Source organism: Ohtaekwangia koreensis, assembly GCF_900167975.1.
GTDB lineage: Bacteria > Bacteroidota > Bacteroidia > Cytophagales > Cyclobacteriaceae > Ohtaekwangia > Ohtaekwangia koreensis.
In genome coordinates this window covers 583,923-641,593 of the sequence record NZ_FUZU01000001.1, presented here as the reverse complement: position 1 = coordinate 641,593, position 57,671 = coordinate 583,923, and the positions used below count along the sequence as shown (strand labels likewise).

The following is a 57,671-nucleotide window of genomic DNA, read 5'->3' as shown; positions in this document are numbered from 1 at the left end:
ATCTTTTACTTTTCCCATAGTATAAGTATTAGCAATCGATTGAAGGTAATCTTTTCGGATAGAAAAAACAATAGCCTGTCTTCCGGACAGGCTATTTAATATCATGAAATGCTAAAATTATTATGCCAGGAATAGTGACATAATCATATCGGGAAATAATCCCAGAGCAAAAGTCAGAGCAATCAATACAAACAGCAATGTTTTGTGGGACGCGCGAAGTTCAATAACCGGTGGCGTTGTTGATTCATTGAAGTACATGGCAATGATTACCTTAAAATAATAGTATACTCCTATCAGCGATGTGATCACGGCTACGATCACCATGCCGGTATATCCATTGCGGATAGCCTGTGCAAACACCATATACTTTCCGAAGAAACCTGCCAGTGGTGGTATACCCGCCAGCGAAAGCATTGCGATCGTAATGGTTACTGCCAGCCATGCATTTCTTTTAAAGAGTCCGTTGAAATAACTTATCGTTACCTCCTCTGAATTTCCCTCAACCAAATGAAGTACACTGAATGCTGCCAATGATGAAACTGAGTATGTAGTGAGGTAATAGAAGATTGTTCCGGTTTCACTTGGGCTTGCTATAAAGGCAAGAAGTATATACCCTACGTGACCAACACTTGAGTATGCAAGCATACGCTTTACATTGTTCTGGTATACTGCTGTTACGTTCGGAATCACCAATGTTAACACCGTTATAACTTGTAGTACTTTACTCCATGTTGGTTCAACCACCAGGAAGCATGTAGAGAACAAGCGGACAAAGGCTGCTATCGCTGCTACTTTAACAACAGTCGACATGAACGCTGTGATGGTAGTGGGCGAACCGCTATATACATCGGGTGCCCAAAAATGAAATGGTACTGCAGAAATCTTAAAGGCCAGACCTATCAACATCATTAATACCCCTGCATAAAAGAACGAAGGTAAACCGGATGGATTTGCTGCCAGGGTCTCTGCTATAGTATGTAGATGAAATGATCCGGTAGCTCCATATACCAGTGCTATACCGAATAATAAAAACCCGGTTGCAAAGGAGCCCATCAGGAAATATTTGAACGCAGCTTCTGTTGATGACAAGCTATCTTTTCTGCTACCTGCCAATACATATAGCGACATAGACAGGATTTCAATACCCAGGAATAACATGGCCATGTTGTTGAACGATGCCATAATCACTGCGCCTACTACAGCAAATACGATAAGAGAAGTGCGGTCTGTACGATGCGTGCCGGTTGTAAAATAATCGGCTGAAAGCCAGAACCAGATGATGGTTAAAATTGAGATCAGTGCAGTAAACGCAAGTGCCAGGTTATCGAACACCAGCATGTGACTGAAATATGGCACCGCTGTATTCCAATCCAGGGCAGCGAGCACAACGGCTGCTGCAAGGCCTGCAACTACAAAGCCCGTAAGCCACTTTTTCAGATTGCCGAATTCAGCAAGAAGTGAAAATATACCTAAGCCAGTGATAACAAATAATGCGTTCATATATTAGTTAGCGGAAGCAGTAACTTCTGTAATTGAATGTAAAAGAGTATTGACAGCCGATTCGGAAATCTCCAACAACGGCGTTGGATATACACCGATAAGGATGATCAGTATAACGATCGGATAAAGCACCAACTTTTCCTGACCTGTAAGATCAACGAATGACGATGTTCTGTTATTCGTTTCACCTGACATTGACTTCTGGAACGTTCTCAGCATATATACTGCGCCCAGAATTATAGTTACACCCGCGATAGCCCCTAAAGCAGCCTGATATTGAAAAACTGCGTTGATCAACAGGAACTCGCCAACAAAGCCGCTTGTGAAAGGCAAGGCAACACTGCCCAGCATGGTGATCACAAATACTGTAGTCAGGAATGGCGCTACATTGCGTATACCTCCAAGTTCTGATAACGTTCTGGTTTTGGTGCGATCGAAAATAATTTCGATGATATAGAACAATGCAAATACAATTATACCGTGACTCAGCATCTGAATCATAGCCCCTTGAATACCAATAGCACTAAGCGTAAATATACCGGCTGATATAAGGCCTACGTGTGCAATGGAGGAATATGCAATCAATCGTTTAAAATCCTTTTGAACAATGGCTATACAGGAAGCATAGATAATTCCGATTACAGAAATGATAACAGCAGTCATGCCCCACTGAGCAACACCACTGGGTACCACTGGAATCAACCAGCGGATCACACCATATATACCCATCTTCAACATGATTCCCGAAAGTAACATAGTGCCCTGTACCGGAGAAACGGTATAGGTATCCGGTTGCCAGGTGTGGAAAGGAAATACAGGCATCTTGATCGCGAAGGCTACAAACAATGCCCAGAAAAGAAGTGATTGTTCGGTTGCTGATAATGAACGGCCGGCTTCATACAGCGCTTGTATAGCAAAGGTATGTGAACCTGGCGTTTGGAAATATAGATATACCAATCCAACCAGCATGAATAAACTTCCTGCCAGCGTATATACAAAGAACTTGAATGTAATGCGTCCACGATCTTCTCCACCCCAAATGAGACAGATAAAGTATATCGGAATCAAAGCTACTTCCCAGAAAAGGTAGAATAACAAGCCATCGCGTGCTACAAATACTCCGACCAATGCCATCTGCATGGTGAGGATGAGTCCATAGAAAGTAGAAGGCTTCTCGTATGTGTGGCTAAATGAAGACAGTATAATAAACGGTACTAATACCGTTGTCAATAATACAAGTAATAAGCTGATGCCATCAATCGCTACCGATAAGCTTAATCCTAATGAAGTGATCCACGGAATGTCTATACTAAACTGAGGTGCACCAGTTTTATCGAACTGAGTCACTATCACCAATGAAATAATTAATTCAATCAGTGCAGCGATCAGTGCAACCACCTTTGCATTCTGTGGTCTGAATACGAAAAGCAATAGCGCTGCGGCCAGTGGAAAAAATATAAGAAGTAGCGTTAGCATCGTTAGTCGTTATCTATTATTAGTTATCCGTTGTCCTGTTAATGGTTATTCATTGTATACTATATTCGTTATGTCAAGCGATTGATATTGCTCAACACTCACGAAAGTCACTAACGAATAACTGCGTAAGCCAGAATGATCACAATACCAATTACCATTACGAAGATATAGTATCCGATTCCTCCGTTCTGCAAGAGTCGTGTGATCTTGCTTCCCTCCACTACACTTCCTCCAAAAGCATTGACCAGTTTATCGATTCCTAAACGTTCGATCACTGCATCCAAAACTCCGGAGATCCAATACAATGGCTTTACGATAATGGCATTATATATTTCATCCACATAATACTTATTGGCAAGCGTACGCTGAAGCCCACCTATTGGTTGACCTTCTGCGGCTGGCACCTGCTCTTTACCTATATACATGGTATAGGCAATGACGATCATTACAATCGTGAAAGCAACCACGGTGCCCATCAATATATATTCGGTTGTATGACTGAGGTGATGTGTTTGAATAAGATCATGTGAAGAAGCAAATACAGGATGCAGGTAGTGCGATAACCAATGCGATCCTCCTAATGCTTCGGGCACTCCCATAAATCCACCGACTACACTCAGTGCCGCTAATGCTATCAATGGTATCGTTATACTTTTAGGAGATTCATGAATATGTTCCATAGCATGTTTGCTGGCTCTTTCTTTTCCAAAGAATGTAAGGAAGAAAAGACGGAACATGTAGAAGGCTGTAAGTAACGATGCGATCACAGCAACGGCCCACACAATTTTGTTATGTGCAAATGCGCTTGCCAAAATTTCATCCTTTGAAAAGAAACCTGCAAACGGAGGTATACCCGATATTGCGAGTACACCTGTAAAGAAAGTAATATAGGTTACAGGAAGATACTTCTTTAATCCTCCCATGTTACGAATATCCTGTTCGCCACTTAACGCGTGAATCACGCTACCTGCACCCAAAAACAACAATGCTTTAAAGAATGCGTGTGTTGCCATATGAAATATACCACTCGTAAACGCTCCGAGCCCCAAGGCGAGGAACATCAAACCTAATTGACTTACGGTAGAGTATGCGAGTACTTTCTTTATATCATTCTGCGCGATCGCGATGGTGGCTGCAAACAGTGCTGTTGCCAAACCAACGATCACAATCAACTCAAGTGTTGCCGGTGATAATGCATAGAGCAAGTTGTTACGACAAACCATATATACACCTGCCGTTACCATGGTTGCTGCGTGAATCAATGCTGATACAGGTGTAGGACCCGCCATCGCATCCGGCAACCAGGTATATAGTGGAAGCTGCGCACTCTTACCCATCGCGCCAACAAACAGCAGGATTGTGATAAGCGTCAATGTCGTTGTATCAATTGACGTTGCTTTTGAAAATACTTCGGTATACTGAATGCTTCCGAAGTGAACGAAGATCAAAATCACACCGAGTAACATTCCCAAATCACCGATACGGTTCATGATGAATGCCTTGTTTGCAGCATTGTTATAGTCCTGGTTTTTAAACCAGAATCCGATGAGTAAATATGAGCAGAGACCAACGCCTTCCCATCCTACAAACATCAACAGATAGTTTGCACCCATCACGAGTAAAAGCATGAAGAACACAAACAAATTCAAATACGAAAAGAAGCGGTTGAAGCCTTCATCGTGATGCATATACCCGATCGAGTAAACGTGGATCAAAAATCCAACTCCGGTAATGATCAATAGAAATAAAGATGATAGCGGATCTACGAGGAAGCTTATGGATGCTGAGAAATCTCCGGCTGCGATCCAGTTGAAAAGCGTTACAGAGATTGAACGATCGCCTTCCGGCATTCCCAACAGGGTAACGAAGAGTGCAATTGAAATGATGAATGAAAACAAAACTGAACCGCAGGCTATAAATGCAGTGACACCTTGAGTGAGTCTACGCGTATTCAGTGCTACGAACAAAAAGCCCAGTAACGGGAACAGTGGTACAAGGCTTACCAATAAATCTATACTTACCATTTTAAGCGATTCAAAATGTTAATATCAACCGATTTTGTATTCCGGTACATCATCACCAGTATAGCCAAACCTACGGCTACTTCAGCCGCAGCTACTGCCATAATAAAAAATACAAATACTTGTCCGGAAGCATCGTTCAGATACGTGGAGAATGCCACCAATAAAAGATTTACAGCATTCAACATAAGTTCAATGCACATAAAAATGATAATAGCATTTCTGCGGTATAGCACGCCCAACACTCCAATTGTAAAGAGTGTTGCTGCCAGCCACAGGTAATAATCAAGTGGTATTGTTTTGATCATTTTATCCGTTATCGGTTATTCGTTATCAGTTCGTTCAGTATTGTTTATTGTTATCTGTTACTTGGCAACGGATAACGATTAACGTTTCTCTGGTTTACCCAGCATAACGGCTCCCACCATTGCTGCCAAGAGTAATACAGAAGTTATCTCGAAGGGAAGTAAAAATTTTGTAAACATTACTTGCCCTAATGCTTTTACAAGACCTATATCTGCTGCTGCAGGTTGTTGTTGAATCATACCTTCTGTTCCTTTCAGAGAACCTACCAGTACAATCATTACCAGACCTGCACAGATCGTAGCTGCGATCTTTTGTAAGGTACTTTTATGAGGTTCCGATTCCTTATTCAGGTTGAGGAGCATGATCACATACAGAAACAAAACCATGATGGCGCCTGCATATACTATAATGTGAACGATTGCCAGAAACTGTGCATTCATTAACATATAGTGGCCCGCTATACAGAAAAAAGTAATAATGAGATATAGTACACTATATACAGGGTTCTTTGACAAAACAACCATGATGGCTGACATGATTGCCAGGAACGAAAGGAAGTAGAATAGATTGAGCGTCACTGCTGAAATACTATTTATTATGACTTAATTTTTTCTGCTCTTTGAAAGCTAACACGGCTGGTGTTTGTCTTACCGTTACATCAATGCGCTCATTCACATCTTCTACCAGCTTGTCTTTTCCGTAGATAAATCCGTTGCGCTCATAGTCGGTTGAAACTATACGATCTGTCAGGAAGATCGCTTCCTTGGGACAAGCTTCTTCGCATAATCCGCAGAAAATGCAGCGCAGCATATTGATCTCATACGTTGCAGCATATTTCTCTTCGCGGTATAAATTCTCTTCGCCTTTCTTGCGCTCTGCCGCTACCATGGTAATTGCTTCGGCAGGACAAGCCACTGCACACAACCCGCAGGCTGTGCAACGCTCGGCTCCTTTATCATCACGCTTCAACACGTGTTGACCACGCCAGATCTCGCTGATCTCGCGTTTTTTTTCAGGATATTTTACCGTTGCCTTTTTTCTGAATAAGTGCTTGATCGTAATTACAACACCACTTAATATGGCCGGGAGATAAATCTTCTCTGCGAAGGTCATCTCTTTCTTTACAACAAGCTTTGATCGATTCGTTAATTGCATGTGGTTTTATTCACATTTATACTATGTTGAAAATTCGTTCCTGAAATTCAGGAATCGACTCCATTAAAGTTTATCTATTAATAACATCACCAATCCGGTAATGAAAATATTCGCTACAGAGAGTGGTATCAATACTTTCCATCCCAGATTCATCAACTGATCGTAGCGGAAGCGTGGGATTGTCCAACGGATCCACATAAAGAAGAAGATGAAGAATGAAATCTTGGCGAACAACATCAGTGTTCCTATGATAGATATCGTGTTATGATCCAATCCAAGATCATTCATGAATGGAAAGTTATATCCTCCGAAATAAAGCGTTGAGATCATCGCCGATGAAACAAACATATTGATGTATTCAGCGAAGAGGTAGAAGCCTAATTTCATACTGCTATATTCCGTATGGTAGCCACCGACTAACTCTGTCTCACATTCTGGCAAATCGAACGGCGTACGGTTACATTCCGCGAAAGCACAGACTATGAAAATTAAAAATCCAAGTGGTTGATATACTACATTCCACATGTTCCAGTCACCACCAACACCACCGGCCTGTTGTGCACTTATCTCACCAAGACTTAATGTCCCCGTCATGATTACAAATGCAATGATGGATAAGCCCATCGCGATCTCATAACTGATCATCTGTGCAGATGCACGAATCGCACCCAACAAAGAGAACTTATTATTCGATGCCCAACCACCGATCATGATACCGTATACTCCGATGGATACAACTCCAAATACATATAGTACACCTACATTGAGATCAGCGATCTGCAGTGAATATGTTTTTCCACCAATGATCAGTGTATCTCCCCAGGGAATTAATACACCTGCCATCATTGCTGTGAGCATCGCGAGACATGGCCCGAGTATAAACAGAAATTTATTTGATACTACTGGAATGATTTCTTCTTTGTAGATGAATTTCATTCCATCGGCAAGGGGTTGAAAGATCCCGAATGGACCTGCACGATCAGGACCTACACGATCTTGTAAGAATGCTGCCACTTTACGTTCGGCATACGTTGAGTATGCAGCAACAAAAAGTGTTATACCAAACACGGAGCCTACCAGAATCAGTTTATATATCAAAAATTCGGTCATGCTGGTGATTGGTTAGTTTCCGGTAATTGCTTTCCTTTTTGAAACTGGATTTGACGTTCGATGTCGAGTTTCAATTTCTGCATATCGATTTTTTCATAGTGATTTTGTGAGATCACTGAATTTTTATCGATGTGACGCGGACCTTCAATTGTCCAATCGCTCATATTCTTATGATCGTAGCGGCACTCGTTACAGATATACTCTTTCACTTCACCAAATTCATCTTTGCGTGCTGATACGCGAAGTACATCATCACCTTTCGACCAGAGAACTACTTTGCCACTGCACTTGGTACAGTTACGATGTGCATCCAGAGGTTTTGTAAACCATACTCTGCTTTTAAAGCGGAAGGTTTTATCAGTCAATGCTCCTACCGGGCAAACATCAATCATGTTTCCGGAGAAATCATTCTCTACTGCTTTTTCTATATAGGTGCTGATCTCGGAAGCATCGCCACGATTCAACACTCCGTGAACGCGTTCATTTGTAAGTTGATCGGCTACAAATGTACAGCGGTAGCAAAGGATGCAACGCGTCATGTGTAACTTGATTTTATCTCCTATATCTACTTTCTCGAATGTTCTGCGTTCTTCTTCATAGCGTGTTTTACCAGCGCCATGTTCGTATGCTAAATTTTGCAGATCACATTCCCCGGCCTGATCACATATAGGGCAATCGAGCGGGTGATTGATCAACAGAAATTCAACAACGCCTTTACGTGCTTCCAAAACTTCTGGCGAAGTTATATTCTGTACCACCATGCCATCCATAACAGGTGTGCGGCATGATGCTACAAGCTTCGGCATAGGGCGCGGATCTTTAGCAGACCCCTGTGTTACTTTTACTAAACATACACGGCACTTTCCACCGGTATCTTTCAAAGAAGAATAGTAACACATTGCCGGAGGTACAACTTCACCACCAATCTGACGGGCTGCGTTCAGAATGGTTGTTCCATCAGCAACTTCTACTTCAATACCATCTATCGTTACTTTAGCCATTTCGCTAAGTTTATTTATAGTTTAACTCTATACCGTTGCCAGCACTTTCTCCGAACGGAATGGTTCCAACTCAAAATGCTTTGGATTCTTTACCTTTTCGGGATAGCGTACGTGATACTCAAACTCTTCGCGGAAGTGACGTATCGCACTGGCTACTGGCCAGGCTGCTGCATCTCCCAACGGACAAATTGTATTCCCTTCTATCTTCTTGGCAACATCTACTAACAAGTCTATATCTTCCATGTGGCCATGACCATGCTCGATACGATGAAGAACTTTCTCCATCCAGCCTGTGCCTTCGCGGCAAGGGCTACATTGACCACAAGATTCATGGTGATAGAAGCGTGTGAATGTCCACAGATTACGGACTATACATGCTGTTTCATCCATGACAATGAAACCACCGGAGCCCAACATTGTACCCGTTGCAAAACCACCATCCGATAATGATTCGTATGACATTAAGCGGGGTTCGCCTTTGGCTGTTTTCAGAATAAGATCGGCAGGAAGAATCGGCACAGAAGAACCTCCGGCTACAACAGCTTTAAGTTTTCTTCCCTTCCAGATACCTCCACAATATTTATCAGAGTATATAAACTCTTCTACGGGCAATCCTAAATCTATCTCGTATACCCCTGGCTTATTGATGTGCCCGCTGGCAGAGATAAGTTTTGTGCCTGTACTTTTACCAATACCGATCTTTGCATACTCGTCACCACTCTCGTTAACAATGGAGCACACTGCAGAAATCGTCTCCACGTTATTTACAACGGTAGGGCTAGCATACAAACCTGCTACTGCAGGGAATGGAGGCTTCAGGCGTGGGTTACCGCGCTTGCCTTCGAGCGACTCAAGCAATGCAGTCTCTTCACCACAGATATAGGCACCACCACCTGGCTGTACATATAGCTCTAATGAATAATCTGTTCCTAATATATTTTTACCGAGAAACCCATTGGCATGTGCTTCCTGAATTGCCTTTTCTAAAATGCGGATGATATACATATACTCACCGCGCACATATATATAGGAAGTTTTTGCACCCAGCGCATAGCTTGATGTAATCATTCCTTCAATAAGCACGTGAGGGATCTTCTCCATCAGGTAACGATCCTTGAATGTACCTGGCTCACTTTCATCAGCATTACAAACGAGATAGCGAGGTTTATCAGATTTACGATCGAGGAAACTCCACTTCATACCAGCAGGGAAACCAGCACCACCTCTACCACGTAAACCAGACTTCTTTACTTCTTCTGTTACTTCATCGGGAGTCATCGTCTTCAACGCTTTCTCCACAGATTTATACCCGCCATGCTTCCTATATACATCGAACGTTTCGATGCCGGGTACATTTATATGTTCTAAAAGTCTTGCCATGATTAAATCTCCTGCATGTTAGATTTCATATATGTACTCCGCTGATCAGAGCCTCTTAATTTTTCAATCAAGGTATCTACTTTTTCAGTCGTCAGGTTTTCATAGTAATCAGAACCACATTGCAGCATAGGAGCTGTTCCGCAAGAGCCCAAACACTCTACTGTTTTCAGTGTGAACATTCCATCGGCTGTGGTCTCTCCAACTTTTATATTCAACTTCTTCTCCAGGTGATCCACTATATCATCGGAGCCGCGTAACCAGCATGGTCCTGTCTGGCAAACTTCAATCAGACATTTTCCAACAGGCTCCAGGTTATACATAGAATAGAATGAAGCAACTTCATATACTTCAATCGGTTTGATTGAAAGGATAGACGCTACATAATCCATCACCGGTGCACTGAGCCAGCCATCAAACTCGGCTTGTGCCAGGTGCAATACCGGTAGTAAAGCAGACTTTTGTTTTCCTTCGGGATACCGTTTTATGATGCGTTGAACGAGTTCCATCGTCTCCGCTGAAAATTGTACCTGGTTTATTTTCTGTTCACTCATCTTTTATCCGTTAATCGTTATCTGTTATCCGTTTAACTTTTAACGGATACTGACAACGGTTTCTATGCATCAAGTTCTCCTGCAATTACATTCATACTACTCATCGTGATCACGGCATCCGATAACATAGAGCCTTTGATCATTTCAGGGTATGCCTGATAGTATATAAAACAAGGTCTTCTGAATTGAAGTCTATAAGGTGTTCTTCCACCGTCACTGATCAGGTAAAAACCTAATTCTCCATTACCGCCTTCAACACAATGATATACTTCTCCTTTCGGAATTTCTGTTTCGCCCATCACAATCTTAAAGTGATAGATCAATGCTTCCATGTCATTATATACTTCCTCTTTTGGAGGAAGACAGAACTCAGGAGTTCGTGCACTGAAAATTCCGGCAGGCTCTTTCTTTACTTTTTCAATAGCTTGTTTGATGATGCTCAGGCTCTGCCACATTTCTTCCTGACGAACCATGAAGCGATCGTAGGTATCGCCATTGCTCCCTACCGGGATAATAAAATCAAATTCTTCGTATGATGAATACGGAGTCATTACGCGTACATCGTAATCTACTCCTGCTGCTCTCAGGTTAGGACCTGAGAAGCTATAACTAAGTGCACGTTCCGCAGATATAGGGCCACAGCCAATGGTGCGGTCCATAAAAATCCGGTTGCGCTCTAACAGGCTTGTAAACTCCTTGAATGCAACTGGAAATTCAACCAGGAACTTGTCAATTTTATCCCATGCTTTCTGAGGTATATCTCGCTCAAGCCCACCGATGCGGCCGATGTTTGTAGTAAGGCGCGCACCACAGATTTCTTCAAAGATCTCATAGATCTTCTCACGCATCTGGAAAAGATATAGGAAGCCGGTTGTTGCACCTGTATCTTGTCCTATAATAGTGTTGCAAATAATATGGTCGGAGATACGCGCCAACTCCATGATGATAACACGGAGGTATTGTACACGTTTTGGAATTTCAAGTCCAATCAGTTTTTCAACCGTCATGTGCCATCCCATGTTATTAATCGGTGATGAACAATAGTTCATCCGATCGGTCAATGGAGTGATCTGATAGAATGGTCTGCGCTCTGCTAACTTTTCGAATGCCCGGTGAATATAGCCGATCGTAGGTTCAGCCTCCACGATGATCTCACCATCCATCTTCAGTACATTTTGAAATATACCATGCGTGGCGGGGTGCGTAGGACCGAGATTCAAGTATGAGTATTGCTTCTCTTCTGCCTTTTCTTCCTGCTCGATAACCGGTTGATTCACATTCATAAAATTATCGTCCAAACATAGTATCGTTCTTGTCTTCTCGTCTCTGATCTTCCAGCGGGAATTCTTTACGTAGCGGGAAGATGATCATATCCTCTACATTGAGTATACGCTTCAAGTTCGGATGTCCTTCGAAGATTACTCCGAAGAAATCATACGTCTCGCGCTCCAGCCAATTTGCTCCTGCAAAAATGGGAGTGATGGTTGGCGTTACCGGGTTCTCTGCCGGAAGATAAATCTTCAGACGGATACGCTGATTCGCTACCAGGTTATGAAGCTGATACATTACTGCAATCTGATTCAACTCCGGATAATGTATACCACACAAGGTTGTGAGGTATTGAAACTTCGTGTCCGGGTGGTTGTAAAGGAATTGAATGATTTCTACGATCTTCTCTTTCTTCAGTGAAACTGTAAGAAAATCGTATGGAGTGTCTATATGAAGGATTTGATCTTCATATCTGTCTTTAAGCGCAGTAATGATTTTGTCCTGAGTAGAACCTTCCATTGGGTTCGGTTTCGGTTTATTTGAGTTATCCGTTTATCACTGTCCTATTTGCAATCTCACTATGCTAGATCGTGAAGTTGTAAAGCGAACTATGCTTATTCTATTCCGTACTTGTTCAACATAGCCTTGTACTCCTCAGAGTCTCTTCTGCGAAGTGATTCCGTCTCTACAAGGTGTTGTATTTTCAATATACCATCAATGATCTGTTCAGGGCGTGGTGGGCAACCGGGTACATATACATCTACCGGTATAATTCTATCGATGCCTTGTAGTACGCTATAGGTATCAAAGATACCACCGCTGCACGCACAGGCACCTACGGAAATTACCCAACGCGGCTCAGCCATTTGTTCATACACCTGACGAAGGATCGGTCCCATTTTCTTAGCGATGGTTCCCATCACCATTAGTAAATCAGCCTGGCGTGGTGAGAAGCTTAGTCGTTCTGAACCGAAGCGTGCCAGGTCGTAGTGTGAAGCCATCGTTGCCATGAACTCAATGCCACAACATGAAGTAGCAAATGGTAAAGGCCAGATCGAATTCTTTCGGGCAAGTCCTACTACCTTATCGAGACTGGTAGCAAAGAAGCCTGCACCTTCATAGCCTTCGGGCTTAGCTCCTACCGTTATACCTTGTTGTATGCTTGTTGATTCCATAGCTTCAAGTTTTTAATTTCCAACCTCTCTTAATCTTCCCACTTCAATGCGCCTTTTTTAATCAGGTAGAAAAATCCTACCAGGAGCAAAGCGATAAAGGTGACCATCTCAATGAACCCTGTTACTCCGAGCTCTTTGAAGTTAACAGCCCAAGGGTACATAAAGATCACTTCGACATCAAATAAAACAAACAGGATCGCTACCAGAAAGTACTTTATGTTGAATGGAACTCTGGCGTTACCCTTAGCTTCAATACCACATTCAAATGTATCGAGCTTCACTGCGCTTTTGCGTTTTGGACCAAGTGCATGTGTAGCAATCATGGTGACTACTATGAAACCCATCGCGAAAAGAAACATTAATCCGATCGGAAGGTATTGTGCTAAATCTGAATTCTCCATAGCGTTAGAATGCGGTAAATTTCGTTTTTTATCCTTCAAACTCCACAAAAGAAGAATAATAATTTCGACACTATCTTTCTTGAAATATTACACTCTATAGCGTGGGAAAGTTCACACATGCTGCACACCAAGAATAATGCTTCTATGCTATTTGTATAGGGCAAAGCTTATGAAAGCTATACCATTGTTAGATGAAATAAAATTCTGATTGATGTGTTTATTGGACACAATCATTGTTATATAGATTGATTATAAATAGCAAGCTATATTTCTCTTGAGAATTAGAAGAAGATTAGAAAATGTACTCTGTAGCGTAGGAGTCTCGTTGCGCGGATACGAGACCGAGAGTAAATTACTTTGGCTTCTCTGTTGCCAGCACCATCCGGATTTTATTCTTGGCGCCAATTTCTACAACACTCACCAAATCCTGGACAGAAGCTCCATAGGGAATATGCACCACAACAGTGGGATCTGCCATGCCAGCACATTGTTTGATGAGGGTAGATTCAAGTTGGCTGAAGCCGACCTGTTGCTTATTGATAAAGTAGCGTTTGTCTTCGGTTACAACGAGGGCGATGGGCGACCGATTAACACTTTGGTTGGCGCCAGATTTTGGCAACGGCACTTTAATAACGGCCGGATTGGTTACGGTTGATATAATCAGAAAGAACAGCAGCAAAAAGAACATGATATCATTGAGCGAGGATGTCGCCACTTCATGAGCAAACTGTTTCCGGTGTCTGATCTTCATGACTCTGGAGTAAGGATGGAACGCATAAACTCAAAAACATCTTTCTGCATTTTGAGAGTAAAGATGTTTACACGCTGTTGCAGAATGTGATATGCGCAATAGGATATTACACCTACAAAGAGACCTGCACCACTGGTGATCATCTTTTCATACAGACCACCCGCGATAATACCAATCGTGATGTTATCTGTTTGTGAGATATTATAGAAGATGTGAATGATACCGGAGATTGTACCAATGAATCCAAGCATCGGCGCTACACCAGCAATGATACCGAGATAGCCCATGTTCTTCTCCATCTCTGCTACTTCAATATTAGCGGCCGATTCCATCATGCTTTCGAGTTCCTTCATAGGCTTCCCGATGTGTTCGAGACCAACCTGTAGAATTTTACCTGTAGCAGATCCATCCTGAGCAGCATACATCCGCGCGCTCTTTATGTCTGCATTCTTCAGATATTGCTTAATAGAGGCTACGAACTCCTTCTTTTCTTTTGTAACAGTATTGAGGTATAAAAATCGTTCGAAGAAAAAGTATGTGGCAATGAAACCGAGGATAGCGATCGGGATCATGATCACACCGCCTTTCATAACCATATCCAATAGAGATAACGAATCAGCAGAAGTGGTTACAGAAGTAGTATCCACGGATGTGGATATCTGCAAAAGAATAGTCAGGATGCTGAGCATTGTAAGACTTGGGATTATTTTAATGGCAATAGTAGCAAATTACTTGCTACTATCACCATTTGTAAGATTTTATGTCGGGAAGCACTGTAAAAAATTCTCTTAGAGAACGAGTGCTTTCAAAGGATTATTGTATCGGAATTAGTTGGTTGGCTTCGGCTTCTTCTGTTGAGCTTTCGCTTGCTTCAGCGCTTCAAGATAAGCCTTCGACTTTTCGTTCGTCGGATCGATTGCCTTCAGCTTCTCAAATGTAGCTTTAGCTGCGGCAAAATCTCCTTTCGTATCATAGTAATAACCAAGATATGAATATGCTTCTATCAAATCGGGTTTGCCTTTGTCAGGATTCGCTTCACCAATCTCAACTACTTTATCAAAGTATGGCTTGGCAAGACCTTGCTTTAATTCCGGGTCAAGGTTAGCAACTGATTTTGCTCTCCATGCATATCCTGTTGTAATAGCAGGTTGCGCTTCGATCAATTGTCCAAATGTAGTATCCGCCTCATTGAACTGCTTATTGAAATAGTATGCTTTTCCTAAAGCAAACAATTCTGTTGCTGTTAACTTGGTCTTAATACCTCTAAGTTGTTTATAGGCATCAATAGCTTCCGGATATTTTTTCTGCTTATAGAATGCATCCGCTACAGTCGCTGCAATTTCAGGATTTTTCTCAAGCTCTAAACTCTTTTTGAAGTTGATGATCGCTAAAGAATCTTTAGTTTGCTTCTGATACATTTTCGCTACATATACATAGTCACTCGCCTGGATTTCCGTCTGCGGTGCTTTCGCAAAATACTGTTCAAATAATTTCTCGCTCTTCTCTAAGTCACCTGATTCAACTGCGGCATACGCAGCATATTTATATACCGTAGGCGATACATCAGGACGCTTCAGCAATTCATCAAATATAGCGTTCGCTCTCTTGTAGTCTTTTGCCATAAAGAGGAAGAACGCAAAGCGAAGTTTTGCAGGCTCAGGTCTTTCAGTAAGCGCCAAGTATTTCTCATACGCCTTTACCGCATCCGGTGCTTTCTTCTGAGCATAGTACAATTCACCCAATTCTTTATATGCCAAAGCATAGTTTGGATCCGCTGCTATAGCTTTGTTGAAATGTTCTTCTGCAGAGGTCAGGTTTTTGGAGCGTTGATATACCACGCCAATTTTATACTGTGGTGTTCCGCCTTTAGGATCTAACGATGCAGCAGTTTCAAATGCGCTTACAGCATCACCACCTTTTACAAGTTTAGTATATGCATCACCCAACAGGATGAAAGTTTCATAGTCTGAGCTATTGATAGATTTAGCTTTCTGTAACAACGTTAATGCATCATTGGTAAATTTATCATTTGCCAGATACGCATTTGCTACAGCCTTCAATACAGCAGGATTTTTAGATTTTGTTTGAGCCAATGCCTGATCCAACAAAGTCTTTGCTTCTGCTACATTGTTTTCAAGCATGCGCAGATGTCCTTTACCTGCCAGGTTCAAAGCTTCTTTAGCATTTACTTCAAGTCCCTTCTGAAAAGAAATCTCAGCTTTCTCTTTTTCGCCATTCGCGATTTGAGCTTCTCCGAGGTAGTATAATAAAGATGCATCAGCAGGGTTTGCTTTTACAGCTTCTGTAAGCGTAGCAACTGCCTTATTGGTTTGTTCAATTTCAATCTGTTGACGGGCTTGTTTAACAACCGGGAGCTCCTGAGCTACAGCAAGCGTGGCAGCAGCGATGAAGAATAAGAGCATTAACCCTCCGCTCCATGCTCGTTTCATTAATTCTTTCATGAGTTTATTTTAAGTTTAGATGTTACGTAAACAAACACGATGCCATATCACATTCTCTGGTGTTGGCACGCTTAGAGAATGAAAATTACGGACAATCTGGATGCTAAAATAATGGTTGGCGATTAATTTCTACAATACGTACGGGCATTGTGACCGGAACCAGACCTGCTTTCAAAATAATCCGTTGTCCTTTTTCACCTGCGACAAAGGCCATAAAACCACTTCCAAGGCCTGCGCGGGCTTCACGACTAACAATCGTGATTTCTCGTACCAAAGGATATTGTTTTTGAGCAATATATGCCTGATACGGTTGGAAATATTCGACACCATCGTTTGAAAGCTCGGCAATGTGTACAGCATTCGAAAAAACATTAGTGGTCGAATCATCTTTATCGCTGATCCAACTTACGCCAATCAATCCGATTGCATTTTCTTTTTTGGATACATAGTCCACTACCGCAGGATTGTTATTAACTGCGAAGCAGTTTGCAGGGAGTGAATCAATGGAAAGAGAATCTTTTAAATATCGTAGTATACCTGATGTAGGCTGATCGAATACAATTTCAATAGGAGTAGCTTTTCCTTTCGGATCAAGCTGATTCCACTTGGTAATTTTACCAGTTAGAATGTCCTTAAGTTGTGGGATAGTAATGGTACTATCAGGATTAGCATTGTTGAGGATCAAGGCGATCCCTTCTTTTGCTACCGTTACCAGCCGAGGCTTAATCGTCTGGGCTTTGAAAGTTTCAATTTCCTCACTTTCCAACTTCCTCGTGATGACTGCAAGTCGCACACTATCCAGCAAGAGCTGTCGCATGGCTTCTGCTTCCGAAGTATATATTACTTTAACATGAGCGCGTTTGTAAAGGCCCATGAAAGTATCAACCTCTGTATCGAGCAAAGGTTTCAAGGACTCGTCTACAGCAATAGTGATGGAGCCTGACGTAGGCGTATCCAAAGGTCTTCCCTTTTTATCACGCTGCGAGCAGGCTCCAACTATTAAGAATACTATAATGAAACTATGAAAAACAATCTTCATATCTACTTCTGAAAATATCGCTGGTAAACTTTAAATGCTCTGAATAAACCATACGCAATAAGAAGAATTCCTAAAGGCAGAGCATAAGCCCCATTAATATTAATGATGTCGGGGCGAGTAATCAGGGCAGCGCCTATACCTATATAGGCGGCTGCCATGATTAGTCCAAAGTATTTGATGACCATATCCATACCTGTCATCTTATACTCGTCTGTTTCCGTTTTCATTAGGTTGCCAACTTAAACTTGATAGGCAACACGAAGCGAGATTTTACAGCTCTGCCGTTTTGCTTACCAGGTTTCCATGGTGGCATCAGGTTTACAACGCGGATCGCTTCTTTATCGCATTCTGCGCTGATACCTTTTACTACCTGAGGATCGCTGATCTTACCTTCTTTATCCACTACGAAGCTTACGAATACTGAGCCTTCAATGCCCATTCTTCGTGCAGCTGCAGGATACTTCACGTTCTTCTGAAGAAATTTAGCCATAGATTCCAAACCACCTGGATATTCAGCTTGCTGCTCAACAACCATGAAGATCTTGTCTTCATCTTCTGTTTCTGCAACAACTTCCTGAACAGGTTCATCGAATACTACTTCACCAGTACCTTCAATGTTTTCGGAACCAACATCGTTTTGTTTTACTTCTTCGATGGTTGGCATCTCTTCCTCTTCAACAATCTCTTTATCTGTTACCTGTGGAGGTAAATATTTGATGATTGTCTTCACTGGAGGTGGAATGTTCACCTGTGGTGGAGGAGGAGTATTTTGAATTGGTGGAGGTGGTGCCAGATCTGTATACTTTACAGTCTTCAACACAGGTTCCTCCTGCTCTTGCTGGCCTTTGATCCATTCTACGATTTTAGGATAAGCCAGTACAAGTGCTGCGGTCAACACCGTAATGAGAGCCGCCAGAAGCACATGCTTCGAATAAGACTTACGGTTTTCGTATGCACCGTATTCCTTATTACGATATTCGAAGATGATGTCTTCCCACTGCTGCGGTTTTAATTGTTCTGCTTTCATAAATTAGATTCTTTTATGAGTTCCTTATCCGTAGGTGTAATGGGCACCAGGGCATAACGCTGCATGTTAGTGATATTCATCTCATCGAGTATATCCACCATGTTTTTGTAGCGCGACTCTTCAGATGGTTTAATCAGAAGAATCATACCTGGTATCTGCGAACTCTGTGTCATCAACACTTTACGAATACCATTTGCTGAAAAATCAGTTACTTCGATTTTAGGATCTGTGATACCGTGGTACCAGTAGATTTTATCATTGTCTCCTAAAACAAGCGTAACTACTTTCTTTTCGTTCACTTCCGGAAGCTTGTCTTCCGGCTTGGGTTTCTCAGGCATGGTGATTTCCATGGTCTGAGGCTTATTGAAAGTCGTGGTAAGCATGAAGAAGGTCAACAACAAGAATGCTAAATCCACCATCGGCGTCATATCAATTTTGGTTGACGCTTTTTTGGCTCTGACTTTACCACCTTTTTTATGACCACCACCGCCACCACCTTGACTTACTTCTGCCATTTCTGTAGGGTTTAAATATTATGAAGGATTTCTTTCCATGTTCGTGATCAGGTTGAAGCGATTGACTTTATTATCAATCAGCGTATTGATCACTTTTTCTACTACCGGATAGTTGGTATCAGAGTCACCTTTAATAGCAATCCGAAGCTTCGGATTTGCCATACGAGAGAAGATGATCCAGTCTTTCAATTGATTGTTCAATGAATCTACCGGAACGCCTGGCTGATTAATCTGCTTACGCTCATCTGGTTTAAGATTAATGAACTCTTTCAATTGTCCAATTGGCAATCCGAAAGTTGACATTACTGCAAAGCGCGCTATCTCATCATCTGAAAATTGAATATTGTAGCGCTCTCCCATACTCCTTAACAATTCCTGACGATTGTATTTACCGTCCATGTTAAAGAATACTTTACCATCATCTGCAACAGTGATCAGGAGAATATCCGTTTCCGGCATTTTGATTTCCGAAACAGACGAAGGCATATCCACCGCTACCGGTTCATCGGGCGCTGCTGTTGCCGTGAGCATAAAGAATGTCACCAACAGGAAGCCCAAATCTACCATAGGCGTCATATCCAGTGAAGGAGGCGTCCTATGTACTTTTGCTTTTCCCATACGTCACTTATTCGTTTAGTTATATATTAATGCTTTCCTTGTTGCGTAGCAGTAAAGTTCTGCACGATGCTATAACCAGCTTCATCAATACCGTATGTCAATGCATCGATCTTGCTTGTGAACAGGTTATAGAAAATGATTGCTACTGCAGATGTACCGATACCAAGCGCTGTATTGATAAGAGCTTCAGAGATACCGTTCGCCAAACCTACTGAGTCAGGAGCACCAGCTTGTGCCATAGAAGCGAAGGCCGTGATCATACCCAATACAGTTCCCAAAAGACCGATCAGCGTAGCGATAGAAGCGATCGTTGCAAGAATTACCAGGTTCTTTTCAAGCATTGGCATTTCAAGCTGTGTCGTTTCTTCAATGTCCTTCTGGATCATCGCGATTTTCTTTTCTGCTTCAATCGTATTATTATTTACCAGTTCGTTGTATTTAACAAGACCAGCTTTTACTACGTTCGCTACAGAACCTTTTTGCTTATCGCACTCAGCAATTGCCTGAGAGATGTTACCACCTGCTACTAATAAGCGAATGCGTTGAACGAAAGCCTTTACATTACCTTTACCTTTCGCGCGGCCAATGGTAAATGCACGTTCAATAGCGAATGTGAAAGCCATCAATAACATACCGATCGCCAACGGTACTAAATATCCTCCTTTATAGAAAATACCTAAGAAGTTTCCTTCAAGCGGGTGAGAGGCAGGATCGCCACCTTCAAAGTTTGCGGGATTACCCAGCACAAATTTCCAGATAAGAAAGCCTATAACGAGTTCTATCAGGATTACAGATGCCGCAAATCCAGACTTCAAGCTCTCAGATAAAGAAGAAGAAGAAGAAGTTTGTGTAGTTTTCATAGTGAATGTTAATTGTTAATGGTTTTTAGTTTAGGAAATTTTGCGTATTATAATAATTTAAAGAGTGTGCAATAGTCACAGAATACAATTAAATATTTCAAATTTATTTCGGTTCGTTTTCCTCATCTCATTTTTCAACACTTCGGTTTCGTTGCCATGAAATAATGAGCGGTATGGCCGTAAGTAAAACCATTCCAGCTACAATGATTTCTAAGTGGTCAGTAATGGTCGGGAAAATATTTCCCAATAAATGTCCTGCCATTACCATGACAATAATCCAGACCGCTGCCCCTACCGCGTTGAAAAAAAAGAATTTTCCAAATTCAATTCGAACCATTCCGGCAAGGATAGGAACGAATGTACGGACTATGGGCAAAAATCTACCCATTACAAAGGCCATCATTCCATAGCGATTGTAAAAGTCTTGAGCCAGATCCATGTATTTTTTCTTATAAAAGAAATTCTCCTTTCTATTCTTTAAATATCCGTCTGCCCAGCGGCCAAATCCGTATCCTACAGATGTACCGGCAACGGCACACACGGTGAGCAAAAGAACCAACACCCATACGTTAATGGACAGATATTCAGAGTCGCTCAGGATACCTGCTATAAATAACAGAGAGTCGCCTGGAAGAAAAAAACCAAAGAACAAACCAGTCTCGGCAAAAATAATAAAGAGAAGAAGCGTCAAACCACCCCACTTAATAATCTCCTCCGGATTGAGCAAGTCCACAAATAAAAAAGCCGTTGAAATCATAGCCACTTAGCTAATACTATTAGCCAAAGAATTTTAAATATATAAGTTTTCGATTTGGATGTTGATTTTTTTTACAAAAGCGCAACAATAGCAGGTCAACCGGACTTACGGGACGTTATCTGACGCAGTGATGTAAAAAGTATTACGTTCAAATGAATTGACTGAAAGAGCATCACTCATCGCCAGAGTAATGTTAGTCTCATCAGTTGTAACGGGTGGGAATATATTAGTAAGAATAGTAGGCTGTTGAGGAAGTTGTTTGTTTATAGATTCAGATGACCAACCTGAACGCAATACAACTTCATGAAAAGACAATATACCTCGTAAAGGTGAGTCGTCTGTGTGATGTGCTGAAGGTGCTATGTTATTCTGAGAGTAAACAAAAATAAAAACAAGCATCAACCCCTCCAGAAAGAGGCTCACGATCGGTTTCATTTTCTCTATTTCACTCTTCATACTGCCGGCAAATCTAAACGAAAATTTTCCAGAAATCGGTCGTTGACACTATTAAATATCACAAAGTGACTCTGAAACGATAATTTTCTCAGATCAATATAGACTTATCAGACTTTATTTAACAATAGAGTAACTTACGCCTAACGACAGTAAGGTCATTTTTGCCTTATCTGATTCATCGTCTATATTATAGATAGAAGAGAGAAATTTGTTCGCGGTAAGATCAATCCCTAACGAAGGAACTATATAATAACTCACATTCAAGGTTAAGCCCGCGAGCATACTGTTAAACCCGTCCTTATTATTGTCTTTATAATCATGAAATGATCCATCGGATGCCTCATAGCGCTGCTTATATTCAGAGGCATGGATCAATCCGGAAAACGTAGCACCCCCACGCACTAAAAGCTTGTCTCTTAGTAAACTAACACCGGCCATCACCGGCACCTGAATATATACCACGGAAGTTTTGCCAAGATTTTCCGACGGATGAAAAACAGAAATGTTCCGTATCGGTGTCACTCCATAAAATGAACCAACGGGTACACCATTATATACTGTCACACCGGTAACACCGCTTTGCGTTGCAAAATCTTCGAGGCTGAGTATAGATCCAGTTCTCTTAAAACGATTATACGAAACACCCAGACCCGAGCTTACAAAAAATCTGCGTGACAAAGTATAATCCGCGCGGCCTGAGAAATCAAAGCCTGGCTTTTCATCGTATTGTTGTTCAAAGCTTCCGGATGAAAGCATGATACCATACCCGGTGCTCGTGGGAATAGTAGTTTGCATGCTATACGTATTGGTTACATTGGGGATAGACGGATAGTTTGCTGCAGCAGTAATAGCCACTCGTTTTATTTGGGCATCGGTTATAAAAGCCCCGAAAATAAAAATCAACAGAAGGGTATTTCTCATAATCGGATATATTTGCAACCTAATTTAAACAAAAATCTGGATGACAACTGAACAGTTGAAAGATTTGAAGGCTCGTGTTAGTGCCTTGAGGAGGTATCTTTGACTACGATCGTAAGAGCCTCGAAGTAAACGATGAAGAACTTATCACTCGGCAAGCCGATTTCTGGAACAACCCTAAACAAGCTGAGGTCATTTTAAAAAACATCCGCGCCAAAAAAATCTGGACTGATGCATTTGAACACGTCTCCAAATTAATGGACGACCTGGATGTACTCAATGAATTTCATGAAGCTGGCGATGTCGGTGAAGACGAGCTTGAGCTTGAATATCAAAAGACATCAAAGGCCATTGAAGAGCTCGAGTTCAAAAAGATGCTGAGCAAAGAAGAAGATCAGCTCAGTGCCGTTGTTGAAATTAACCCCGGAGCGGGTGGAACTGAAAGTCAGGATTGGGCCGAGATGCTAAACCGCATGTATATAATGTGGGGCGAGAAGAGCGGCTATAAAGTATCGCAGATCGATTATCAAAGTGGTGATGTTGCCGGTATAAAATCTGCTACACTCGAAATTGACGGACCTTTCGCGTACGGTAAACTCAAAGCTGAGATTGGTGTACATCGACTGGTACGCATCTCTCCGTTCGATTCGAACCAGCGAAGACATACTTCCTTTGCTTCGATATTTGTATACCCGAAAGTTGACGACTCTATTCAGATCGACATCAATCCTGCTGACATTGAAATTCAAACGTCACGCTCAGGAGGTGCCGGTGGTCAGAACGTTAACAAGGTTGAAACGAAAGTTCAACTCACACACAAGCCAACCGGTATAGTAATCGTCTGCCAGGTGGAACGCTCTCAACATGCCAACCGTGAACGTGCCATGCAAATGCTGAAGTCAAAACTATATCAGCTCGAAATGGAAAAACGACATGCCGAGCGTGATAAGATTGAAGCGGGCAAAATGAAAATTGATTTCGGTTCGCAGATCCGGAACTATGTACTACATCCTTATAAACTTGTGAAGGATGCACGCACAGGTGTAGAACGTCATGATGCACAAACCGTTCTCGATGGCGACCTCGATGATTTTATAAAAGCGTTTTTGTTAGGCGCACAAGAACAGCCTCAACAAGCGTAAGATAGTTTTATAATTAACAGTGTCTGCAGCGATAGTTGCAGACACTTCCCTACTTCGTTGATTAACACTAAAATCTACACTCCTCAATTCTGGCTCGTATGCGTTAGTTCGCTCTTGTTCTTCGCGAGCTTCAACATGATCGTTCCGGAATTGCCCGCGTATCTTTCAAAGCTTGGTGGTGCTAACTATAAAGGACTCATCATCGCGCTCTTCACGGTAACAGCAATGCTCTCGCGTCCTTTCAGTGGCAAGTTAGCAGACAAGATTGGGCGTGTACCCGTTATGATGTTTGGCTCTGCCGTATGTTTTATCTGCAGCCTGGTATATCCTGTACTCACTTCTATATCTGGATTTTTATTACTGCGATTGGTGCACGGCTTTTCAACTGGCTTTACGCCTACGGGGCAGTCAGCATACTTATCCGATATTATACCGGCTCAACGAAGAGGAGAAGCGATGGGCTTATTAGGCACTGCCGGAACATTGGGTTCTGCGTGTGGCCCTGCCGTTGGAGGTACCATTGCAAACAACTTCGGATTGAATGCCATGTTCTATTGCTCTTCTGCCTTTGCCATTCTCTCTATACTTATACTGGCTGGCATCCGCGAGACACTAAGCGACAAACATAAATTCCATGTATCGGTATTGAAAGTAAAAGGACACGACTTGTTCGAACCACGCGTGTGGGTGCCTTGTATTGTAATGGGCTTGAGTGCGTATGCCTACGGCGCCATGTATACCATGATGCCAGATATAGGGGAGTTTATGGGAATTAAAAATAAGGGTGGACTCTTCGCGTATCTCACCATAGCATCTTTACTGGTAAGATTGCTTGGAGGAAAAGCATCGGACCGGTGGGGACGCAAGCCTGTTCTTCGTGTGTCTACAAGCCTGATCGCTATAGCCATGCTGGTGATCGCATTCGCAGATTCTTTAGGTATGCTTATCTGCGGTGTGGTGATGTATGGCTTTGCACAAGGTGCCACCTCTCCCACCCTGCTCGCCTGGGCAACAGACCTCAGTCATGAGCATCACAAAGGACGCGGTGTCGCATCACTCTATATATTTATGGAACTGGGTATCGGTGTTGGTGCGTTGACTTCGGGAATTATATATGGAAACAACCCGACAAACTTCTTTGCGATCTTCACGGTTTGCTGCGCTTTTGCAGCCATGGCGTTTATCTTTCTCATGCTCCATCGCCCGTCTATCAAAGCGACTTCCTGAAATCCGATTTATACATTGCCTGTAGTTGAAATTACTTCTATTTTAGAAGATGCATTTCAAAAAATATATACCCCTCGTCTGTCTTACAATTTTACTCTGCATACAAAGTATAGCGCAATCAAAACAAGTGACCATCACACTGGATGATGTGCCGTTTACAGCCTGGAGTGAGAAGACATCACTGAAGACCATCGAACAAGCCAACCATAAAATACTCCAGGCTATCGAGCACCATAAAGCACCCGTTACTATATTTATAAACGAAAGCCCCCTGATCCGCGAAGGCGAAACTGATGCACGCATCGCTATATTGAAACAATGGCTCATCAATCCATTGATTACCGCGGGGAACCATTCCTACAGTCATTTGAATTATACCAGCATCAAGCCTGCTGAGTTTAAAGACGAAATCATAAAGGGCGAAGTGATTACTAAAAAACTACTGGAAGGCACCAACAAAACGTTGCTTTACTTTCGTTTCCCTTTCAATGCGTTGGGCAAAGACAGTATAACAAAAGCAGAGATGCAATCTTTCTTAACCGCGAGAGGGTATATTAATACTCCGTTTACCATAGAGAGCTCAGACTATCTTTTCAATACGCTTTATCAACAGGCATTGGATGGTAATGACAAAGCCAAGGCGCAACGTATAGCACAAGCCTATATCGACTATACGCTTTCTTCATTCGACTATTTTGAAAATCTGTCTATACAGCTATACGGCAGAAAGGTTCCGCAGATATTTTTAGGACACGTGAATGCATTACATGCTGATTACCTTGATACCTTACTGGAGCAACTGAAAAAGAAAGGGTATACATTTTCAGATCTCACCACTGCACTGGCCGATAAAGTATATAAACAAACGGATTACTATGCAGGGCCCTATGGATTCTCGTGGTTCTTCCGGTGGGAGAAAGATGCTGAGAAAAGAAAAGGACTTCTCCGGCAACAGCTGGATGCACCCAACGAGTATTACCAGGAGTATCTGAAAGCAATTCGAAAAGCACCTGCGAATTAATCTATAGTATTAAAATATAGCTTACGTTTATTGTCAACCTATACTTCATCCTATACTTTATAAACCCTTTGTATGAGAGCCACACTCCTGTTCTTAATTCTACCTTTTCTGATAAGCTGTACCACAGACAAATCAAAAAGCAGTGAAGATGCTTCAGCGAATTCTTCCTCCGAAGAAAAGCCGGAAGGTATGGTATGGATTCCGGGAGGCGAATTTATAATGGGCTCTGATGAATTGGACACCTATGAACACGAGCGACCCGCGCATCGTGTAAAAGTAAAAGGCTTCTGGATGGATGAGACCGAAGTTACCAACGAGCTGTTCAAGATTTTTACCGAAGCAACACACTATATAACTACAGCCGAACGCAAACCGGTATGGGAAGAATTACGCAAACAACTTCCGCCCGATACACCAAAGCCGCCCGACAGTGTGTTGATGCCTGGCTCACTGGTATTCCATGCGCCTACCCAACCCGTTATGTCCAATGACTATACATTGTGGTGGGAATGGAAGACAGGCGTAGACTGGAAACACCCTGAAGGACCACAAAGTAATTTGGATGGAAAATGGAATCACCCTGTAGTACATGTTTCGTACGAAGATGCATTGGCCTATGCAACCTGGGCCGGCAAACGTTTACCTACTGAAGCAGAGTGGGAGTTTGCTTCACGCGGAGGAAAAGAGCAGCAACGCTATAGCTGGGGTAACGATGTAAATCCGCAAGGAAAGTTTATGGCGAATACGTTTCAAGGAAGCTTCCCGGCTAACAACTTAAAAGAAGATGGCTTCGAAGGATCTGCTCCTGTAAAAACATTTCCCGCCAACGAATATGGACTATATGATATGATCGGCAATGTTTGGGAGTGGACCAGCGATTGGTACGATGCAAATTATTTTGAGACACTTGCCAGGAATGCTCTAACCGAAAATCCAAAAGGTCCGGAAAAGTCTTTCGATCCGAATGAACCCTATGCTCATAAGCGAGTTACAAAAGGGGGATCGTTTCTATGCGCGAATAACTATTGTCTAAACTACAGACCCAGCGCGCGTCAGGGAACAGCATTTGACAGCGGTTTATCGCACATCGGATTTCGATGCGTTAAAGACTGATGCGTATATCACGTTTCGCATCATATTGTATATACTTTTATATAGTATATATAACCAATTAAATATATACCACTAATAAGGTTATTATAAAAACAACAGATTTATACACCTACTATATATCTGCTTCGTTGGTTGCCATTAAAAGTGATTGGTAGTCTTAGTACGTACGTAGTCCACTCTTTGTAGACTATTCGTTTAACCTTGTTTCAATCGATTACGATAATCCTCAACTGCCCCCTAAGAAGTATCGAATCGTCCCCGCTCGCGCAGCCTTGGTAGGCCTACTTTGCATCATCATAAACTTAAAACCAGAACGTATGAAAAAACTAATTCTACCCGTTGTAGCATTCACGCTCTTCACTCTATTACATGCCTGTGTAAGTGAAGAGCTCGTAACTCCTGACAACACCAGCACAACTACTACCACTACGGTCGATCAAAGTAATGCGAAAGTAGGAGCTGCCGGAATTTCAGGTGTAAACTGGGCCGATGGCCGCGATAATTTTGTAGATGGCTGGGTTATTCCATCCGGTCTTACCAGCAATGATAGCTATAATAGTGCCTCCGCGAAGGCTGACGCTGTTGTTTCAGGTATTATAAAAAATCTATCCGGTGTCAATACGATACGTCTGCCTATTAATCCGCCTTCTGTTGCAGAGAGATGGTGGGGAAGTTATACCGGAGCCATCGATAAGACACTTAACAAAGGAATGAAAGTTATACTGGCTTGCTGGGAATCATCCTCATCGAAGGATGGAAGGATTGATAACAATACCGCATTCTGGAAAATGTGGACAACCGTAATTAAAAAATATGGGGGCAATAACAATGTATACTTCGAAGTATTCAACGAGCCACACGGCTATTCACTGTCGCAACTAACCGGTATATATGCGGAGTTTCTTTCCAAATTCCCGAATGTACCAAGAGGCAGAATTCTATTATCAGGTACGGGCTATTCTGAAAATGTTACCGGTGTAGGTGCAGATAAACGTTTTAGCAGCTGCCTGTTATCACTTCACAACTATGCATGGTGGGGAAAACGCTCTACTGCAGGGTGGGAAAAAGATTGGAGAAGCCGCATGGGGAATTATAAAAACAGAATTGTAGTTACTGAATTTGGTGCGCCTATGAGTACACGCAAAGATTATCGCAACGGTCCACAATCTGAAAATGAGATTGCATATATAGTAGGCGGCAGCAATGTATTCCGCAACGACCAGGTAGCAAGCGTTTATTGGCCAGGTTTACGTGACGATGACTCCTATAGCTTACTAAGACGTGGCGGCAGCGGTAACAACATCACCATATCAACTGTAAATGCTTCCGGTGTATTCCGCGTAAGATTTGGCTGGGGATTATTATAGAGAACGATCGCAGATGATCTGCATATATACTTTACTTTAATATCGTTGGGTACTAAACCAAGGCGTCTCCCTTAACCGGAGGCGCCTTTATACTATATCCCGGACATCAACAATTACTTGCACTGAACACGGGACTTCGCTATTTTTCAATACACATCGGTTAATATCACATGATTGTTATTAATTTGGTGAATGCAATCACATCAAATCTTAAAAGAGCACATTGCTAAAACTATAGCGCTGACGGATGATCAGTTCGACTATTTCTTTTCACATTTCAAATCCCAATCCTTTAAAAAAGGACAGGTAATTCTAGCAGCCGGTGATACAGTGGAGCGTGAATACTTTGTACTGGATGGCTGTCTCAAATCTTTTTATATCAACGATGATCAGAAAATGTTCATCCTTCAATTTGCTATGCCCACCTGGTGGACATCCGATTACAACGCCCTCTATAGCGGTGTTAAGGCCACTATAAATATAGATTGTGTTACCAATGCCGAAGTGCTCTATATATCAAACAGCGACCGCGAAAAGCTCTGCAAAGAGATACACGAGGTTGAGCACTTTTTTCGCTGGCGCACCAATAGAGGGTACGTTGCGAGTCAGAAGAGATTATTGTCCTTTATGAACAATGACGCCAAACATCGCTATGAAGAATTGCTGGCGCAATACCCTGCGCTATATAACATGGTGCCGAAACATTTAATAGCCGCTTACCTGGGCGTTTCAAGAGAAACACTTAGTCGCCTGTATAATCCCTGAAAATGTGATGTACATCACATACGTTCATTATGCTTTTAGATTGTGATGTAGGTCACGTAAGTTCCTGATCACAACGCGCCAAGTTTGTGTTGTAATAAAAACAAAACAAACATGGAAATTAAAACATTTGAAATTGTAAACGCCCACAGTAACATCGACTGGATCGGGCGCAAAGTAACAGGCGCACACAACGGAACTATAGCGCTTAAAGAAGGTTCACTAACCTTTGTAAACGGTCAGCTTAAAAGTGGTAAGGTAATCATCGATACTACTTCTATTAAGATACTCGATGTAACAGACCCTGCTACCAACGCACAGTTTGCGGGCCACCTGGCATCCGATGATTTTTTCAACTCCGCTATATATACTGAAGCTGAGCTGGCAATCACTTCTTCAAAACGGGTCTCCGACAAAGTTCATCACATCATCGGTGATCTTACCATCAAAGGCATTACACATCCCATCTCCTTTGATGCGCAAATTGACAACACGAACGATCGGATCACAGCCCATGGCAACATCGTGATCGATCGCACCAAGTACGGCATGCGTTTTCGCTCCGGTAACTTCTTTAAAGACCTCGGCGATACACTTATATACAATGAGTTTGAGCTGAATGTAAGCATCACTGCAAAAGCTGCTGTCGCAGTAATTTAAACGAAACTTGTAAAGTCATGCCATACGTAAAAATTGAGTTAACGCGTGAAGGCGTTACGCGTGAACAAAAACAAATTCTGATCAAAGGTATAACAGACCTGATCACAGAAACGCTGAACAAAGATCCGCACCTGACACATATAGCGATACAGGAAATCGATCTGGACAATTGGGGATATGCCGGTGAACAAGTATCGGTGCTACGCGAGAAAGGTATCACAGCCGATAAAAAATAAGCGTATGAAAAAGCAAACGATCATTGTTACCGGAGCATCGTCCGGTATAGGAAAAGAAATAGCCCGTTACTTTTTAGAGCGGGGTGATAATGTGGTGATCAATTCAGCAACAGCAGATAAACTTGAAAAGGCTTTCGCAGAACTTGGTGCAGGCGATAACCTGGCGATGGTTGCCGGCAATGTAAGCAACAAACATACGGGCGAGCAACTGGTGGCAACAGCAGTAGAAAAATTTGGCTCTGCCGATGTACTGGTAAACAACGCAGGTATATTTGAGACCCGCCCTTTTCTGGAAGTAGACGAAGCACACCTGGATAAATTTCTGAATACAAACCTGAAGGGTACATACTTCACTACACAAGCCGTGATACCACAAATGCTGAAGCAACACGATGGCGTTGTCATCAATATAGGTACGCCCATTGTGAATCATGCTTTTGGTGGCGTGCCCACCACCGCACCGCTCTCGAGCAAAGGCGCTATACATTCACTTACCATTCAGCTGGCTGCCGAATTTGGAAAGCACAACATCCGCGTCAATACCGTTGCACCCGGCTTTATCCGTACGCCCATGCACAGCGGTGATGCTGATGAAAGCGCAGGTCTGCATTTGGTGAACCGTGTTGGTGAGGTGGAAGATATAGCACAGATGGTATACACGGTGGCCAAGAGCAATTTTATAACTGGAGCGATCATCAACGTAGACGGAGGTATAGCAGCCGGGCATAATTTAAACTGACATGAAAACATTTCTTATAACCGCTTTTATACTCTGCGCAGGGCAGGGTATAAAAGCACAACCAACATTCACAATGAAAAACGAGGACGACAAAGCAACCATTACCAAGCTGCTTGAAAACAATTACTTTAAAGGTATATATGAAGGTGACCTGGATCTTTTGAAGGAGCTATACCACCCCGGCACGTTACTGTTTGGCGATGTAAAAGGACAGCCTTACGCGAAAACGCTTAGTCAATATATCGAGGGTGTTAAAAACCGTCAGAGTCCGAAAGACTCCGGAAAAATATTTATCCATGAAATTATATCAATCAAAGTAGTAAATTCTATCGCCATGGCGGAGCTGAAGGTGAGAATGTATGATTTCCATTATCATGAATTTCTTTCCTTCCATCAGATCGATGGCAAATGGTTTCTCGTAAACAAGATGATGAGCGATATTAACAAGTAAATTGTAAAGCGATGTGGTATGAAACAAAAGCAACAGAAATGCTGGGGATCGATTACCCGATTATGCAAGGGCCCTTCGGTGGTGGTCTTTCATCTCCGGCACTGGTAGCGGCTGTATCAAATGCTGGCGGGCTCGGTGGTTATGGCGCATATACTTTAAATCCGCAGGATATATATGCGATCGACAAGCAGATAAAAGCAGCCACAAACAAGCCCTATAATATTAACCTCTGGGTATCTGATACCGATGCACCTGGCGGTACAATTTCAGATGAACATTTTGATGCTGCGAAGCAACTGTTCAAACCATACTTCGATGAAGCCGGAATTCCGTTACCCGAAAAGCCTGCACCCTTTACATCGCGTTTCGAAAACCAGGTGGATGTTATACTGCATACGCGACCAAAAGTATTCAGCTTTGTATTTGGTATACCTTCAGCAGATATACTTGAGCAATGTCGGAAGCTCGGTATAAAAACCGTGGGCGCTGCTACTACACTTGACGAAGCCATTGCCCTGGAAGCTGCCGGAGTAGACATGATCGTTGCTTCCGGTTTTGAAGCAGGTGGTCATCGTCCTTCTTTTTTAGCACGTGCCGAGCAATCCATCACCGGTACGTTTGTGCTACTTCAACTGATCCGCGAAAAAGTAAAGATACCGGTTATCGCTGCCGGTGGTATAGCAGATAGCCGGGGCGTTGCAGCCGCATTTATGTTAGGGGCAGATGCCGTGCAAATCGGTACTGCATTTTTGGCGTGCGATGAATCCGGAGCGTTGCCGGTGCACAGGCAAATGTTATTCTCCGATGCTGCAAAGTATACTACATTAACACGCGCGTTTACCGGCAGACTCGGCCGCGGCATCGCGAACAGCATCACGACAGAACTACTTGGAAAAGAAAGCGAGTTTCTTCCCTTCCCGTTGCAAACAACGTTTATGTCATCGTTACGAAAAGCGGCCATTGAAAAAGAGAAGTGGAGTATGATCTTGTTCTGGGGCGGACAAATTGCACCTATACTCAAGCATACAAAAGCTGAAGCGCTTATGAAGTCATTGATTGAGGAGACGTCTAGGATTATGGGGTAAATATATACCGAATGAGTTGATACTAGTAGACCGTACTCAGCCTCGCTTCGAGCTTTCTGTCGCTACCTCCTATAGAAGGAACGGCGATGCTACGCGAACGGTATATACACTGGCGAACGGTGGCGGTCGATGAATATAAGTTTACTTTAACGGTAGCTTTACAATAAAAAATGATTTTGATGCAGTTCCATTGGTATTATCCACAAACTCAAGATTTCCAATTTTGAGCTTACGACTCGGATTATACTCGTGCCCAATATATAAGTAACTTCCTGATAGGGAGAAAACAACATCGTCATTTCCACGAAGCCAATCGCACTCAATTACAGTGCGTTCAGAAATAGCAAGATTCTTTTTACGAATCTTCAATACATTGACATATTGGTTACACCGAGGACCTGGCGTTATTATTCCTCGAGATATATACACTACAACTATTTCAGTCTTACTAAAATCAAAGAGTTCGTATTGATATATCTCGTCTTGAAAGCGGAGCGTATCCCGAAACACTTCATTTCTAACAAAATCCTTTTCTTTAGCGTTATATTTTTCGACTAAAAATAATCGTTCGGGTCGCTTCCCAGCTTCTATCATTCTATAATAACTAGTCTTATCCCAGACTTTATACTTACAAAACTGCACAAGATTTTTATCTTGGATTTCTTCACTCAAATTCATATCTAAAACACAGGCGGCAGGATAAAACTGATTAGTTGAGTATGCACAAACTTTATCGTCCTTAATTAGCATTCTGTTATAGCAATAATATTTATCGGCAATCTTACGATAGGATACTAGATTTCCGGCTATTCCAATTTTAGCAACAAAAGTACTCGGGCCTGTAACTTTATCGTTACCTAACCTGACAACCCCATGAACATCTGCCGTAAACAACATGTACGTATTTCCTTCGTCATCAAAACAGATATCCGCTACCGCCACCATATGAGAAGAGGAATCAGAAAGTAAAAGGTTATACTTCCATATTAGTTCATTCTTTAGGTTAAATTTTGATATACTCTTCCCATGGAATGAATTACCATCCCCCACAACGCAAAAGGCGTTTTTCGTCACCCCTAACACGACACCATCGCTAACCATAGAACGCTGAAGAGTTTCGTTCTTGAGCTGACTGACAAATCGCTTAGGGTTTTCCATACTAGATCGCAACGTATCTTTTCCTAGCAAAACATCACCTGTGTACAGGCCGTCAACTAAAAATACTTTATCACTAACAATATTGATATCCTGAATATAAACTTGCGGATTCCCGTTCACATAAATCATCGGAATCAAATTAGACTGTGAGAATCCGTCCAATGAAAAAACAACTAAGAGCAACAGAAGCAACTTAGATAAATATACATTCATTTTATATGTGCAAGGTTGAAAAATCAAATATCGTAATTTAACAATTGCTAACAACTGAGTGGCCATTATCACAACAATTACCTATTCGGTTTTCTTATTCATTTTAGTATACCGCTCGGTTAAATAAACCCCGACAAGCAACACTGTACGATTGCAAAAAACTGGCAACACCTATTACTATACCTTTGAAGAACTTTAAGAGCGTATCGAGTTTCCAAATCAATTTATAGTCTCTTAAAGATTCGTTCTGCTCTTATAAATATCCAAGCAACCACGAATGCTATAGCTGCGTCTGAGAGCGCATAAACACACAAATGAACTTTAGGAGAGAATACAGCGCCTGATTGGGAGGCGGCCATGAAAAGTAGAATGATGGAAATTACCAAGTAGGATAAAATTTTCAACAGCGAAAACATCTTTAACTTAACTCCGTCAAGGTTAGTTTTCATATCAATCGAGAGAGTACTTCTTTTTTTTACAATAGACGAACTAAGCCTAAGGTAAATCGTATACCATTGGCATCAAAAAATTTAACATTGAAAACAAGAAAAATAGCCTTTAAATCCTTATCAACTATCTCACAAAGATCACCATCTTGAATATGTCTTTTAAGTTTATCCATCTCGTTTGGTGAACAATACTCAATTCTATCAATATAGCCTTTGCTTTCCATCGAAAGGATCATATCATTAGTTAGATTACCAACAAGTTTTTTTAAAAAAAACACTCTTTAAAGCACCATGTCTTTTCGCCATACTGCTCTATATCTTTAATCATCTTAATTTTTGATATATTATAAATATACTAAAAAAAATCTTTTGAATTGCTCACATTATAAATATGCTATACATTACACTTACATGATTGTACCTATATAATATAGATATGAAAGGCAGTGATAAGCGAGAGAAACTCTTCCAGATCTATAACAAAAACTGGAAAATTACCAAAGCAGAATACAAATTTACGATACCTCCACCAACTTTGCTTGATGACACAATAATGTGCCCACTGTGCGGTAAATTTTTCACAAAGGATTACCTTGATACTACAAGAGAAAATCACTTAACACTCGAAGACGTACCGCCAGCTCAACTAGGCGGGAAACCCATCATTCTTACATGCAAGCTATGCAACAATTTTTCGGGCCATAAAATGGATGCACAGTTAATTGAGTATATAAAAGTACAGTCATTCCTTACTGGTGATATCGGTGCTGAAATCAGAATTCCCTCGACTACATTAAATTATACTGGAGGGAAAATTACTTGCTCTGCAAATTTATCAATACACAACAATGATACTTTCTTATTTAAAGTCAACATTAAAAAAGGCGAACAACGTCACGACAAATTTCGGCAATTGGATAAAATATTAACTACAGGAATAGATTTCCACTTTCATTCACCGCCTATTAAAATTGTCAACATAGCCATATTAAGAATTGCTTATCTTTTGCTGTTTCAAAAATTTGGACATCTAATTAGTTTCAATAGCAACTATAATGCAATAAGAAAACAAATACTCTTCACGGACTTAGATGTACTTCAATCGTATGGAATTTTAAAATTAGAAGCAATGCGAAAAATTCAGACATCTGAAGGAATATATATTGACAGAAAACTAAATTGCTTTATTGTAAATTTTGATTTAAAGATTAGAGACAAAATACAAAAAGTGCTAGTATTTATCCCATCGCCATTCACGGATGCTGAGACCTTCTACAAGAAGTTCGCTTCTCAAACAAAAGTTACATTCTCCTTAAGTGAAAAATTTACAGAGGACAATTTTCTTACCGATCCCCTAAAAGTTTTTTCGTGGCTTAAAAGCTTCAGAAAATAGAATTAGCGAAACCTTGCATTACAAAAAACGTTAGACGGGACTAAAGACACGAAGAGCGACTATTTACGCAAATTTACAATCATTACAGTCGAACAATATTATTCTGAGTCGACAATTTTACTGGATTTACTTTAAGTTGCAAAAGTTACATAATGATACTAAATCCCATTCCAAGGGGAAGTGGATAGGTTAACATTTTGCATGCAATGTGTTGGTAATAATTTCCGCTTACTTCCTCCTCGTGCGGAATTATACTTAACGCAGATTTATGCTAAAAATAGTAATAATCGCATTAATCGTATTGATTTCTAGGATTAAGAGAATCCGAATCAAGTTTAAAAAATGAATGGATTGAAAGGGCTTCTACGAAAGAAGCCCTTTCTCTTTATAGTACATGCGAAGACAAGTAAAATAATATTTACTTCTTAGTCGATACAATCAACTCCCTTGCATCAACATCAAGAACCTTTGCAACTGCAACAAGAGTTTCTAATGAAGGTTGCATATCATTTGTACACCAACGAGAAACGGTGGAAGGATCAATCTCTAATTGTTCTGCTAACCATTTATTAGTTCTCTTCTTCTCAACAAGCACAAGCTTAATTCTGTTGATCTCTTTTTTTGGCATGGATATAATCTAAAGTAACTCAACTACCAGCCAAAACTACGTACTGATAGCCAGACAATTAAATGATTTAAAACGAACTAAACATGACTATAAACGAAATACTTATTTCGTATTTAATCATTTTTATGTAGTATTGAATCATAAAAATTAAGTCATGATTCAAAAATATACCAATCAGTTAATCTTATCTCTCATCAAAGACGACCTCATCAGCAACAAACTCATCAACGGGTTAAATACACTTGGGCTTGGTGCTGGCGATTATCACTTGCACCTGAGCGAAACCATTCTCAACCTCATCGGCCTCGATACAGAGAATGATGCCATCCTCAACCTATATTACAACCTCACCCGGCAAAGTGAAACCATCGACTTAACCAACATCACGCAACGTGAAAAACAACTAACCCAACTCGCCACAGAAATATATAGCGAGCTTTTAAAACAAAAACAATAGGCTATAAAATAAAATCGTTACCATTCGTTTATTTATTATTTATAGTTTAGCAGCCCAATGCGCATAGTCCTTTTATTCACACTCCTGTTTTTTGTCCATGTTTTACTGCACGCACAAACCCTCACGGGCAAAGTAGTAAAGATAGCCGATGGCGACACGTTCACGATTCTATTAAACAACCACCAGAAAAAACGAATCCGTCTGCACGGTGTAGACTGCCCCGAAAAAGGACAAGACTTCGGCAACGTAGCAAAAGAGTATATATCCAACCTCATCGCAGGTAAATCCGTAACGATACTAACTACCAAGAAAGATCGCTATGGCCGCACGGTTGCCATCGTAAAAGTAGACACCACCAACGTAAACGAATCGCTATTGCGCGCAGGTCTGGCGTGGCACTATAAACAATACGACAACACGCAACACTGGGCCGAGCTTGAGCATCAGGCAAAAAGTCACCACCGCAAAATATGGTCGATGCAAAACCCAACACCACCGTGGCAATGGCGCAAGCAGAAGAAGGCAAGCAAGAATAGTTAAACTATATTTCCATTCGTTGATTGCGTCTCAGAACATCAGAGTCCCGGAGACCGGTGACGCTGATGGGGTTAATATATAGTCGCAGCAAAATCCTAATGCCCACATGACAATGGCGTAAGCAGAAGAGGTTAGCAAGAATAGTTAGCCTATATTTCCATTTGATGATTGCGTCTCAGAACATCAGAGTCCCGGAGGCCGGTGACTCTGATGGGGATTAATAATGGCACATGCACGAGGAGAGTGACGGCTTGGACCAAAAAGTTTTTGTACTTTGGCATTGCTAGCCATAATCGTAACCCCATAAAAATTGAAACTCTATGCGATACTTTTTTTGTCTATTAATTTTCCTAAGCTTCAATCTAATTCTGCATTCACAAATTTTGTTATATCAGGGAAACAACGAAGCTTTAAATTTATTAGACTTAACTGCTAATCAAACACAAAAACTTTCGGGGGATGCGTTTGGTAAACTCGTAGGATATGATTTAAAAGACGATAGTTTAGTATGCTATTTCCAAATCCGAGGAAAGTTGATAACCCAAAAATTCAAAAGTCATGTATTTAAAAAGATCAGTTCCTATCCTATCTTAATGAAACCTGAGTTTGAAGAAAAACATATAGCGACTCGCCAATTCTTTTTTTCTGAATATGAACTCAATGTAAATGGCAACTGGGTAAGACTTTATAAAAACAATAAAATAGCCTGGAGTACAGATAAAAATCTAAGTGAAAGGAATGCTGATAGCTCCCGAATTGACTATCTATATGGCTTCTGCCACCCACAAATTTCGCCAACCTTGGACAAGATTCTATTAGAAGGTATGGATACTAGAATGTTCGTTGGTGGAAATAATAGAATTTACGAATTTGATATGCAAACAGGAGATAAATCTTTAATTGCAAAAGGAAAAAATGCCTCATATTCCTTAAACGGGAAGTACATTCTATATCAAGATAATAAGTTAGACACTTACTATCTTCTTGATAAATTGACAAAGAAAAAGTTAGACAATTTAAATGGAGCAATAGCAGCTTTCTGGTTATATCACTGAGCAAACCGCTTACAACACCCCGGAGAATGACGGCCGACTTTAAACCGAATTCTTCCGACAGTTTTATAAACGTGGACTCGTTCACGCCAACAAAATAGTAACGGTCGACTTGAGACAAGTCAACGACAACGTAACTGTATCCGTAGGTTCTTAACGTGTGTGCTAGTAAATTTCGGTAGCAACGTGGGACAAAGATTTAGGTACTTACACGCATACGTCTTATAGCTAAACGTTGTGCGCAATTGTGGCTGGACAGAGAATCCATATGAAATCAGAATTAACAAAGAACGAAATACAAGCGACTCTTGATGCAATCGACAGATTTAGACCAAATGATCCTGGGTTAGAAAAGACTTATGAAGTCGAATTCGTTATTGCTCATGCCGACTCTTCGACACAGAATTCAATCGATTCTTTTTTGAATCAGAATGAAATAACTTTCAAAAATTTAAAAACGAGCGGCTCGGATATATTGGTGATCATCGACATGAAGCTCGACAAAGACAAGATGTTAGCGATTGAATCATCGTTAACGTATTTCGCTAACAAGCACGGTTTCAAGTATGACGGATGGGGAGCTTTCGAGTAGACCACAACAGCGCACAACGATGTATATAAATCATGGCGGTAGAATTTGTGATTTGTGACAGTTTGGACCAATTGACCGGAGACAATCAAGTTGTTGTATTAAGTGTAGGGTAAGAGAACTACCGACAACAATGTATATAAATCAAGCCGGCAGAGTTGATTATTAATTATTAATTTGGATTGCCGGCATGCTTCTGAGGACAAGTGCCGAAAAATAATTACGATTAACAATAGAGAATGAAACGACTGATTATCTCGACAGCATTTACGCTGACAATCATAATTCTCTATCAGTTTATTGATATCAATTTATTTGCAATAGACTTACCTCGCAGGGTTAGCGCTGAACTATTTAAAAGCCTAAGGACTGATCCGGGAGTGGAAACCGAAATCGTACTATTGGACATTGAGTATATTGACTTGGATACAGTGAAGACTTACATTGAGCTATTGGAGTCATTCGAGCCAAAGTCGATTGGAGTTAATCTTTGCAATATTGAGGACACCAGTGAAATTCTTAACAAGTATCTTAGTGAAAGTAAAAATATAATTACGTGCGACTGTGACAAAAATTCAAATAAAAGAACAAGCGGAATTCTGACTCCTAAAAATGAAATAACTCATTTTAAAACAGACAAAAACTCCTATTTTGAATTACAACTTTCCGACAATTTAAATGGACTTAAGGAAAGAGGAAACAATAAAGAAAGAATCAATTTCAGGGGAACAGACAGATATTTCCGTGCACCGCTGAGCGAGATTGAAAATATAGTCCCAGAAGTTCTCAAGGATAAAACTATTCTTATAGGGTTTCTACGGGACAGCTTAGTTACACCGATGAATTATTGGTATGGCAGACCTGGAGACAATATAGGTGACATGTCTGACGCTCAGATTTCAGCTAACATAATTTCAACTATAAACAGAAATGAATTTATTAATGAAGTTAATCCACTGTTTCGTGTGTTAATTATCTTGGCAGCAGGTCTTTTATGCACTGTACTAATCAGGCTCGTTCGAACAAAGTACAACGTTGTTAATTTTCTTCTCGGGCTGGTAATTCTGATTGTTCTTAACGGACTAAGTTCCTACATAATAGTCTTTGCCTTTTCGGAAAACTATTACCTTGAACTTAACGAGGTGACTGTCGTTTTGATAATTTCAGCTATAGTTTCAATCTACTGGAATACAAAGAGCAGACAAGGCACCAGCCTACAACAAAGTCTATAGTCATTTGCCTTTAATGTTTATTTTTGGTAAGGCAACGCCTTATAGCCAACGTTGGCGGTAAGTTTTGCCCACAAATTCAACAGACTATAAATGGGACTATTTTTACCGCCCCATCAGAGTCACCGGCCCTCCGGGACTCTGATGCTTCGTGACGCACACGCCACATCTAAAAATCCCTTTTTCGCTTAGCTGTACCGTCATTTCGGACTGATCCGGTATACTTTTTTATTTACTATAATAAAAACATCGCTATGCCACAAACAACAAAAAACTCCCGAATCATTCACGCCACGATAGAGAAAGTATTCGAAGCATTCTCGAACGCAAAAGCGTTGGAAGCCTGGCTGGCGCCCAACGATATGGTTGGTAAAGTACACAACTTCAACTTCCGTGCGGGTGGCGGATATACCATGTCGTTGTTTTACCCCGAGAGCGAAGTAAACGTTAAAGGGAAGACAGCCGGCAAGGAGGACAAATTCTCATCACGCTATATAGAGATTATACCGAACAAGAAAATTGTTGAGGCCGTAAATTTTGAAACAAACGAGGCTGACTTTGCTGGTGAAATGATTATGGAAGTAACGTTTGCCTTGCACCAGGACGGAACAGAAGTAACGTTCCATTTTAAAAATATACCCCGCGGCATCAAGCCCGAAGACAATGAAGCCGGAACTATATCTACGCTTGAAAAACTGGCCGCTTTTGTTGAGTAGTCCCTGTCGGCTACAACGAATTTCTATTACTGCTTTTCCTATTCATCCATCCTCCATCAGAGTAGCCAGATTAGATTACCGCTCCCATCAGAGTCACCGGCCTCTGATGGGGTTAATATATAGTCGTTGCAAAAAACCAACGCCCCATGGCAATGGTGCAAACAGAAGAAAGTATACAAGAATAGTTAAACTATATTTCCATTCGTTGATTACGTCTCAGAGGCATCAGAGTCCCGGAGACCGGTGACTCTGATGGGGTAATATATAGTCGCTGCAGATCCAACGCCATGGCAAACGGTATAAGCTTTCGTCTTAATCAATTCGGCTGTATCTTTTTGCTACAGACCAGGCTTGTCCAACATTAAACTACTCCGATCTTAACGAATCGACCGGATTTGCACTGGCAGATTTAAACGATCTATATCCCACTGTAAGGAAAGCTATTAAGAATGTAGCACTCAATCCGGTAAGGAAAACCACAGGACCCAGTTGAATGCGATATGCAAATTCCTGAAGAACTGTGTGCATCATGAAGCCTGCTGCTGGTGCAGCGATGAGAAATGCGATCAGCAACAGTTTTACAAATTCCTTTGAGAATAACAGCATAATACTTTGCACTGACGCACCCAGCACTTTTCTGAGACCGATCTCTTTTGTTTTACGATTGGCCATAAAAGTTACTAGTCCGAATAATCCCAGACACCCAATGAAGACTGCGATGAATGAAAAAATAGTCAGTAGTGTCGACATCTTTCGTTCTCCACGGTATAAATTATAAATCTGTTCGTCAAGAAAATTGTAACTGAATATATACTCCGGGTATATTTGTGACCACTTCGCCTGTATAGCAAGGAGCGTTTCTTCAATATCCGTTGGTTTTAATTTGATAGAGAGTTTCCGAAAATCATTGATGTTTGTAAATAGAATAACCGGCTCGATCGGTTTTTCCAGGCTTGTTGTATTAAAATCTTTTACTACACCTTTCACCGTAAGATGCTGTCCGGAAAGCTCTATCTCCTTTCCGACAATTTCATCAATGTTATCAAAGCCAGCAATTTTTGCTAATCTCTCATTTACCATAAGCCCGTTGATTGTGTCGGAATCCAAAAGGCCCTGGCCTGCGATAACCTCTACGCCAAAAACTTCCAAATAGTCACCGTCTATCTGTTTAATCTGAGTCTTGAAATCTTCTTCATTACCTACGATTTTGAAATCTGTGCCGGTTACACTATTAGCGCTTGGAGGTGTAGCATTCAATGTAGCCTTTTCAACACCAGGCAATGCAAGGATCTCATTTTTTAACGCACGCATTTTACCTGGGTCATTGCTGCCGTCTGCGACCGGAATGGGAACTGTTATGATCGCGTCCTTATTAAACCCTATATCCTGACTCAGTATGAAATTCATTTGTTCTGCAATTACGATGGTGCTGATAATGAAGAACTGCGAAATGAAAAATTGCAATACCACGAGTCCTTTGCGAAAATTTGTACCAGATAAAGGTGTGCCGCTGACTTGATTTTTCAACGCCATCACAGGCCTAAGGGATGATACTGCAATGGCCGGGTACAATCCTGACAACAATGAAACTATAACAGTAATAAAAATTAGAAATCCCCAAAGTGTGATGTCTGTAACAACGTCGAGCGAAAGTGACAGCTCAAGAAACGGATTCAGAAATCCAAGCGCCAGTTGAGCAATTGAGATAGCGAGAAACACTGCCGCTATAGTAACGAGCGATGTTTCGAGCAGATATTTTATAATCAACTCTGCGCGTGAGCTTCCCAGCGCCTTGCGTATACCGACTTCTTTGGTTCGCTTGATTACTTCCGCTGTAGTAAGGTTGATAAAATTAATACAGGCTGTAATCAGAAGAAATATACCTATGACCGTGAAGGCAATGCTTGCTGCTTGAGGCATCCTCTTGTTATAGTTGCCGAACCTCATATCGAAATGTATTTCGGCGAGGGGTTGAATTAAAAAATTTGAGCCCGCACTGCCATTATCTCCTATACCTATATATTTTTTTGCGAAGGCCGACATTCGTTGATCAACCTTGTCGATAAGTTCACCCTCTTTTAACAGAAAGTAACAGTTATCTGAATCTGAGATACCGCCCCATCCGCCTTTCTCCATTGACTTTTCAATAGTGGTATAAGAGAGCATGAGTTCAAAAGGGAAGTCTGTAGTGGGAGGAAAATCTTCCATTACCGCAGAAATTTTAAAATCATTGTTGTCATACCTGAGGATCTCACCAACTACATCTTCCTTGCCGAAATATTTAATGGCCCATCGTCTGGAAATAATTGCATTATTCGGTTCATCCAACCCTTTGTCGCTTGAACCGATTAGTATAGACCGATCGAAGATTCTAAAAAATGAAGATTGTGTGAACACAACACCTGTTGGTTCTTCATATTTTTTTAATTGTCCATTACGCTGCACTACGCTCACCATGCTGCCTCTTCTATAAGATGTGAAAGCCACTTCTTCAGCTTCAGGGAAGTCGTTCCGGAAAGCATCGGACAATATAGGTGGAACACCTTGCGTAAAAGTATCACCGTTGTTTCCTTTCGATTCCGTTACTATACGATAAATGCGGTCGAACTTCGAGTGGTAGTGATCATACGAATTTCCGTTTCGAACAATAAGAAAAAGAATAATGCTTCCAGCTATACCAAGGGTTAAACCCGCGATGTTAAGGAGAGTACTGGTTCTCTCTCTTAATAAATTCCGCAGTGCGGCTGTGATATAATTTCTGAACATAGACGAAGATTAAGCGGTGGTCATCCGTCCTTTGCAATTATTGCGCCACCAGTAAGACGCGGTTGAAACCCAGATTTCTTCCCTGAGTACGTTCGAATTCGTATAAATTTGTTCGCTATCGGAAATAAGCATGCTATACACTACAGCCTATCAGAGTCATCGGTCTCCGGCGGAAGCTGGTAACTCTGACGGGGATTCTTACCACCCCATCAGAGTCACCGGTCTCCGGGACTCTGATGTATACGAGCCTTACAAAATTTCACCGGTTCAATTTGTATTAGCAGTTTAAACCCTCTATTTTACAAATCTATACCGTTATCAAAATGTTACACACGCTACAAACAGAATTACATGAAGTATATTTCTGTACCGTTACTTGTTATAATTGGCTGCCTTTATTCGAAGAAGCTGATGCGTACGCCAGTGTTTATAGATGGTTTAATAATTTGAAGCACGATGGCTGCTTACTGCTAGGTTACGTTATCATGCCCAATCACTTTCATGTTTTACTTTTTCCTACTCATAGTGGTACATCGCTAAGTAAAATTATAGGCAATGGCAAACGGTTTATGGCATACTCTATCGTAAGTGGGTTGAAGAAACAAGGCAAAACTGCTATGTTGGAAATACTGGCTAAAGGCGTTGAACGTGCAGAGCAGTTGAAGGGCAAGAACCATCAGGTATTCAAATTATCTTTTGATGCGCGTAAATGTTATGATGAAAAGATGATCGAACAAAAATTGGAATATATACATCATAATCCTGTTCGCAATAAATGGAATCTGGCAAATGACTTTACAGAGTATCAACACTCCAGTGCGCGGTACTATGAGTTAGGTGAGGTTGGAGATATAGCGATTTGTCATTATAAGTCGGTTAACGGTTAGGTTTCCATTCGGCGGTTCCGTCTCGGAGCATCAGAGTTCCGGAAGCCGGTGACTCTGATGGGGATTAATATATAGTCGTTGTAAAATCCAACGTCATCACGGCAATGGGCGTAAGTAGAAGAAGGCAAGGCGAGAATAGTTAAACTATATTTTCCATTCGTTGATTGCGTCTCAGAGCATCAGAGTCCCGGAGACCGGTGACTCTGATGGGGTTCAAGATTGATATCAAAAGCAGCAACTATAGTATAAATCAAAAGGGTGAAATTATAGCGAACTCTATCAAGCCGTAATACTGCCATATTACTTATACCCCTTCAACCGAGATCGGAGATCATTATAGATCGGATTAGAATTCATCTTTAAAGCTTCTGATAGCTTTTCTAGATGTTCGGTCCGTATGCTTTTATCTGCGATTTGAAACGGAAGTGACAGAAGATCGTGCGAAGTCTTATTGTTATAGTTAGCGATAGCAAAATACAACAAGTGGCACGATACATCTGGTTTTGCAAGTATAGCCTTTTTAATATACTGTTGAAGGAACGGAGAGAAAGCAGGATGCGGAAATTCTGCAATAGCAAAAAAAGTACAACTAGCGTTTCTGTCACGGTGAAGATGATCAGAGCTTTTCCAATTCATAATCAAATCTATATCCTGCTCCCTGCGAAACTTGGCAAGGGTAATAATACCTTGCCCCGAAACCTCAGCTTCCATCACAATTTCCCTTATCTTATTGTAAAACTTTCCGGCATTTGCAGCACGGTACATAGCGAAATGTCGTGCGCTTAATTTATTTGGGGCAAATATAACAATGCTATCAAGCTTGCCCCTTTGTATAGAGTCACGAGCGAAAAAGCATTTCCTTCGATATACCTCTACAAAATAATCGCCTACATACGCCTTCATAGGCAAACAACTCCCGGGAAAAGAATGGACCACCGCGGTATCCTGCATATGTTCTTGAATAATAGAAAGAGCGTCTCCTTCATATTCATCAACCAACACATGAAACGCACGACATCTTATTATGGGTTTATCATGATACGTTAGCGCCAAAAGCTTTTGTGCCGACATCCTCTCGCTCAAAGAGCATAATTGCGAATCAATTTCCAGCCAGATTTGAGTAAGCCGGCCTGTTGTGTCAGTTTTCACAACATCATAGGCAGTGATACTTTTAAGGATCAAATTTTCTTCAGCTGATAGTCCCAAAAAATCTTTATCAAACTGCGCCCAGGCAGGCAGCGATAGAAAATAAAGCAATATGATTCCGTATAGTCTCATCAGGTCTTACCAAATATAGTATTTCCCGATAGCAAAATATAAACTTCATCTCCGCTCCATTTGAGCTACAACAAACTCCATTTTGGCTACACCATTTGGCCGGGGTACTTCGACTTTTGTTGTATAAAAGTTTAATTAAAACAATCATGAAAACAATTTTCATCACAGGAGCCTCTACAGGCCTGGGAAAAGCAGTAGCAAAATTATTTGCATCACACGGCTGGAATGTAATCGCGACTATGCGTAAACCAGAAAACGAAAAAGAATTGAATGGTATAGCCAACGTTACCGTGTTGCCGCTGGATGTCACGAACCTTGAGCAGATCAAAGACACCACGCAAAAGGCTATAGCATCCGGTAACATTGATATTGTGTTTAACAACGCAGGCTATGGATTGATAGGTCCGCTCGAAGCTATATCGGATGAGCAGCTGGTACGGCAGCTCAATACAAACCTGCTGGGTGTTATACGCGTTACGCAAGCATTTATACCATACTTCCGCGAAAAACAAAGCGGCTTGTTTATCAATACTACCTCCATGGGTGGCTTGCTTACATTTCCGTTCAGCTCGGTATACCATGCTACCAAATGGGCATTGGAGGGTTGGGCTGAAAGTATGGCGTTCGAGTTGAACAAGATTGGTATAGGTATAAAAACCGTTTCGCCTGGCGGTATCAAAACAGATTTTCTAAACCGCTCCATCGAAATGCCATCGCACCCTGCATACGACCAACGGGTTGCTAAACTAATGGGCGCTATACATGAAGATACCTTTAGCACGGCAGAGCAAATTGCCGAGGTGGTATATGAAGCGGCTACCGATGGAAAAGATATATTGCGCTATGTAGCCGGTGAGGATGCAAAAACACTCTATGCGCAACGACTGCAGGTTGGCGATGAGAAGTTCAGAAAACAAATGGCTCAGATGTTTCTGGGCGACTAAATCAATTATCTTTATACTGTGAAGAAAGAAGAGAATCCTTATAAGTTCAATTCTATATCAGACTTACACCGGGTGCTGGGCTTAGCCAAGCCTTTGCATCCGCTGGTAAGCCTGGTAGACAATTCCACTATCTCTGTAGAAAAGCAAAACCTGCCGACATCTTTTTTACTCAACTTTTACAAGGTGTCGTATAAAAAAGGGTTGAACGGGAAAATTCGATACGGTCAGCACTACTATGATTTCGATGAGGGCGGCCTCGTGTTTACTTCGCCCAATCAATTGCTGGCAATAACAGATGATACCGAATACTTGGGATATACTTTACTGTTCCACCCTGACTTCATCCGGAATTATCCGTTGGGGAAAAGCATCCGGAACCTTGGCTTCTTTTCGTATGATGTTCATGAGGCTTTACATTTATCTGACAAAGAGCGCGTCATCGTCCTGAATATACTTCACAACATTGACGATGAGTTGAAATCATCGATTGATGAATATAGCCAGGATGTAATCATTACTCAAATTGAATTGCTGCTAAACTATAGCAATCGCTTTTACAAGCGTCAGTTCATTACGCGGAAGGCAGTGAACCACGATCTGCTCACGAAGCTCGACGATCTTCTGAACGATTATTTCAACAACGATACAGCCTCCGTAAAAGGATTACCTACCGTGCTATATTTAGCGGAAGAATTAAATGTATCGCCTCATTACCTGAGTGATATGCTACGTTCGTTAACCGGACAAAATGCGCAGCAGCACATTCACAATAAACTCATAGAGAAAGCAAAAGAAGTTCTCTCTACCAGTACCCTATCCGTTGCACAGGTCGCTTATCAGTTGGGGTTCGAGCACCCACAATCTTTCAATAAACTGTTCAAAAGAAAAACAAGTCAGTCGCCTTTAGAATATCGGCAGTCGTTTAATTGATGTTGCATATTTTTTCACGTGTTCCGATTTGTACAAGCCTTTGCCATTTGCCTGCGCTAAGTTTGGCGTTATATTCTTATCTTTAAAACCGGCATGACGTATCAGGAATATACACCAAGCGAGAATTTAAGAGCATTTGTAAAATGCTTTTACGTGTGTGAATACGATACAGATATAGTGTTCGAAGACAAAGCTTGTGCTACCGGGAACATGGAGATCATGTTCAACCTGGGCACTGGCTCCTTTCAAACCGGACGTGAAAATAGTTTTGATACAACGCCACGGGTAGAGCTCTGGGGCCAGATTATCAATCCGCTGAATTTTAAGTCGCTTGGGAAAAACAAGATGCTTGGAATTCGCTTTTATCCACACACTGCATCGCTGGTGCTAAACGATCGCATCGATATTTTTAACGACCAGGTTACGGACTTTACTGCATTGGGTGGCGCAGAAGTAAAGCAGCTTCACGAACAATTATTAAACGCGCCACATCTCAGCCAGCAACTTGCACTGCTTGAATCATTTTTATTAAAAAAGCTTCCTGCTTTTCAAAAGAAGAACACAATATTCCAGGTAGTCAACAATGTGATTGCAGAGATGAAAAGCGAAGACTTTTGTGACACCATAGAGGATGTTGCCTTCCGGTATGGAATAAGCTCTCGCTACCTTCAAAAATTATTTCTACACTATACCGGCCTCTCCCCCAAGCTATACTATAAAATAAATCGCTTTCAGAAGAGTCTTATACTCACGTCCAATAAAGAAGAATCACTTACATCCATCGCGTATCGTTCGGGATACTTCGATCAGTCTCACTTCGTAAGAGATTTCAAATTCTTTACAGGCCTCTCTCCTTCTGCCTTCGACATGAAAGACTCTACGGTTATTCTTGCCGGGAAGGGTTGATCTTGGTTGTTAAGTATTCTCCAGGAAAGTATAGCTATAAATTTAAAAGACGATCATGCTTTGAACGTTATATCCTCACATTTCATTCTCCATCATTCTTTAAGTTATATCAACAAAAAGGCTTGCCCCTTTCCAGGGGCAAGCCTTCTTGCTTAATCAGAGAGTAATCAGCTATTAGTTCTTCACAAGGCGCTGCTTCAGAACTTTACCATCAGCATTTACTGTGATAACATATATGCCGGAAGGAATTCTTTTCGTTGCGAAATCAAGTGTGATCGCAGATACATCCTGTTGCAGATCCTGCAGTACAGTATAGCCACTCATATCTTGTAACACCACTGAAACATTTTTGCTTTCTGAATCCAATGTCAGGTATAATTTATCTGTGAATGGATTCGGACTAGCTTGTACAGATGCTACAGTCTCTTCTGTTGTTTGTGCTTCTTCAGTGCTTTCGATACGTGCAGTAGCTGTAGTAGTCTGTGCGGTTAACGCTACAATCTCGATACCATTTACCTGCGGATTACCTACAGAGCGAACGAAGTCCAGATCAAGTGTACCATCGGTTACTGTAACTTCGAATTGCTTTTTCAGTGCGTTCATTCCTGCTTCTGCATATATATCGATGTTGCTAAGTTGACGAACACCTTCTGCATTAATGTGGAACACACGTGCACCAGCTTGTTTTACACCACCTGCATACGGAGTTTCAGCGAAGTATAAATTTACCTGGTATGTTCCGCTTTGCACAGGCAGGTTCCACTCCATCGTAGTACCACCATACGTAGGTGAGTAACGATTCGGACCGAATAAATTGTTTGGAGCACCTGTTGTGTTTGTGCCTGTCCAGCCCGAGCTACCCGATGTATAGTTAGCACTTGCAGCATCCAGGTATTGTGATTTAGCAGCTTGTGTATCGGATGTCCAGTTAATCGGACTTGCAGTTACAGCAGTACCACCAGCGTTGATTCTAAATATAGGCGTAGCCGTTACTACCGGAGGTTTCACCGTTGCACTGTTAACCGTTACTACTACATCATCGTATGCAGATGCACCAGCATTGTCGCTCACAGTAAGTCTGAAAGTATAGGTACCAGCAACCAGTGCAGAAGCCGACAGTGTAGCGGTTGTTGTACCTGCTAACGTAGCTGCAGGACCACTTTGTTTTGTCCAGGTATAGGAAGCAATTGTTCCGTCTGAATCGCTCGCTGTTCCCGTAACAGAAGTCGTAGCCGTAGGAAGTGTTATCGCTTTATCAGCACCTGCGCTTACAGTGGGTATACTGTTCGTTGCTGTCTGCATTTCAAATGCACCTATATCATAGGTACCTCCGGAAGGTCTGCTCTTATTATCATAATCGAATGTTACATTATAAGAAGATGCAGATACGCCTTTGTTCAAAGCTGGAGACGTAGTAAGCAGATGATAATCGTTCGCTGTCGCGTTCACAAATTTTGCATCAACCAGGTTAGCGCTATAGTAATTGTTAAGCTCCTCAATTTTGACGCTAGTCATTGTCTTATTCAGATATACACCAGTGCCCGGCTTGATCACGATGTTATTGATGAAGTGATTCAGGGTTACACGTTCAGCAGCGATCTTCAATCCGTCACCGCCGGGAGTAATAATCGTGTTGTTCACGAAAGAGAAACCTGAACCAAGTGTACCGCTTGTTGTTGCATCATCGCAATATATACCGTTACTACCTGCGCCGATGATGATGTTATTATAGAGTACGTTATCACCTTTACCTTGTATAATTATACCATTTCCAGGTCCGTTTTTAATTATATTGTTATACATCACACCACCGGTACCAAGTCCGATCTGAATTCCATTGTTCTGATAGTTCGCAAAAGGATCTTGTCCGAAAAGTTCAACATCGTTACCGTAGATCGCACAACCCGATGAAGCAGCACCTACCTGAATTGCTTCCGCTCCGGTACGCTTTATTATATTCTTATATACTTTACATCCGATAATATCATGTGGATAAAGTGTAGTTCCGCTGCAAGATGTATTACCAGTCCAGCCATTGTAAAATGAGTTACCGATATACATACCTTCACCTTTCACATCGTGCACGTAGTTTTCGTGTATCGATACATTATACATTGTAAAGACACCACGGTTTGCAGTAAGATCACAACGTGGATCTGTTTTAGCCATGATACCAGAGAAACCTGATCCGGCAACTTCCACGTGATCAACTTCTACATCTGAACTTAGATCTGATACAACAACAGCGTTGGAGCCATCCTTTGTTATCTTCACGCGTATACCATATGTAAGGCTTGCGTCACCAGTACCGGTTACTTTGAAGTAACGGCTGGCAGAAAACCACATACCATAACTTTTATCAGAGTTCTCAACGTTTACCAATCCACCACAGTTCTTAATAATAATAGGCTGTGTTGCACTACCCTGAAAATTTGAGAAACGTAATACGCTTCTGTTACCAGCTTGTATACAAACAACATCACCGGGATTAATACCTAAAGCTTTACCATCTACATTTGTTTCAGTCAGCCCCACTGTATACTTACAGTTACAGCTTTGTGCCCATGAAAAATTTACCAACAGATAAGCAGCCACTACTAAGACAATTTTCAACTTCGCATTTACTCTCATGATTTTGACATTTATATTCTTTAAGTATTAAGCAGCACCTTGCTGACATAAAGATTTGATGTCTCAAAAGTATAGCGATGGGAAATTTTTTTTACGTTCTATACACTTGTCGCCTTACATGCGATAGACCACTATCCAGATTATACCGTAAATGACAAATATGAGTGCAGTACTTACAAATGGGTGTGGATTCATACTCATGTGGATTTCATGTGGCTGCAATGCATCAAATGATAGGACATCGTGCATTTCTTAAGTAGAGTAAAGGGTGAGAATAAAACATGCACCGATGAGTAAACTTAAACACCAGACAAACTGCACCATTTTTTTCAACGATATAACAGTAACTGTTATCACTTTCATGCGAATCAACAGAATATCGCTTTTCGCTTTGAATTTCTTACACCGGCTCTTTTCACGAAGTGTGGAGTAACTTTAGCATATCATTAACCATCATATGCAGAAAAGTGGATACAATCGACACGATTATGCGAATATCATTACAACCTCGATGACAGTAATTACATAAATTAAATCATGAGTCACTATAATTATCGCATTACAACACGCCCCTATATTTAAAATATACCATTGATATCCCTTACAAATACGTAAATCAACTAAGAGAATGCCTTATCAGGATATAGATAACGAAGTTGTTTCAGGATTCTCCTTACCTGAACACATTCTTAATTTTACGTAAGGGCTTTATATAAATTTCACAGCTATATAAATGCATCCGGCACTACATTCTACAGTGTATAGAGCATTTATTACGTTCAATCACATCATCATTACATAAGACGACAAGTTTACCAGTTGAATTAAAATAGTGTGCGTGAATATAGGAATGTCTCATATGCTACACTATATTAATAGTAGTAGTGTGATTACCATGTAGCACAGCATTCGTCTATGAATACGAATGCTTTTCATGGACTCTCCTTAATAGATGCTGACATAATATATAGAATGATTCACCGCAAGACTTCACGCCGGTATATATTTAGTTGATTCTGCAAAGAGACCACACATTATATACCTAAGTGAACGTTTAAACACACAAGAGCAGCAATCCGAACTACAGTCTACTGTACAAATACAGCGACCACCGCAACAAGCAGAATTCCAAATAACTTTCTCTGCGTAATCAGCAGCAACAAGAATCTCTTTGTATATTAGAATGTAAGACCGTTATTATTAACCCAAGTTATATGTCGATCCTCTCAAAATTCACAAGGGTGGCATTACTACCCATATTTTTTATCATCACTAGTCTTTCCGCACAAACACCAGGGTTAATTGTTAAACCGGCAGTTGCTGGAAAATCTGTGCTTGATCCGAATTTGGACAACTATGTTTCAACAGACAATGAAGGATTCGTTGACAATGACGAGCAGGAAAGTGAAATACCGTATGTGGCTATCATTCTTCCCAATGCAGAACCCACAGGCGATCTCGCAACAGGACCTTCCTGTGGATTTACTGATATGGTAGATGATGCCTCATTCTACAGTTCTGCATATACATATTTATCCGGAGCTAATTGGCTTTTCAGATTTCGTCTCGGCAACTATGCCACAAACTCCAAGGGATATAGCATTCTGCTTGATACGGATGGTTTATTCGGTAACAGCGGTTCATTGAAAGACCCGAATTATGTTACCGGCAACCCCGGATTTGAAATTGAAATTATACTCATCACAAATATAGGCATCCGGCTAAATGACGTAAACGGCACTACAACTCCCACTGTAAAAACAACTTTGTCGTATGATGACTATAGTCAAAAGTCAGTGGCATATACAACGAACTGCAGTAACCCCGATTACTTCTACGACTTCTATATACCTATATCTGTCATCACTACGCATTTCCCTTCCTTTAATGCATCTACTACGGTTCGCATGGTAGCCAATACCGTCATCAGTACACAATCAGTTTTACAGACGGGCCCCAGCGATATCGCAGGGGTAAATGATGCTTCGTATGCAGGGAACTTTGGTAACGCATGGACATCCGTGATCAATGCGTCATTACCAACATCACCATCAAATTTTAACAGTGGCCTTCCTCCTGTGCGATCTGCTACGCCTGTCGTAAATAGTCCGCTATCGGTTGGTGCAACATCCGTGAGTGGAACATCATCCGAAGCGAACGGTACTGTTATCAATGTATATGTGAATGGTATATCTGTGGGTACTACTACTGTCTCATCCGGTACATGGACGCTCTCGGGAATTCCGGCTTTAACACTCAGTGCTGCTGTGAAAGCCACGGCAACAGCAACTTCTAAATCTGTCAGCTATGATTCGAATTCTGTTACCGTGGGTGCAACCTGTAGTTTAGTACCATCCATTACTTGCAGTTCTAACAAAGGTATAGGAGGAAGTGGGCCTACAGGAGCTGCTACCGGAACTATCATTACCATCTATGGACCCAATGCTCCCGGCACTATATTGACAACTACAACGACAAGTGCTACCAATACTTTCCTATATAACTGTGCTGGAGGAACTACCAATTGTACAGGGGGTGGACCCAACTGTATAGCATCGGGTATATTTTGGGTTACGGCACAAGAAAGCGGCAAGTGTGAATCTCCAAAAACAACAACTATTTGCATTGGTACTACCGGAACAACAAGTACACCGGTTATTAGCACAAACCCAATCCTTCAAACAACAACTTCTCTCACCGGCACTGCAACAGCAGGAAATACAGTCTTACTATATATTAACGGAAATCTCCAATCGAGCACCACTGCTACCGGAGGCAACTGGTCGTTTTCAGGACTTAGCTTAACATTGGGACAAGTCATTACAGTATATGCATTACAGTCTGGACAATGCATTTCTGCTCTCGCTACACGAGACGTTACCGAAACGTCAACAGCTCCAATAGTAAGGAGTCCTATTATCACAGGCGCTACCAGCGTATCGGGTACTTCTATAGAAGCAACCGGCACAACGATAACCCTATACAAAAATGGAACTTCAGTAGGCACTACAACTGTGGATGCAAATGGAAATTGGACTATTAGTGGTTTAGTTGCATTGGTCGGAGGCAATCTTATAAAAGCTACAGCAACAGCAACCGGAGAATCGGCAAGTGCTTTTTCAAATGAAGTAACCGTGCTATCGCGTTCTACAGCCCCTACAATAACAGGTAGCTATACCGAAGGAGCAACCGTTGTATCGGGTACATCTTCAGCTGCAACAGGAACAGTTATTAATGTTTACTTAGATGGAGTATTTTTAGGCACAACGGTTACGCTCGCTGACGGAACATGGACGCTTTCCGGTATAGGAAGTACCGATCTATACGCGGGTGGCATACTTACGGCCACGGCCGTTGAAAGTGGCAAGACAGAAAGCCTGGCATCTGCTTCCGTCACTGTAGCTTGTACGAATCCATCGGGATCCCTGGGAGTTAATGCAGTGTCCGCCAGTACTTGCATCAATACAAAAGCTGCCATACAAGTAGTATCGTCTCAAAGCAGCGTAATATATACTTTACGAAATGTATCAAACACCACCGATGTCGGATCTTCTGTAATGGGCACAGGTGGTACTATTACACTCCCCTCCTTTCGAATTACAACAAGCCAGACGTTTGTAGTGAAGGCCGTAAAAATACCTAACACGTCCTGTAATACTCCATTGTCAACAACAGCATCCATCACAGTAACACAGCCCTCCAATACCAGCGGTGTAGCTTCCGGAGATTATTTCTGGACAGGATCCTCTGCCAATAACTATTGGACGGATGATGCAAACTGGGTGCAATGGGATGGCACGAGTTTTCAAACTATAGCAACAGCCCCTACTGCTACCAACAACGTTGTAATTAAACCGATGGAAACCTGCATTGCCAATCAACCGACTGTTGTAACCGCGTCAAGTGCCACTATACCTGCGATGGCAAAAAACTTAACGATAGCATCCGGTGCTACATTATCGTTGGAAAACACAGTTTCCGAAAGGGCCATTACATTGTCTGGTAACTGGAGTAATTTCGGAACACTGATTCCAAACAGTGGCACTATAAAGTTCAATGGAGGCACTACACAAACTATTAGTAACGCGAGTGGTTCTGAAACATTCAGCTCCATTATCGTTGAGGGCACAAATACAGTTTTGCAACCCTTAGTAGACGTCACATTGAATTCAACAGGTGTTTTAAATCTGAATGCCGGTGCGCTTAATTTGAATGGACACAAAGTCACGATATCGAATCCCAGTTCTTCAGCCATTGTGCGAACTACACCGGGTTGCATTATCTCCGAAAGTCAAAATGCCGCTGGTGAATTACGATGGACTATCGGAAGCAATACATCCACGAACTATATATTCCCGATGGGAACGGCCTCAAAAGTATATATACCGGTAACTATAAATCTGGCTTCCGGAAATATAGGTACGTTGGGTGTCAATACAATATTTGCAACACAAAGCTCATCATCGATGTGGCCTACCGGCTCTGAGGCTGTCACATCGGTGGCAACACCTGCCCAGGCGATCAGAAGGTATTGGCATTTTTCAAGCACGCAAGCAGCAGGCACTTACAATGCCACCGTTACCTTCAGTTTCGCGAATACAGAAGACCCAACGGCGACTATACTGGACGTTTCTGCCAATGGAATAAAGATGCAACGCTGGAATGGCACCTCGGCATGGAACGATGTACTGAGTGGCCAGACCTTTTCCAATACATCGCCCGTACGCACCGTCACCGTACCCGGTATAACACAATTCAGTTGGTGGTCAGGTGGCAACACCGGACAAAGTCCGCTACCCATCCAGCTGCTATATTTCACAGGGTATAGTCACGAGGAGCAAAGCATTCTCGAATGGGCTACAGCCAGCGAGACAAACAATGATTTTTTTTCCATTGAAAGATCAAAAGATGGAATCAACTATGAGTCTGTTGGAGCTATACCTGGTGGAGGCAACAGCACTTCGCGAAAAAATTATTCATTCACAGATGAAAAACCTTTCCCGGGATTGAATTACTACAGGTTAAAGCAAACGGACTTTGACCGGAAGTATACTTATTCAAAAGTTATACCGATAGACATTAACCGCAATCCATTCTTCAACTTTATACTCTTCCCTAATCCAACGCTTGGCGAAAAGCCGGCATTTTATATCGCCGCCGATAAGCAGCAAAAAATTACCGTAAGCTTGTACGACAGCTTCGGTATTCTGCGATTCTTTACGGCATTGGAAATAACGGTCGATAAAAATAATTACTCATTAGAGACTTCTGATTTCCAAACTATTCCGAATGGTATATACTTCTTAAAAGCCAGCAATGGCGATAAAGTAGTAACGCAGACGGTAGTGATCAACTAGCATTGTAGTGGCCTGGGGGAATTGAGACTCTCTATTGAATTACCTGGTCTTACCACCACACTGACTATCCATTCGCATTATTCATAGAAAAGTTCATAGTAATAATTATTATGTTTACTTTTCAAAAAAAAAGAGTTTCATGATTTCAATTGTGATCCCCGTTTATATGGGTAAAGACTCTTTGGTTGAATTGTACCAGCGGTTACGTGATACAATAGAAAATAAATTAGCCGAAGATTTCGAGATCTTATTTGTCAATGATCAATGTCCGCAAAATTCGTGGGAGTTAATTTCAAAAATTGCACAGAGTGATAATCGGGTAAAGGGGATTAATCTTTCCAGGAACTTTGGGCAGCATTATGCCATTAGTGCCGGTCTTGAATCCTGTAAAGGTGAATGGGTTGTAGTGATGGATTGTGATCTTCAGGATCAGCCCGAAGAGATTGTAAAATTATTTGAGAAGACGAAAGAAAATTACCAGATCATCTTTGCTAAACGTGAAGCGCGGAAAGACACTTTCTTCAAACGGATATCCTCAAAAGTATTTTATTCTCTGTTCGGCTATCTAACCGAGACAAAGCAAGATAGTTCCATTGCAAACTTTGGTATATATCATCGGAAGGCTATCGATGCGGTTGTAAATATGAAAGACCAGATCCGTTATTTTCCAGCCATGATACAATGGGTTGGTTTTTCGAAGACCTCCATTATGGTTGAGCATAGCGAACGAAAACATGGGGAGACCAGCTACTCCTGGAATAAACTGATCAAGCTAGCATTAAACACGATCATCTCATTTTCTGATAAGCCACTTCGGCTAACCATAAAGTTAGGTCTTGTAATTTCGCTCATATCATCTTTATTGGGAATCTATACGCTGATCCGATATATAGCAGGAAGCATAGAGGTCGTTGGGTATACCAGCCTGATATTATCAATATGGTTTCTTTGCGGCCTGATCATTATGATTCTCGGTATGCTTGGACTCTACCTTGGAAAA

57 protein-coding genes (2 of these 57 cut by a window edge) are annotated in these 57,671 nt (G+C 41.5%); 25 read left to right on the top strand and 32 right to left on the bottom strand.

Annotated elements, in window-relative coordinates:
• The 27 genes from B5Y40_RS02790 to B5Y40_RS02660 all read right to left on the bottom strand — a co-directional run.
• Nucleotides 1-18: the 5' portion of a CBS domain-containing protein gene (locus B5Y40_RS02790; protein WP_079687060.1), read on the bottom strand. Its footprint begins 414 nt before the window's first position; the window shows 18 of its 432 coding nt (coding positions 1-18); the start codon lies at nt 16-18; the stop codon falls past the left edge of the window.
• A gap of 102 nt (nt 19-120) precedes the next feature.
• Nucleotides 121-1,500 carry an NADH-quinone oxidoreductase subunit N gene (locus B5Y40_RS02785; RefSeq protein ID WP_079685181.1) on the bottom strand — a complete coding sequence of 460 codons (1,380 nt, stop codon included), beginning with the start codon at nt 1,498-1,500 and terminating at the stop codon, nt 121-123.
• A 3-nt stretch (nt 1,501-1,503) separates the two neighbouring features.
• On the bottom strand, nt 1,504-2,976 hold the full coding sequence (locus B5Y40_RS02780; RefSeq protein WP_079685180.1) for a complex I subunit 4 family protein: 1,473 nt from the start codon (nt 2,974-2,976) through the stop codon (nt 1,504-1,506).
• A gap of 110 nt (nt 2,977-3,086) precedes the next feature.
• Nucleotides 3,087-5,000 carry an NADH-quinone oxidoreductase subunit L gene (gene nuoL, locus B5Y40_RS02775; RefSeq protein WP_079685179.1) on the bottom strand — a complete coding sequence of 638 codons (1,914 nt, stop codon included), beginning with the start codon at nt 4,998-5,000 and terminating at the stop codon, nt 3,087-3,089.
• A complete protein-coding gene (nuoK, locus tag B5Y40_RS02770) occupies nt 4,994-5,305 on the bottom strand; it encodes an NADH-quinone oxidoreductase subunit NuoK (protein WP_079685178.1) in 312 nt (103 codons plus the stop codon). The genes nuoL and nuoK overlap by 7 nt, the downstream gene beginning before the upstream one ends.
• Nucleotides 5,306-5,383: 78 nt before the next feature.
• Nucleotides 5,384-5,839 (bottom strand): NADH-quinone oxidoreductase subunit J family protein, encoded by a 456-nt coding sequence (locus B5Y40_RS02765; protein ID WP_079685177.1) that lies wholly within the window; start codon nt 5,837-5,839, stop codon nt 5,384-5,386.
• A 52-nt stretch (nt 5,840-5,891) separates the two neighbouring features.
• Nucleotides 5,892-6,458, bottom strand: coding sequence for a NuoI/complex I 23 kDa subunit family protein (locus B5Y40_RS02760; protein ID WP_079685176.1), 567 nt, complete (start codon nt 6,456-6,458; stop codon nt 5,892-5,894).
• 63 nt (nt 6,459-6,521) lie between these two features.
• Entirely contained in the window at nt 6,522-7,568 is a 1,047-nt protein-coding gene (gene nuoH / locus B5Y40_RS02755) for an NADH-quinone oxidoreductase subunit NuoH (RefSeq protein ID WP_079685175.1), read from the bottom strand.
• Nucleotides 7,565-8,569: an NADH-quinone oxidoreductase subunit G gene (locus B5Y40_RS02750; protein WP_079685174.1), complete on the bottom strand. Its 1,005-nt coding sequence runs from the start codon at nt 8,567-8,569 to the stop codon at nt 7,565-7,567. Before B5Y40_RS02750 ends, nuoH begins: the two co-directional genes overlap by 4 nt.
• Before the next feature lie 27 nt (nt 8,570-8,596).
• A complete protein-coding gene (gene nuoF / locus B5Y40_RS02745) occupies nt 8,597-9,949 on the bottom strand; it encodes an NADH-quinone oxidoreductase subunit NuoF (protein ID WP_079685173.1) in 1,353 nt (450 codons plus the stop codon).
• A gap of 2 nt (nt 9,950-9,951) precedes the next feature.
• On the bottom strand, nt 9,952-10,500 hold the full coding sequence (nuoE, locus tag B5Y40_RS02740) for an NADH-quinone oxidoreductase subunit NuoE (RefSeq protein WP_079685172.1): 549 nt from the start codon (nt 10,498-10,500) through the stop codon (nt 9,952-9,954).
• Between the two features lie 62 nt (nt 10,501-10,562).
• Entirely contained in the window at nt 10,563-11,783 is a 1,221-nt protein-coding gene (locus tag B5Y40_RS02735; RefSeq protein WP_079685171.1) for an NADH-quinone oxidoreductase subunit D, read from the bottom strand.
• Between the two features lie 4 nt (nt 11,784-11,787).
• The gene (locus tag B5Y40_RS02730) at nt 11,788-12,288 is read right to left on the bottom strand and encodes an NADH-quinone oxidoreductase subunit C (protein ID WP_079685170.1); all 501 of its coding nucleotides are present in this window, start codon (nt 12,286-12,288) and stop codon (nt 11,788-11,790) included.
• Between the two features lie 95 nt (nt 12,289-12,383).
• A complete protein-coding gene (locus tag B5Y40_RS02725; protein WP_079685169.1) occupies nt 12,384-12,944 on the bottom strand; it encodes an NADH-quinone oxidoreductase subunit B in 561 nt (186 codons plus the stop codon).
• Nucleotides 12,945-12,973: 29 nt separating this feature from the next.
• Nucleotides 12,974-13,345 carry an NADH-quinone oxidoreductase subunit A gene (locus B5Y40_RS02720; protein WP_079685168.1) on the bottom strand — a complete coding sequence of 124 codons (372 nt, stop codon included), beginning with the start codon at nt 13,343-13,345 and terminating at the stop codon, nt 12,974-12,976.
• 352 nt (nt 13,346-13,697) lie between these two features.
• Nucleotides 13,698-14,096, bottom strand: coding sequence for an ExbD/TolR family protein (locus tag B5Y40_RS02715; RefSeq protein WP_079685167.1), 399 nt, complete (start codon nt 14,094-14,096; stop codon nt 13,698-13,700).
• Entirely contained in the window at nt 14,093-14,785 is a 693-nt protein-coding gene (locus tag B5Y40_RS02710; protein WP_079685166.1) for a MotA/TolQ/ExbB proton channel family protein, read from the bottom strand. The genes B5Y40_RS02715 and B5Y40_RS02710 overlap by 4 nt, the downstream gene beginning before the upstream one ends.
• Before the next feature lie 138 nt (nt 14,786-14,923).
• Nucleotides 14,924-16,558, bottom strand: coding sequence for a tetratricopeptide repeat protein (locus B5Y40_RS02705; protein ID WP_079685165.1), 1,635 nt, complete (start codon nt 16,556-16,558; stop codon nt 14,924-14,926).
• A gap of 103 nt (nt 16,559-16,661) precedes the next feature.
• Entirely contained in the window at nt 16,662-17,597 is a 936-nt protein-coding gene (locus B5Y40_RS02700; protein WP_079685164.1) for a PstS family phosphate ABC transporter substrate-binding protein, read from the bottom strand.
• A gap of 2 nt (nt 17,598-17,599) precedes the next feature.
• Entirely contained in the window at nt 17,600-17,824 is a 225-nt protein-coding gene (locus B5Y40_RS02695; RefSeq protein WP_079685163.1) for a hypothetical protein, read from the bottom strand.
• A complete protein-coding gene (locus B5Y40_RS02690; protein ID WP_079685162.1) occupies nt 17,824-18,624 on the bottom strand; it encodes an energy transducer TonB in 801 nt (266 codons plus the stop codon). The genes B5Y40_RS02695 and B5Y40_RS02690 overlap by 1 nt, the downstream gene beginning before the upstream one ends.
• Entirely contained in the window at nt 18,621-19,139 is a 519-nt protein-coding gene (locus B5Y40_RS02685; protein WP_079685161.1) for an ExbD/TolR family protein, read from the bottom strand. Before B5Y40_RS02685 ends, B5Y40_RS02690 begins: the two co-directional genes overlap by 4 nt.
• Before the next feature lie 18 nt (nt 19,140-19,157).
• Nucleotides 19,158-19,757: an ExbD/TolR family protein gene (locus B5Y40_RS02680; RefSeq protein ID WP_079685160.1), complete on the bottom strand. Its 600-nt coding sequence runs from the start codon at nt 19,755-19,757 to the stop codon at nt 19,158-19,160.
• A 26-nt stretch (nt 19,758-19,783) separates the two neighbouring features.
• The gene (locus tag B5Y40_RS02675) at nt 19,784-20,617 is read right to left on the bottom strand and encodes a MotA/TolQ/ExbB proton channel family protein (protein WP_079685159.1); all 834 of its coding nucleotides are present in this window, start codon (nt 20,615-20,617) and stop codon (nt 19,784-19,786) included.
• Between the two features lie 127 nt (nt 20,618-20,744).
• Nucleotides 20,745-21,374 carry a DedA family protein gene (locus tag B5Y40_RS02670; protein WP_079685158.1) on the bottom strand — a complete coding sequence of 210 codons (630 nt, stop codon included), beginning with the start codon at nt 21,372-21,374 and terminating at the stop codon, nt 20,745-20,747.
• Between the two features lie 105 nt (nt 21,375-21,479).
• Nucleotides 21,480-21,830 (bottom strand): hypothetical protein, encoded by a 351-nt coding sequence (locus B5Y40_RS02665; RefSeq protein ID WP_079685157.1) that lies wholly within the window; start codon nt 21,828-21,830, stop codon nt 21,480-21,482.
• Nucleotides 21,831-21,944: 114 nt separating this feature from the next.
• Complete coding sequence (locus B5Y40_RS02660) at nt 21,945-22,751, bottom strand: outer membrane beta-barrel protein (RefSeq protein ID WP_079685156.1); 807 nt, start codon at nt 22,749-22,751, stop codon at nt 21,945-21,947.
• 40 nt (nt 22,752-22,791) lie between these two features.
• On the opposite strand from B5Y40_RS02660, the gene prfB reads away from it, so the two are divergent.
• The 12 genes from prfB (at nt 22,792) to B5Y40_RS29800 (ending at nt 32,684) form a co-directional block, all read left to right on the top strand.
• Nucleotides 22,792-23,890, top strand: a protein-coding gene (gene prfB / locus B5Y40_RS02655; protein WP_143785576.1) for a peptide chain release factor 2 whose coding sequence is annotated in 2 segments (ribosomal slippage) — nt 22,792-22,851 and nt 22,853-23,890 — 1,098 coding nt in all. Because the reading frame shifts where the segments join, the coding sequence is not laid out codon by codon here.
• Nucleotides 23,891-23,947: 57 nt separating this feature from the next.
• Nucleotides 23,948-25,117 carry an MFS transporter gene (locus tag B5Y40_RS02650; RefSeq protein WP_317043544.1) on the top strand — a complete coding sequence of 390 codons (1,170 nt, stop codon included), beginning with the start codon at nt 23,948-23,950 and terminating at the stop codon, nt 25,115-25,117.
• Nucleotides 25,118-25,166: 49 nt separating this feature from the next.
• Nucleotides 25,167-26,138 (top strand): polysaccharide deacetylase family protein, encoded by a 972-nt coding sequence (locus B5Y40_RS02645; protein WP_079685154.1) that lies wholly within the window; start codon nt 25,167-25,169, stop codon nt 26,136-26,138.
• Nucleotides 26,139-26,210: 72 nt separating this feature from the next.
• Nucleotides 26,211-27,251, top strand: coding sequence for a formylglycine-generating enzyme family protein (locus B5Y40_RS02640; protein WP_079685153.1), 1,041 nt, complete (start codon nt 26,211-26,213; stop codon nt 27,249-27,251).
• Between the two features lie 317 nt (nt 27,252-27,568).
• Nucleotides 27,569-28,618 (top strand): cellulase family glycosylhydrolase, encoded by a 1,050-nt coding sequence (locus tag B5Y40_RS02635; RefSeq protein WP_079685152.1) that lies wholly within the window; start codon nt 27,569-27,571, stop codon nt 28,616-28,618.
• A gap of 192 nt (nt 28,619-28,810) precedes the next feature.
• On the top strand, nt 28,811-29,383 hold the full coding sequence (locus tag B5Y40_RS02630; protein WP_079685151.1) for a Crp/Fnr family transcriptional regulator: 573 nt from the start codon (nt 28,811-28,813) through the stop codon (nt 29,381-29,383).
• A gap of 111 nt (nt 29,384-29,494) precedes the next feature.
• Entirely contained in the window at nt 29,495-30,040 is a 546-nt protein-coding gene (locus tag B5Y40_RS02625) for a YceI family protein (RefSeq protein WP_079685150.1), read from the top strand.
• A gap of 17 nt (nt 30,041-30,057) precedes the next feature.
• Nucleotides 30,058-30,276 (top strand): tautomerase family protein, encoded by a 219-nt coding sequence (locus B5Y40_RS02620; RefSeq protein ID WP_079685149.1) that lies wholly within the window; start codon nt 30,058-30,060, stop codon nt 30,274-30,276.
• A 4-nt stretch (nt 30,277-30,280) separates the two neighbouring features.
• Nucleotides 30,281-31,015 carry an SDR family NAD(P)-dependent oxidoreductase gene (locus tag B5Y40_RS02615; RefSeq protein ID WP_079685148.1) on the top strand — a complete coding sequence of 245 codons (735 nt, stop codon included), beginning with the start codon at nt 30,281-30,283 and terminating at the stop codon, nt 31,013-31,015.
• Nucleotide 31,016: 1 nt separating this feature from the next.
• Nucleotides 31,017-31,466 carry a nuclear transport factor 2 family protein gene (locus B5Y40_RS02610; RefSeq protein ID WP_079685147.1) on the top strand — a complete coding sequence of 150 codons (450 nt, stop codon included), beginning with the start codon at nt 31,017-31,019 and terminating at the stop codon, nt 31,464-31,466.
• Between the two features lie 11 nt (nt 31,467-31,477).
• Entirely contained in the window at nt 31,478-32,551 is a 1,074-nt protein-coding gene (locus B5Y40_RS02605) for an NAD(P)H-dependent flavin oxidoreductase (protein ID WP_079685146.1), read from the top strand.
• Nucleotides 32,523-32,684, top strand: coding sequence for a hypothetical protein (locus tag B5Y40_RS29800; RefSeq protein ID WP_221408947.1), 162 nt, complete (start codon nt 32,523-32,525; stop codon nt 32,682-32,684). The genes B5Y40_RS02605 and B5Y40_RS29800 overlap by 29 nt, the downstream gene beginning before the upstream one ends.
• An 8-nt stretch (nt 32,685-32,692) precedes the next feature.
• On the opposite strand, the gene B5Y40_RS02600 is transcribed toward B5Y40_RS29800, so the two are convergent.
• Complete coding sequence (locus tag B5Y40_RS02600) at nt 32,693-33,922, bottom strand: hypothetical protein (RefSeq protein ID WP_079685145.1); 1,230 nt, start codon at nt 33,920-33,922, stop codon at nt 32,693-32,695.
• An 885-nt stretch (nt 33,923-34,807) separates the two neighbouring features.
• Between B5Y40_RS02600 and B5Y40_RS02590 the strand changes: the two genes are divergently transcribed.
• Nucleotides 34,808-35,764: a hypothetical protein gene (locus B5Y40_RS02590; RefSeq protein ID WP_079685143.1), complete on the top strand. Its 957-nt coding sequence runs from the start codon at nt 34,808-34,810 to the stop codon at nt 35,762-35,764.
• 418 nt (nt 35,765-36,182) lie between these two features.
• Here B5Y40_RS02590 and B5Y40_RS02585 read toward each other — a convergent pair whose 3' ends face one another.
• Nucleotides 36,183-36,392, bottom strand: a complete 210-nt coding sequence (locus B5Y40_RS02585) for a helix-turn-helix transcriptional regulator (protein WP_079685142.1) — start codon at nt 36,390-36,392, stop codon at nt 36,183-36,185.
• Between the two features lie 154 nt (nt 36,393-36,546).
• Between B5Y40_RS02585 and B5Y40_RS02580 the strand changes: the two genes are divergently transcribed.
• From B5Y40_RS02580 to B5Y40_RS02555, 6 genes are all read left to right on the top strand, one after another.
• Nucleotides 36,547-36,849 carry a hypothetical protein gene (locus B5Y40_RS02580; RefSeq protein ID WP_079685141.1) on the top strand — a complete coding sequence of 101 codons (303 nt, stop codon included), beginning with the start codon at nt 36,547-36,549 and terminating at the stop codon, nt 36,847-36,849.
• A gap of 57 nt (nt 36,850-36,906) precedes the next feature.
• Entirely contained in the window at nt 36,907-37,389 is a 483-nt protein-coding gene (locus tag B5Y40_RS02575) for a thermonuclease family protein (protein WP_079685140.1), read from the top strand.
• A gap of 317 nt (nt 37,390-37,706) precedes the next feature.
• On the top strand, nt 37,707-38,441 hold the full coding sequence (locus tag B5Y40_RS02570) for a hypothetical protein (RefSeq protein WP_159453585.1): 735 nt from the start codon (nt 37,707-37,709) through the stop codon (nt 38,439-38,441).
• Nucleotides 38,442-38,706: 265 nt separating this feature from the next.
• Complete coding sequence (locus B5Y40_RS02565) at nt 38,707-39,030, top strand: ribonuclease E inhibitor RraB (RefSeq protein ID WP_079685138.1); 324 nt, start codon at nt 38,707-38,709, stop codon at nt 39,028-39,030.
• Between the two features lie 236 nt (nt 39,031-39,266).
• A complete protein-coding gene (locus B5Y40_RS02560; RefSeq protein ID WP_079685137.1) occupies nt 39,267-40,259 on the top strand; it encodes a CHASE2 domain-containing protein in 993 nt (330 codons plus the stop codon).
• 251 nt (nt 40,260-40,510) lie between these two features.
• The gene (locus tag B5Y40_RS02555) at nt 40,511-40,972 is read left to right on the top strand and encodes an SRPBCC domain-containing protein (RefSeq protein WP_079685136.1); all 462 of its coding nucleotides are present in this window, start codon (nt 40,511-40,513) and stop codon (nt 40,970-40,972) included.
• Between the two features lie 366 nt (nt 40,973-41,338).
• Here the strand turns inward: B5Y40_RS02555 and B5Y40_RS02550 are convergent, their stop codons facing one another.
• A complete protein-coding gene (locus B5Y40_RS02550; protein WP_079685135.1) occupies nt 41,339-43,738 on the bottom strand; it encodes an ABC transporter permease in 2,400 nt (799 codons plus the stop codon).
• Between the two features lie 323 nt (nt 43,739-44,061).
• On the opposite strand from B5Y40_RS02550, the gene B5Y40_RS02545 reads away from it, so the two are divergent.
• Entirely contained in the window at nt 44,062-44,625 is a 564-nt protein-coding gene (locus B5Y40_RS02545; protein ID WP_079685134.1) for a transposase, read from the top strand.
• Between the two features lie 300 nt (nt 44,626-44,925).
• Here the strand turns inward: B5Y40_RS02545 and B5Y40_RS02540 are convergent, their stop codons facing one another.
• Entirely contained in the window at nt 44,926-45,882 is a 957-nt protein-coding gene (locus tag B5Y40_RS02540) for a hypothetical protein (RefSeq protein ID WP_143785575.1), read from the bottom strand.
• Between the two features lie 167 nt (nt 45,883-46,049).
• Here B5Y40_RS02540 and B5Y40_RS02535 point away from each other — a divergent pair, with 167 nt between their 5' ends.
• The 3 genes from B5Y40_RS02535 to B5Y40_RS02525 all read left to right on the top strand — a co-directional run bounded on the left by B5Y40_RS02535 (nt 46,050) and on the right by B5Y40_RS02525 (nt 48,683).
• Entirely contained in the window at nt 46,050-46,847 is a 798-nt protein-coding gene (locus B5Y40_RS02535) for an SDR family oxidoreductase (protein ID WP_079685132.1), read from the top strand.
• An 18-nt stretch (nt 46,848-46,865) separates the two neighbouring features.
• A complete protein-coding gene (locus B5Y40_RS02530) occupies nt 46,866-47,777 on the top strand; it encodes a helix-turn-helix domain-containing protein (RefSeq protein WP_079685131.1) in 912 nt (303 codons plus the stop codon).
• Nucleotides 47,778-47,870: 93 nt separating this feature from the next.
• A complete protein-coding gene (locus tag B5Y40_RS02525; protein WP_079685130.1) occupies nt 47,871-48,683 on the top strand; it encodes a helix-turn-helix transcriptional regulator in 813 nt (270 codons plus the stop codon).
• Nucleotides 48,684-48,857: 174 nt separating this feature from the next.
• Here B5Y40_RS02525 and B5Y40_RS02520 read toward each other — a convergent pair whose 3' ends face one another.
• Nucleotides 48,858-51,314 (bottom strand): PKD domain-containing protein, encoded by a 2,457-nt coding sequence (locus tag B5Y40_RS02520; RefSeq protein WP_079685129.1) that lies wholly within the window; start codon nt 51,312-51,314, stop codon nt 48,858-48,860.
• 1,214 nt (nt 51,315-52,528) lie between these two features.
• On the opposite strand from B5Y40_RS02520, the gene B5Y40_RS02515 reads away from it, so the two are divergent.
• Both B5Y40_RS02515 and B5Y40_RS02510 read left to right on the top strand, forming a co-directional pair.
• A complete protein-coding gene (locus B5Y40_RS02515; protein WP_079685128.1) occupies nt 52,529-56,671 on the top strand; it encodes a T9SS type A sorting domain-containing protein in 4,143 nt (1,380 codons plus the stop codon).
• A 139-nt stretch (nt 56,672-56,810) separates the two neighbouring features.
• Nucleotides 56,811-57,671 carry the 5' portion of a glycosyltransferase family 2 protein gene (locus B5Y40_RS02510; protein WP_079685127.1) on the top strand. The gene runs 60 nt beyond the window's last position, so the window shows 861 of its 921 coding nt (coding positions 1-861); it begins with the start codon at nt 56,811-56,813; its stop codon lies beyond the right edge, outside the window.

Coding starts and splice junctions, on each gene's coding strand:
- B5Y40_RS02785 (WP_079685181.1), bottom strand. CDS start 1,500: ATGAACGCATTATTTGTTATCACTGGCTTAGGTATATTTTCACTTCTT.
- B5Y40_RS02780 (WP_079685180.1), bottom strand. CDS start 2,976: ATGCTAACGCTACTTCTTATATTTTTTCCACTGGCCGCAGCGCTATTG.
- nuoL (WP_079685179.1), bottom strand. CDS start 5,000: ATGGTAAGTATAGATTTATTGGTAAGCCTTGTACCACTGTTCCCGTTA.
- nuoK (WP_079685178.1), bottom strand. CDS start 5,305: ATGATCAAAACAATACCACTTGATTATTACCTGTGGCTGGCAGCAACA.
- B5Y40_RS02765 (WP_079685177.1), bottom strand. CDS start 5,839: ATGTCAGCCATCATGGTTGTTTTGTCAAAGAACCCTGTATATAGTGTA.
- B5Y40_RS02760 (WP_079685176.1), bottom strand. CDS start 6,458: ATGCAATTAACGAATCGATCAAAGCTTGTTGTAAAGAAAGAGATGACC.
- nuoH (WP_079685175.1), bottom strand. CDS start 7,568: ATGACCGAATTTTTGATATATAAACTGATTCTGGTAGGCTCCGTGTTT.
- B5Y40_RS02750 (WP_079685174.1), bottom strand. CDS start 8,569: ATGGCTAAAGTAACGATAGATGGTATTGAAGTAGAAGTTGCTGATGGA.
- nuoF (WP_079685173.1), bottom strand. CDS start 9,949: ATGGCAAGACTTTTAGAACATATAAATGTACCCGGCATCGAAACGTTC.
- nuoE (WP_079685172.1), bottom strand. CDS start 10,500: ATGAGTGAACAGAAAATAAACCAGGTACAATTTTCAGCGGAGACGATG.
- B5Y40_RS02735 (WP_079685171.1), bottom strand. CDS start 11,783: ATGAATGTGAATCAACCGGTTATCGAGCAGGAAGAAAAGGCAGAAGAG.
- B5Y40_RS02730 (WP_079685170.1), bottom strand. CDS start 12,288: ATGGAAGGTTCTACTCAGGACAAAATCATTACTGCGCTTAAAGACAGA.
- B5Y40_RS02725 (WP_079685169.1), bottom strand. CDS start 12,944: ATGGAATCAACAAGCATACAACAAGGTATAACGGTAGGAGCTAAGCCC.
- B5Y40_RS02720 (WP_079685168.1), bottom strand. CDS start 13,345: ATGGAGAATTCAGATTTAGCACAATACCTTCCGATCGGATTAATGTTT.
- B5Y40_RS02715 (WP_079685167.1), bottom strand. CDS start 14,096: ATGAAGATCAGACACCGGAAACAGTTTGCTCATGAAGTGGCGACATCC.
- B5Y40_RS02710 (WP_079685166.1), bottom strand. CDS start 14,785: ATGCTCAGCATCCTGACTATTCTTTTGCAGATATCCACATCCGTGGAT.
- B5Y40_RS02705 (WP_079685165.1), bottom strand. CDS start 16,558: ATGAAAGAATTAATGAAACGAGCATGGAGCGGAGGGTTAATGCTCTTA.
- B5Y40_RS02700 (WP_079685164.1), bottom strand. CDS start 17,597: ATGAAGATTGTTTTTCATAGTTTCATTATAGTATTCTTAATAGTTGGA.
- B5Y40_RS02695 (WP_079685163.1), bottom strand. CDS start 17,824: ATGAAAACGGAAACAGACGAGTATAAGATGACAGGTATGGATATGGTC.
- B5Y40_RS02690 (WP_079685162.1), bottom strand. CDS start 18,624: ATGAAAGCAGAACAATTAAAACCGCAGCAGTGGGAAGACATCATCTTC.
- B5Y40_RS02685 (WP_079685161.1), bottom strand. CDS start 19,139: ATGGCAGAAGTAAGTCAAGGTGGTGGCGGTGGTGGTCATAAAAAAGGT.
- B5Y40_RS02680 (WP_079685160.1), bottom strand. CDS start 19,757: ATGGGAAAAGCAAAAGTACATAGGACGCCTCCTTCACTGGATATGACG.
- B5Y40_RS02675 (WP_079685159.1), bottom strand. CDS start 20,617: ATGAAAACTACACAAACTTCTTCTTCTTCTTCTTTATCTGAGAGCTTG.
- B5Y40_RS02670 (WP_079685158.1), bottom strand. CDS start 21,374: ATGATTTCAACGGCTTTTTTATTTGTGGACTTGCTCAATCCGGAGGAG.
- B5Y40_RS02665 (WP_079685157.1), bottom strand. CDS start 21,830: ATGAAGAGTGAAATAGAGAAAATGAAACCGATCGTGAGCCTCTTTCTG.
- B5Y40_RS02660 (WP_079685156.1), bottom strand. CDS start 22,751: ATGAGAAATACCCTTCTGTTGATTTTTATTTTCGGGGCTTTTATAACC.
- B5Y40_RS02645 (WP_079685154.1), top strand. CDS start 25,167: ATGCATTTCAAAAAATATATACCCCTCGTCTGTCTTACAATTTTACTC.
- B5Y40_RS02640 (WP_079685153.1), top strand. CDS start 26,211: ATGAGAGCCACACTCCTGTTCTTAATTCTACCTTTTCTGATAAGCTGT.
- B5Y40_RS02635 (WP_079685152.1), top strand. CDS start 27,569: ATGAAAAAACTAATTCTACCCGTTGTAGCATTCACGCTCTTCACTCTA.
- B5Y40_RS02630 (WP_079685151.1), top strand. CDS start 28,811: ATGCAATCACATCAAATCTTAAAAGAGCACATTGCTAAAACTATAGCG.
- B5Y40_RS02625 (WP_079685150.1), top strand. CDS start 29,495: ATGGAAATTAAAACATTTGAAATTGTAAACGCCCACAGTAACATCGAC.
- B5Y40_RS02620 (WP_079685149.1), top strand. CDS start 30,058: ATGCCATACGTAAAAATTGAGTTAACGCGTGAAGGCGTTACGCGTGAA.
- B5Y40_RS02615 (WP_079685148.1), top strand. CDS start 30,281: ATGAAAAAGCAAACGATCATTGTTACCGGAGCATCGTCCGGTATAGGA.
- B5Y40_RS02610 (WP_079685147.1), top strand. CDS start 31,017: ATGAAAACATTTCTTATAACCGCTTTTATACTCTGCGCAGGGCAGGGT.
- B5Y40_RS02605 (WP_079685146.1), top strand. CDS start 31,478: ATGTGGTATGAAACAAAAGCAACAGAAATGCTGGGGATCGATTACCCG.
- B5Y40_RS02600 (WP_079685145.1), bottom strand. CDS start 33,922: ATGAATGTATATTTATCTAAGTTGCTTCTGTTGCTCTTAGTTGTTTTT.
- B5Y40_RS02590 (WP_079685143.1), top strand. CDS start 34,808: ATGAAAGGCAGTGATAAGCGAGAGAAACTCTTCCAGATCTATAACAAA.
- B5Y40_RS02585 (WP_079685142.1), bottom strand. CDS start 36,392: ATGCCAAAAAAAGAGATCAACAGAATTAAGCTTGTGCTTGTTGAGAAG.
- B5Y40_RS02580 (WP_079685141.1), top strand. CDS start 36,547: ATGATTCAAAAATATACCAATCAGTTAATCTTATCTCTCATCAAAGAC.
- B5Y40_RS02575 (WP_079685140.1), top strand. CDS start 36,907: ATGCGCATAGTCCTTTTATTCACACTCCTGTTTTTTGTCCATGTTTTA.
- B5Y40_RS02570 (WP_159453585.1), top strand. CDS start 37,707: ATGCGATACTTTTTTTGTCTATTAATTTTCCTAAGCTTCAATCTAATT.
- B5Y40_RS02565 (WP_079685138.1), top strand. CDS start 38,707: ATGAAATCAGAATTAACAAAGAACGAAATACAAGCGACTCTTGATGCA.
- B5Y40_RS02560 (WP_079685137.1), top strand. CDS start 39,267: ATGAAACGACTGATTATCTCGACAGCATTTACGCTGACAATCATAATT.
- B5Y40_RS02555 (WP_079685136.1), top strand. CDS start 40,511: ATGCCACAAACAACAAAAAACTCCCGAATCATTCACGCCACGATAGAG.
- B5Y40_RS02550 (WP_079685135.1), bottom strand. CDS start 43,738: ATGTTCAGAAATTATATCACAGCCGCACTGCGGAATTTATTAAGAGAG.
- B5Y40_RS02545 (WP_079685134.1), top strand. CDS start 44,062: ATGTTACACACGCTACAAACAGAATTACATGAAGTATATTTCTGTACC.
- B5Y40_RS02535 (WP_079685132.1), top strand. CDS start 46,050: ATGAAAACAATTTTCATCACAGGAGCCTCTACAGGCCTGGGAAAAGCA.
- B5Y40_RS02525 (WP_079685130.1), top strand. CDS start 47,871: ATGACGTATCAGGAATATACACCAAGCGAGAATTTAAGAGCATTTGTA.
- B5Y40_RS02520 (WP_079685129.1), bottom strand. CDS start 51,314: ATGAGAGTAAATGCGAAGTTGAAAATTGTCTTAGTAGTGGCTGCTTAT.
- B5Y40_RS02515 (WP_079685128.1), top strand. CDS start 52,529: ATGTCGATCCTCTCAAAATTCACAAGGGTGGCATTACTACCCATATTT.